General features: G+C 60.3%; 66 protein-coding genes, 1 tRNA gene and 1 pseudogene (2 of these 68 cut by a window edge). 37 read left to right on the top strand and 31 right to left on the bottom strand.

Translation table 11 applies throughout. The features are described from left to right. Window positions 1-47: pseudogene (gene trmA / locus HYN24_RS08085) on the bottom strand (tRNA (uridine(54)-C5)-methyltransferase TrmA); it reaches 1041 nt to the left of the window's first position. Between the two features lie 222 nt (window positions 48-269). Here trmA and fliL point away from each other — a divergent pair. The 3 genes from fliL to HYN24_RS08070 all read left to right on the top strand — a co-directional run bounded on the left by fliL (window position 270) and on the right by HYN24_RS08070 (window position 2189). Continuing rightward, window positions 270-671 (top strand): flagellar basal body-associated protein FliL, encoded by a 402-nt coding sequence (gene fliL / locus HYN24_RS08080; RefSeq protein ID WP_117608775.1) that lies wholly within the window; start codon window positions 270-272, stop codon window positions 669-671. Between the two features lie 18 nt (window positions 672-689). Continuing rightward, on the top strand, window positions 690-1484 hold the full coding sequence (locus HYN24_RS08075; protein ID WP_117608774.1) for an NAD-dependent deacylase: 795 nt from the start codon (window positions 690-692) through the stop codon (window positions 1482-1484). Window positions 1485-1637: 153 nt separating this feature from the next. Then, window positions 1638-2189: a phasin family protein gene (locus HYN24_RS08070; RefSeq protein ID WP_117608773.1), complete on the top strand. Its 552-nt coding sequence runs from the start codon at window positions 1638-1640 to the stop codon at window positions 2187-2189. Window positions 2190-2274: 85 nt separating this feature from the next. Here HYN24_RS08070 and HYN24_RS08065 read toward each other — a convergent pair whose 3' ends face one another. The 3 genes from HYN24_RS08065 to HYN24_RS08055 all read right to left on the bottom strand — a co-directional run bounded on the left by HYN24_RS08065 (window position 2275) and on the right by HYN24_RS08055 (window position 6089). Next, window positions 2275-2607 carry a hypothetical protein gene (locus HYN24_RS08065; RefSeq protein WP_117608772.1) on the bottom strand — a complete coding sequence of 111 codons (333 nt, stop codon included), beginning with the start codon at window positions 2605-2607 and terminating at the stop codon, window positions 2275-2277. Between the two features lie 119 nt (window positions 2608-2726). Further along, window positions 2727-5126 (bottom strand): DNA topoisomerase IV subunit A, encoded by a 2400-nt coding sequence (gene parC, locus HYN24_RS08060; RefSeq protein ID WP_117608771.1) that lies wholly within the window; start codon window positions 5124-5126, stop codon window positions 2727-2729. Between the two features lie 33 nt (window positions 5127-5159). Further along, window positions 5160-6089, bottom strand: a complete 930-nt coding sequence (locus HYN24_RS08055) for a LysR family transcriptional regulator (RefSeq protein WP_117608770.1) — start codon at window positions 6087-6089, stop codon at window positions 5160-5162. An 87-nt stretch (window positions 6090-6176) separates the two neighbouring features. Here HYN24_RS08055 and HYN24_RS08050 point away from each other — a divergent pair, with 87 nt between their 5' ends. The 3 genes from HYN24_RS08050 to HYN24_RS08040 all read left to right on the top strand — a co-directional run bounded on the left by HYN24_RS08050 (window position 6177) and on the right by HYN24_RS08040 (window position 7704). Further along, window positions 6177-6578, top strand: a complete 402-nt coding sequence (locus HYN24_RS08050) for a 4-oxalocrotonate tautomerase (protein ID WP_117608769.1) — start codon at window positions 6177-6179, stop codon at window positions 6576-6578. Then, window positions 6575-7198 (top strand): cysteine hydrolase family protein, encoded by a 624-nt coding sequence (locus HYN24_RS08045; RefSeq protein ID WP_117608768.1) that lies wholly within the window; start codon window positions 6575-6577, stop codon window positions 7196-7198. The genes HYN24_RS08050 and HYN24_RS08045 overlap by 4 nt, the downstream gene beginning before the upstream one ends. 125 nt (window positions 7199-7323) lie before the next feature. Next, on the top strand, window positions 7324-7704 hold the full coding sequence (locus HYN24_RS08040) for a DUF3597 domain-containing protein (protein ID WP_117608767.1): 381 nt from the start codon (window positions 7324-7326) through the stop codon (window positions 7702-7704). 58 nt (window positions 7705-7762) lie between these two features. On the opposite strand, the gene HYN24_RS08035 is transcribed toward HYN24_RS08040, so the two are convergent. After that, a complete protein-coding gene (locus tag HYN24_RS08035; protein WP_117608766.1) occupies window positions 7763-8137 on the bottom strand; it encodes a hypothetical protein in 375 nt (124 codons plus the stop codon). A gap of 1 nt (window position 8138) precedes the next feature. After that, complete coding sequence (locus tag HYN24_RS08030; protein ID WP_117608765.1) at window positions 8139-10052, bottom strand: radical SAM protein; 1914 nt, start codon at window positions 10050-10052, stop codon at window positions 8139-8141. A 97-nt stretch (window positions 10053-10149) separates the two neighbouring features. On the opposite strand from HYN24_RS08030, the gene HYN24_RS08025 reads away from it, so the two are divergent. Further along, complete coding sequence (locus HYN24_RS08025) at window positions 10150-11001, top strand: type IV pili methyl-accepting chemotaxis transducer N-terminal domain-containing protein (RefSeq protein ID WP_117608764.1); 852 nt, start codon at window positions 10150-10152, stop codon at window positions 10999-11001. Here HYN24_RS08025 and HYN24_RS08020 read toward each other — a convergent pair. From HYN24_RS08020 to parE, 5 genes are all read right to left on the bottom strand, one after another. Next, a complete protein-coding gene (locus HYN24_RS08020; protein WP_117608763.1) occupies window positions 10982-11287 on the bottom strand; it encodes a DUF1330 domain-containing protein in 306 nt (101 codons plus the stop codon). The two genes, HYN24_RS08025 and HYN24_RS08020, sit on opposite strands and share 20 nt — an antisense overlap. An 84-nt stretch (window positions 11288-11371) precedes the next feature. Further along, window positions 11372-12310, bottom strand: coding sequence for an N-acetyl-gamma-glutamyl-phosphate reductase (argC, locus tag HYN24_RS08015; protein WP_117608762.1), 939 nt, complete (start codon window positions 12308-12310; stop codon window positions 11372-11374). Window positions 12311-12382: 72 nt separating this feature from the next. Beyond that, window positions 12383-13294: a patatin-like phospholipase family protein gene (locus HYN24_RS08010; RefSeq protein WP_240327638.1), complete on the bottom strand. Its 912-nt coding sequence runs from the start codon at window positions 13292-13294 to the stop codon at window positions 12383-12385. Then, on the bottom strand, window positions 13287-13550 hold the full coding sequence (locus tag HYN24_RS08005; protein WP_117608761.1) for a hypothetical protein: 264 nt from the start codon (window positions 13548-13550) through the stop codon (window positions 13287-13289). The genes HYN24_RS08010 and HYN24_RS08005 overlap by 8 nt, the downstream gene beginning before the upstream one ends. 119 nt (window positions 13551-13669) lie before the next feature. Continuing rightward, the gene (gene parE / locus HYN24_RS08000; protein ID WP_117608760.1) at window positions 13670-15619 is read right to left on the bottom strand and encodes a DNA topoisomerase IV subunit B; all 1950 of its coding nucleotides are present in this window, start codon (window positions 15617-15619) and stop codon (window positions 13670-13672) included. A 160-nt stretch (window positions 15620-15779) separates the two neighbouring features. Here parE and HYN24_RS16295 point away from each other — a divergent pair, with 160 nt between their 5' ends. The 3 genes from HYN24_RS16295 to HYN24_RS07985 all read left to right on the top strand — a co-directional run bounded on the left by HYN24_RS16295 (window position 15780) and on the right by HYN24_RS07985 (window position 17558). Then, a complete protein-coding gene (locus HYN24_RS16295) occupies window positions 15780-16295 on the top strand; it encodes a prepilin-type N-terminal cleavage/methylation domain-containing protein (RefSeq protein ID WP_117608759.1) in 516 nt (171 codons plus the stop codon). A 158-nt stretch (window positions 16296-16453) separates the two neighbouring features. Next, a complete protein-coding gene (locus HYN24_RS07990; protein WP_162888661.1) occupies window positions 16454-16633 on the top strand; it encodes a hypothetical protein in 180 nt (59 codons plus the stop codon). Window position 16634: 1 nt separating this feature from the next. Beyond that, the gene (locus HYN24_RS07985; protein ID WP_117608757.1) at window positions 16635-17558 is read left to right on the top strand and encodes a DUF808 domain-containing protein; all 924 of its coding nucleotides are present in this window, start codon (window positions 16635-16637) and stop codon (window positions 17556-17558) included. 20 nt (window positions 17559-17578) lie between these two features. Here the strand turns inward: HYN24_RS07985 and HYN24_RS07980 are convergent, their stop codons facing one another. The 3 genes from HYN24_RS07980 to HYN24_RS07970 all read right to left on the bottom strand — a co-directional run bounded on the left by HYN24_RS07980 (window position 17579) and on the right by HYN24_RS07970 (window position 19076). Further along, window positions 17579-17905: a hypothetical protein gene (locus HYN24_RS07980; protein ID WP_117608756.1), complete on the bottom strand. Its 327-nt coding sequence runs from the start codon at window positions 17903-17905 to the stop codon at window positions 17579-17581. Between the two features lie 386 nt (window positions 17906-18291). Then, the gene (locus HYN24_RS07975) at window positions 18292-18705 is read right to left on the bottom strand and encodes a secondary thiamine-phosphate synthase enzyme YjbQ (RefSeq protein WP_117608755.1); all 414 of its coding nucleotides are present in this window, start codon (window positions 18703-18705) and stop codon (window positions 18292-18294) included. Window positions 18706-18713: 8 nt separating this feature from the next. Further along, a complete protein-coding gene (locus HYN24_RS07970) occupies window positions 18714-19076 on the bottom strand; it encodes a YajD family HNH nuclease (RefSeq protein ID WP_117608754.1) in 363 nt (120 codons plus the stop codon). 75 nt (window positions 19077-19151) lie between these two features. Here HYN24_RS07970 and HYN24_RS07965 point away from each other — a divergent pair, with 75 nt between their 5' ends. Continuing rightward, the gene (locus HYN24_RS07965) at window positions 19152-19577 is read left to right on the top strand and encodes a thioesterase family protein (RefSeq protein WP_117608753.1); all 426 of its coding nucleotides are present in this window, start codon (window positions 19152-19154) and stop codon (window positions 19575-19577) included. After that, window positions 19577-20467: a radical SAM protein gene (locus HYN24_RS07960; RefSeq protein WP_117608752.1), complete on the top strand. Its 891-nt coding sequence runs from the start codon at window positions 19577-19579 to the stop codon at window positions 20465-20467. The genes HYN24_RS07965 and HYN24_RS07960 overlap by 1 nt, the downstream gene beginning before the upstream one ends. Window positions 20468-20761: 294 nt before the next feature. On the opposite strand, the gene HYN24_RS07955 is transcribed toward HYN24_RS07960, so the two are convergent. The 11 genes from HYN24_RS07955 to nifL form a co-directional block, all read right to left on the bottom strand. Beyond that, window positions 20762-22054 (bottom strand): hemolysin family protein, encoded by a 1293-nt coding sequence (locus HYN24_RS07955; protein ID WP_240327637.1) that lies wholly within the window; start codon window positions 22052-22054, stop codon window positions 20762-20764. Window positions 22055-22241: 187 nt separating this feature from the next. Then, window positions 22242-22634: a hypothetical protein gene (locus HYN24_RS07950; protein WP_117608750.1), complete on the bottom strand. Its 393-nt coding sequence runs from the start codon at window positions 22632-22634 to the stop codon at window positions 22242-22244. Then, window positions 22631-23377: a molybdate ABC transporter substrate-binding protein gene (modA, locus tag HYN24_RS07945; protein WP_117608749.1), complete on the bottom strand. Its 747-nt coding sequence runs from the start codon at window positions 23375-23377 to the stop codon at window positions 22631-22633. The genes HYN24_RS07950 and modA overlap by 4 nt, the downstream gene beginning before the upstream one ends. Before the next feature lie 17 nt (window positions 23378-23394). Then, on the bottom strand, window positions 23395-23700 hold the full coding sequence (locus HYN24_RS07940; protein WP_117608748.1) for a hypothetical protein: 306 nt from the start codon (window positions 23698-23700) through the stop codon (window positions 23395-23397). Then, window positions 23697-24230: a flavodoxin gene (locus tag HYN24_RS07935; RefSeq protein WP_117608747.1), complete on the bottom strand. Its 534-nt coding sequence runs from the start codon at window positions 24228-24230 to the stop codon at window positions 23697-23699. The genes HYN24_RS07940 and HYN24_RS07935 overlap by 4 nt, the downstream gene beginning before the upstream one ends. Before the next feature lie 9 nt (window positions 24231-24239). Further along, window positions 24240-24509 (bottom strand): nitrogen fixation protein NifZ, encoded by a 270-nt coding sequence (locus HYN24_RS07930; protein WP_117608746.1) that lies wholly within the window; start codon window positions 24507-24509, stop codon window positions 24240-24242. Between the two features lie 4 nt (window positions 24510-24513). Beyond that, window positions 24514-24843: a ferredoxin gene (locus HYN24_RS07925; protein WP_117608745.1), complete on the bottom strand. Its 330-nt coding sequence runs from the start codon at window positions 24841-24843 to the stop codon at window positions 24514-24516. A gap of 123 nt (window positions 24844-24966) precedes the next feature. Continuing rightward, window positions 24967-25143 carry a hypothetical protein gene (locus tag HYN24_RS15870; protein WP_162888660.1) on the bottom strand — a complete coding sequence of 59 codons (177 nt, stop codon included), beginning with the start codon at window positions 25141-25143 and terminating at the stop codon, window positions 24967-24969. 68 nt (window positions 25144-25211) lie between these two features. Then, window positions 25212-25949: a rhodoquinone biosynthesis methyltransferase RquA gene (gene rquA / locus HYN24_RS07920; protein WP_117608744.1), complete on the bottom strand. Its 738-nt coding sequence runs from the start codon at window positions 25947-25949 to the stop codon at window positions 25212-25214. A gap of 154 nt (window positions 25950-26103) precedes the next feature. Then, entirely contained in the window at window positions 26104-27720 is a 1617-nt protein-coding gene (gene nifA / locus HYN24_RS07915) for a nif-specific transcriptional activator NifA (protein ID WP_117608743.1), read from the bottom strand. Between the two features lie 14 nt (window positions 27721-27734). Then, window positions 27735-29267, bottom strand: a complete 1533-nt coding sequence (gene nifL, locus HYN24_RS07910; protein ID WP_117608742.1) for a nitrogen fixation negative regulator NifL — start codon at window positions 29265-29267, stop codon at window positions 27735-27737. Window positions 29268-29582: 315 nt separating this feature from the next. Between nifL and rsxG the strand changes: the two genes are divergently transcribed. The 21 genes from rsxG to HYN24_RS07805 all read left to right on the top strand — a co-directional run bounded on the left by rsxG (window position 29583) and on the right by HYN24_RS07805 (window position 44144). Beyond that, the gene (rsxG, locus tag HYN24_RS07905) at window positions 29583-30227 is read left to right on the top strand and encodes an electron transport complex subunit RsxG (protein WP_117608741.1); all 645 of its coding nucleotides are present in this window, start codon (window positions 29583-29585) and stop codon (window positions 30225-30227) included. 1 nt (window position 30228) lies between these two features. Next, entirely contained in the window at window positions 30229-30903 is a 675-nt protein-coding gene (locus HYN24_RS07900; RefSeq protein ID WP_117608740.1) for an electron transport complex subunit E, read from the top strand. Between the two features lie 2 nt (window positions 30904-30905). Then, complete coding sequence (locus tag HYN24_RS07895) at window positions 30906-31442, top strand: SoxR reducing system RseC family protein (RefSeq protein ID WP_117608739.1); 537 nt, start codon at window positions 30906-30908, stop codon at window positions 31440-31442. Window positions 31443-31451: 9 nt separating this feature from the next. Beyond that, the gene (rsxA, locus tag HYN24_RS07890) at window positions 31452-32033 is read left to right on the top strand and encodes an electron transport complex subunit RsxA (protein ID WP_117608738.1); all 582 of its coding nucleotides are present in this window, start codon (window positions 31452-31454) and stop codon (window positions 32031-32033) included. A 34-nt stretch (window positions 32034-32067) separates the two neighbouring features. Continuing rightward, window positions 32068-32601: an RnfABCDGE type electron transport complex subunit B gene (locus tag HYN24_RS07885; protein ID WP_117608737.1), complete on the top strand. Its 534-nt coding sequence runs from the start codon at window positions 32068-32070 to the stop codon at window positions 32599-32601. Between the two features lie 10 nt (window positions 32602-32611). Beyond that, window positions 32612-34120: an electron transport complex subunit RsxC gene (rsxC, locus tag HYN24_RS07880; RefSeq protein WP_117608736.1), complete on the top strand. Its 1509-nt coding sequence runs from the start codon at window positions 32612-32614 to the stop codon at window positions 34118-34120. Then, window positions 34117-35190: an RnfABCDGE type electron transport complex subunit D gene (locus tag HYN24_RS07875; protein ID WP_117608735.1), complete on the top strand. Its 1074-nt coding sequence runs from the start codon at window positions 34117-34119 to the stop codon at window positions 35188-35190. Before rsxC ends, HYN24_RS07875 begins: the two co-directional genes overlap by 4 nt. Window positions 35191-35205: 15 nt before the next feature. Then, complete coding sequence (locus HYN24_RS07870) at window positions 35206-35478, top strand: RnfH family protein (protein WP_117608734.1); 273 nt, start codon at window positions 35206-35208, stop codon at window positions 35476-35478. 125 nt (window positions 35479-35603) lie between these two features. Then, window positions 35604-37004: a nitrogenase iron-molybdenum cofactor biosynthesis protein NifE gene (gene nifE, locus HYN24_RS07865; RefSeq protein WP_117608733.1), complete on the top strand. Its 1401-nt coding sequence runs from the start codon at window positions 35604-35606 to the stop codon at window positions 37002-37004. Window positions 37005-37013: 9 nt separating this feature from the next. Then, window positions 37014-38417, top strand: a complete 1404-nt coding sequence (nifN, locus tag HYN24_RS07860) for a nitrogenase iron-molybdenum cofactor biosynthesis protein NifN (protein ID WP_117608732.1) — start codon at window positions 37014-37016, stop codon at window positions 38415-38417. Next, entirely contained in the window at window positions 38380-38859 is a 480-nt protein-coding gene (locus HYN24_RS07855) for a NifB/NifX family molybdenum-iron cluster-binding protein (RefSeq protein ID WP_117608731.1), read from the top strand. The genes nifN and HYN24_RS07855 overlap by 38 nt, the downstream gene beginning before the upstream one ends. Then, the gene (locus HYN24_RS07850) at window positions 38856-39071 is read left to right on the top strand and encodes a SoxR reducing system RseC family protein (protein WP_117608730.1); all 216 of its coding nucleotides are present in this window, start codon (window positions 38856-38858) and stop codon (window positions 39069-39071) included. Before HYN24_RS07855 ends, HYN24_RS07850 begins: the two co-directional genes overlap by 4 nt. Beyond that, complete coding sequence (locus tag HYN24_RS07845; protein ID WP_205421466.1) at window positions 39061-39510, top strand: NifX-associated nitrogen fixation protein; 450 nt, start codon at window positions 39061-39063, stop codon at window positions 39508-39510. The genes HYN24_RS07850 and HYN24_RS07845 overlap by 11 nt, the downstream gene beginning before the upstream one ends. 12 nt (window positions 39511-39522) lie before the next feature. Further along, window positions 39523-39741, top strand: coding sequence for a CCE_0567 family metalloprotein (locus tag HYN24_RS07840; protein ID WP_117608728.1), 219 nt, complete (start codon window positions 39523-39525; stop codon window positions 39739-39741). Further along, a complete protein-coding gene (fdxB, locus tag HYN24_RS07835) occupies window positions 39738-40007 on the top strand; it encodes a ferredoxin III, nif-specific (protein WP_117608727.1) in 270 nt (89 codons plus the stop codon). The genes HYN24_RS07840 and fdxB overlap by 4 nt, the downstream gene beginning before the upstream one ends. 2 nt (window positions 40008-40009) lie before the next feature. Then, window positions 40010-40354, top strand: a complete 345-nt coding sequence (locus HYN24_RS07830) for a hypothetical protein (protein ID WP_117608726.1) — start codon at window positions 40010-40012, stop codon at window positions 40352-40354. A 3-nt stretch (window positions 40355-40357) separates the two neighbouring features. Next, a complete protein-coding gene (locus HYN24_RS07825; RefSeq protein WP_117608725.1) occupies window positions 40358-40774 on the top strand; it encodes a hypothetical protein in 417 nt (138 codons plus the stop codon). Window positions 40775-40896: 122 nt separating this feature from the next. Then, window positions 40897-41220 (top strand): iron-sulfur cluster assembly accessory protein, encoded by a 324-nt coding sequence (locus HYN24_RS07820; RefSeq protein ID WP_117608724.1) that lies wholly within the window; start codon window positions 40897-40899, stop codon window positions 41218-41220. Window positions 41221-41232: 12 nt separating this feature from the next. Further along, window positions 41233-42129, top strand: coding sequence for a Fe-S cluster assembly protein NifU (gene nifU / locus HYN24_RS07815; protein WP_117608723.1), 897 nt, complete (start codon window positions 41233-41235; stop codon window positions 42127-42129). Window positions 42130-42173: 44 nt separating this feature from the next. Next, window positions 42174-43382: a cysteine desulfurase NifS gene (nifS, locus tag HYN24_RS07810; protein ID WP_117608722.1), complete on the top strand. Its 1209-nt coding sequence runs from the start codon at window positions 42174-42176 to the stop codon at window positions 43380-43382. Window positions 43383-43643: 261 nt separating this feature from the next. Continuing rightward, on the top strand, window positions 43644-44144 hold the full coding sequence (locus HYN24_RS07805) for a peptidylprolyl isomerase (protein ID WP_117608721.1): 501 nt from the start codon (window positions 43644-43646) through the stop codon (window positions 44142-44144). Window positions 44145-44191: 47 nt separating this feature from the next. On the opposite strand, the gene HYN24_RS07800 is transcribed toward HYN24_RS07805, so the two are convergent. The 4 genes from HYN24_RS07800 to menD are packed head-to-tail and all read right to left on the bottom strand — an operon-like array spanning window position 44192 to window position 50242. Continuing rightward, on the bottom strand, window positions 44192-45157 hold the full coding sequence (locus HYN24_RS07800; protein ID WP_117608720.1) for a hypothetical protein: 966 nt from the start codon (window positions 45155-45157) through the stop codon (window positions 44192-44194). Beyond that, window positions 45154-47736: a DNA mismatch repair protein MutS gene (mutS, locus tag HYN24_RS07795; RefSeq protein WP_117608719.1), complete on the bottom strand. Its 2583-nt coding sequence runs from the start codon at window positions 47734-47736 to the stop codon at window positions 45154-45156. The genes HYN24_RS07800 and mutS overlap by 4 nt, the downstream gene beginning before the upstream one ends. Before the next feature lie 19 nt (window positions 47737-47755). Further along, complete coding sequence (queF, locus tag HYN24_RS07790; protein WP_117608718.1) at window positions 47756-48604, bottom strand: NADPH-dependent 7-cyano-7-deazaguanine reductase QueF; 849 nt, start codon at window positions 48602-48604, stop codon at window positions 47756-47758. A gap of 24 nt (window positions 48605-48628) precedes the next feature. Continuing rightward, window positions 48629-50242 carry a 2-succinyl-5-enolpyruvyl-6-hydroxy-3-cyclohexene-1-carboxylic-acid synthase gene (menD, locus tag HYN24_RS07785; protein ID WP_162888659.1) on the bottom strand — a complete coding sequence of 538 codons (1614 nt, stop codon included), beginning with the start codon at window positions 50240-50242 and terminating at the stop codon, window positions 48629-48631. A 118-nt stretch (window positions 50243-50360) separates the two neighbouring features. On the opposite strand from menD, the gene HYN24_RS07780 reads away from it, so the two are divergent. After that, window positions 50361-50437, top strand: a tRNA-Asp gene (locus HYN24_RS07780). A gap of 65 nt (window positions 50438-50502) precedes the next feature. Here the strand turns inward: HYN24_RS07780 and smpB are convergent. Further along, window positions 50503-50952 (bottom strand): SsrA-binding protein SmpB, encoded by a 450-nt coding sequence (gene smpB, locus HYN24_RS07775; protein ID WP_117608716.1) that lies wholly within the window; start codon window positions 50950-50952, stop codon window positions 50503-50505. 58 nt (window positions 50953-51010) lie between these two features. Here smpB and HYN24_RS07770 point away from each other — a divergent pair, with 58 nt between their 5' ends. After that, a complete protein-coding gene (locus tag HYN24_RS07770; RefSeq protein WP_117608715.1) occupies window positions 51011-51454 on the top strand; it encodes a type II toxin-antitoxin system RatA family toxin in 444 nt (147 codons plus the stop codon). Further along, a complete protein-coding gene (locus HYN24_RS07765; RefSeq protein WP_117610252.1) occupies window positions 51447-51770 on the top strand; it encodes an RnfH family protein in 324 nt (107 codons plus the stop codon). Before HYN24_RS07770 ends, HYN24_RS07765 begins: the two co-directional genes overlap by 8 nt. A gap of 13 nt (window positions 51771-51783) precedes the next feature. Here HYN24_RS07765 and HYN24_RS07760 read toward each other — a convergent pair whose 3' ends face one another. Continuing rightward, window positions 51784-52284: a DUF4124 domain-containing protein gene (locus HYN24_RS07760; RefSeq protein ID WP_117608714.1), complete on the bottom strand. Its 501-nt coding sequence runs from the start codon at window positions 52282-52284 to the stop codon at window positions 51784-51786. 63 nt (window positions 52285-52347) lie between these two features. On the opposite strand from HYN24_RS07760, the gene guaB reads away from it, so the two are divergent. Continuing rightward, on the top strand, window positions 52348-53304 hold the 5' portion of the coding sequence (gene guaB / locus HYN24_RS07755; protein ID WP_117608713.1) for an IMP dehydrogenase. It continues 507 nt past the right edge of the window; 957 of the gene's 1464 nt are visible here — the first part of the coding sequence; the start codon lies at window positions 52348-52350; its stop codon lies beyond the right edge, outside the window.

The raw sequence follows: 53304 nt of genomic DNA, 5'->3' as shown, positions 1-53304 counted from the left end.
GCGAGCTGGGTTGGATAGAGGGCTGGGTCGAAGCTGGGAAGGGGCATGATTTTGCGGGAGTTTTGGCGGTACAAGGCCGAATTTCGAGGGGCGGCCGAAGACGAAGGGCGAAATATACGCCGGTATGCCGGGGAGGGGGAATTTTGCGGTTTTTATACGTCGAAATGGCTTTCAGCCGTTAGGCGTCGCAGTCAGGGTGGCTTTTTTAATGTCGTGGCGGTATAAAGTCCGGGTCTGCTGATGAGATAACTATCATTTTTAGGATTGTCATGAACGTCGCTCCCCGGTTTGCCAGATTTTGCTTAGCGCCCATCCTGCTCGTCCTGGCGCTGTTCCTGCCCTTACCGGCAATGGCTAGCGATCACGGCGGTGGTGGCGCGCCCGAGCCTCTGGTATTCACGGTCAATCTCGGGAAAGAAAACTTTTTGCAGTTCGGGTTGATTCTTGAGCCGGCTACACCGGAAGCTGCCGGTTTGATCGCTGCCCACAAGCCGCAGATCCAGCACGAGATCATCCTTTTGCTGTCAGGCAAGGATGCCACCAAGCTGCGCACCCTGGCTGGCAAGAAGGAACTGATCGAGGAATTGGTCGAACTGGCCAACCATGCCATTCACGAAGACGAAAAGACCGGGGTCAAGGAAGCCTTGTTTACCCGTTTCCTGATCCAGTAAGCGGCTTCGGCCTTATCGATGCAGTCGTATTCGCCGGCCATTGAGGCAGCGCTTGATGGCGTGGCCGAGCATCTTCGTCATGCGCGCAGAGTCCTTTTCATCACTGGGGCCGGCATCTCTGCCGATTCCGGATTGCCAACCTATCGTGGCGTCGGTGGTCTCTATGACAGCGAAACCACGGAAGAGGGCTTGCGCATCGAGGATGCATTGTCCGGCGATGTCTTTGCTGTACGGCCTGACATTACGTGGAAGTACCTGATCCAGATCGAGGAGAACTGTCGCGGTGCGAGGCCGAATGCGGCCCACCTGGCCATTGCTCTGCTCGATCAATACCTTGATCGGGTCATGGTGTTTACCCAGAACGTCGATGGTTTGCACCGTCAGGCGGGAAGCCTGGAAATCATTGAAATTCACGGCAATCTGCAGGAACTCGAATGTACCGAATGCAGCCATGAGGAGGCTGCCGCCGACCTCAGTGGCCGCGAGGTGCCGCCGCTGTGTCCCCAATGCGGCGCAGTTCTGCGGCCGAAAGTGGTGCTTTTTGGCGAAGCGTTGCCGGAGGAGCCGCTGGATCGCTTTATCGATGCCTTTCAGGATGGTTTCGACATGGTTTTTACCATTGGGACATCCAGCATCTTTCCCTATATCACGCAGCCGGTCGTTCTGGCTGCCGACAGTGGCATACCGACGGTGGAAATCAATCCGGCCCGTACCATGCTGTCCGATATTGTCGATTACAACCTGCCTCTCGGTGCCGCCGAAGCGATGACGGCAATACTCCACAGACTGGGCCTGGGGCCGCGCCCCGACTGAAATGTCGGGAATATCCAACACTTGTTTTCGTGAATTGGTGCGGTGCACAAAAAGCTGTTGACAAGCGGTTTCGGTTGGCTAGAATGGAGTCATGCTGCAGTGCAACATAAAAGGCTGCGGTAAAAAATTACCCCAACTCCAGGAGAATCAACCATGTTTACCAAGCCCGAAGATTTCGCCAAGTCCGGTATCAATTCCGCCCTGTTCTTCGCCAACACCACCTTTGATGGTATCGAGCGTCTGGCCCTGTTGAACCTGGCCGCTGCCCGTTCCGTTTTCGAAGGCGCCATGGCTAACATCAACGCCCTTCTGGGTGCCAAGGATGTTCAGTCGCTGGTCAGCCTGCAAAAGGGTATGGCTTCCCCGTCCATCGAAAAGGGCATGGAATATTCGCGCAACGTGATCGCCATCGCTGCCGAAACCAAGGACAAGCTGGCCAAGGAAGTCGAAACCAAGGTTGCTGAAAACACCGCCAAGGTTTCCGGTCTGGTTGAAAAGGCCCTCGAATCCGCTCCGGCTGGTTCCGAAGTTGCCGTTGCTGCTGTCAAGACTGCAATCAAGACCGCCAACGAAGCCTACGAAGGCCTCAACAAGGCTGCCAAGCAGGCTGCTGAAGTTGCTGAAGCCAGCGTTGCTGCCGCCACCACCGCCACGATGAAGGCTGCCAACGTCGTCGCCGCACCGAAGGCCAAGAAGGCTGCCTAAGTTAAGCGCCAATCTCCTGGGTTAATCTCCGGTTGAATAAAAAAGCCCCTGAATTCAGGGGCTTTTTGTTTTTTGTTAAAGTAGTTTAATCGATTCCGTGATTGGCTTTGAAGGCTTCGTATTGGGCCCGGGTGACCCGCTTTTTGAGCATCGCATCCCTCAGTACTTCCAGCGCTTTTACCTTCTTGCCGTAGATCATGAACAATTCGGCTTCTTCCAGCGGGTCGTCGTTGGCTGTTTTGCGGGCAGCCGGATGATCGAACACCGAAAAGGCGGACATCGGTAGCGAGTGCGGATTCAGGTTACGACGCCTGGTTTTCTTTTTCTGCTCAAAGCGGGTCGCAAGATACATCCCGATGCTGAAGCATAAGCCCGTGACGACTAAAAATTCGATGACCAGGATCAGGGTACGAGACATCTAAACTCCATGTGTAAAGGCGTCGGGCTGCTGAGTGCACCCGTCGGGCGAGGCAGGCAGCTTCCGGCGCATATTATCCGTCATTTTAGAGTTGCTGCCAGCCCGGAGGTTCGGTCGAATTATTTTCGCGGTGCCTTGAGCGGCTTGCCCTTGCCACCGCGATTGCCGCGACACAGCACCAGCCGTTCGCCCTTGAGCTTGCCGGCGATACCATCAACGACCGGAATGATTTCTTCTAGGGCCGTCTTGCCCGGGTCTGCATCGATCAGCTTGAGGCCACGGCCTTTCGGCAGCAGGCGGATTTCATCGACATTGAAGACCAGCCCTCGGCCGTCTTTGGTCAGGCAGGCAATTTCACCTTCCGGCGCCGGTGCGAAGACGACTGGCAATTCACCTTCCGCCAGGGTCATGAAGGCCTTGCCCGCCTTGCCCCGCGAGAGCATGTCTTCGCCCTTGCAACGGAAGCCGTAACCACCGCTGGCAGCCACCAGATAAAGCGCCTCGTTCTTGATGGCGACAGCCAGGCAGGGCTTGCCGCCATCCTGGAAGTCAGCCAGCGAGGTGGCCGGAATACCGTCGCCCTTGCCGCCGGGGATGTCTGAGGCGGGGATCGAATAGGCACGACCATTGGTATCGAGCAGGATCAGGTTGTCGACTGTCCGGCAGGGCAGGCAGGCGAGCAGGCTGTCACCGGAGCGGAAGCTCAGCTGCGTCGGGTCGATATTGTGGCCCTGACGCGAGCGCAGCCAGCCGTGTTTGGAGACGATCAGGGTGGTCGGCTCGTCAACGATGGAGACGGTCTTGGCATCCGACATGGTGACCTTGGCATCGGCTTCAATGAAGGTGCGGCGGTCGTCGCCGTATTTCTTTGCATCGGCTTCGATTTCAGCCGCCACGCAGCCGCGCAAGGCCTCCTCGGAGTCGAGAAGCTTGTTGAGACCGGCTGCTTCTTCACGCAGCTTGGCCAGTTCTTCGCCAATCTTGATGCCTTCCAGCCTGGCCAGTTGGCGCAGGCGGATTTCGAGAATGTCTTCGGCCTGAATCTCGGATAGCTTGAAATGACTGATCAGGTCGGCCTTGGGGTCATCCGACTCGCGGATGACCTTGATCACCTTGTCGATATCAAGCAGTACCGCCAGCCGGCCTTCGAGGATATGGATGCGTTTTTCAGCGGCGGTCAGGCGATGGCGGGTGCGCCGCTCGACCGTGGCAAGGCGGAAGCGGCACCATTCGGCGATCATGCTGTAGAGCGAGGCCTGGCGCGGCGTGCCATTGACGCCGAGAACGGTCAGGTTGATCGAGGCGTTGGTTTCGAGGCTGGTGTGGGCGAGCAGCATGCGCACCAGATCGTCCTGACCCTGACGCGATGAGGCTGGCTCAATGACGAGGCGAACGGCATGTTCCTTGCCCGATTCGTCGCGCACGCCGCTTTCAGAAATCGATGACAGAAAAGCCGCTTTCAGATTGAGCTGTTCCGGTGTGAACACCTTCTTGCCGGCTTTTTCCTTGGCCACCGGGTTGGAACAGGCCTCGATTTCAGCGAGTACCGTGGCGGTGGAGACGCCCGGTGGCAGTTCGGTGATGACCAGCTTCCACTGCCCACGGGCCAGGTTTTCAATTTTCCACTTGGCGCGCACACGCAGGCTGCCGCGACCGCTGCGGTAAGTCGCGGCAATTTCTTCCGGGGTCGAGATGATCTGTGCGCCGCCCGGGTAATCGGGGCCGGGAATCATGGCCAGTACCTGGTCTTCGCTAAAAGCGGGGTCGCGGATCAGATTGACCGCGGCATTGGCCACTTCGCGCAGGTTGTGGGCGGGAATCTCGGTCGCCATGCCGACGGCGATGCCCGATGCCCCGTTGAGCAGGCAGAAGGGCAGGCGGGCCGGGAGCAGGGCCGGTTCATCGTTGGCCCCGTCGTAGTTGGGCTTCCAGTCCACCGTGCCTTCGTCGAGTTCAGCCAGTAACAGTTCGGCGATGGGGGTGAGGCGGGCTTCGGTATAGCGCATGGCGGCGGCGTTGTCGCCGTCGCGTGAGCCGAAATTCCCTTGGCCGTCGACAATCGGGTAACGCAGGCTCCAGTCCTGAGCCATGCGTACCATCGCGTCATAGACCGAGGAATCACCGTGCGGGTGGTATTTACCGATCACGTCACCGACGACGCGGGCCGATTTGACATGGCGCGGGCTCTTGTACAGCCCCATCCGGTGCATGGCGTAGAGAATCCGGCGCTGCACCGGCTTCTGGCCGTCGGCGGCCGAGGGCAGGGCGCGGCCGGTGACAACACTCATTGCGTATTCGAGATAGCGGCGGGCCGCGTAATCGGCCGGCGACGGGATGTCCGAGGCTGGGCCGCTGGCTGCTGGCGGCAACTCGGGGGGCTCGGCAGCAGACGCCTCGGCAGGCATATCCATCAGAGCGAAAGGCAGTTCCGTAGCGGCTTCGTTGGGCAAGGGGGGCGTGGGTTCGCTGCTCTCGGCTTGCGGAGCGTTCGGGTCGAAAAGATTCAATTGGTCACTCATGGTGGGGCGCTAAAATGACGGGCAGGCGCGATGTTACTTCAAGTCGGTGGTCGGCGTGTCGTGCAGGTGTTCCGCGAGGAAGTCCACGAAGACCCGGATCTTTGGTGGCAAGTGCGTCTGCGGTAGCCACAGGGCGTAGGCGATCTGGCCGAAGGGGCCGACCGGCGTCCATTCCGGGAGGAGCGGTAGGAGTCGGCCATCGGCGATTTCCCGGTCGACGGCGTAGTTCCAGACCAGGCCGATACCCAGGCCAGCGAGCAGCAGGTCGCGCACGACTTCGCTGTTGTTGACCACGACGTTACTCGTCACGCTCACCCGCGCTTCTTCGTCGCCCCGCTGAAATCGCCATTCGTTGCCGAATTCCCGCAGGCCGTAATGCAGGCAGTTGTGGCCGGCCAGGTCGGTGGGGTGTTCGATTTTTCGGCCATTGAGCGCCTCGGCTGTTGAACACAGGCGGTAGCGAACCGGCATCAGGGCCTTGGCGACGACCTGCTCGGGTGGCGTGCGGGTCAGGCGCAAGGCGACGTCGTAGCCTTCATCGACCAGATCGACAAAGCGGTCGAGCAGGGTCAGTTGCAGTTCGATCTCCGGGTAGCGGGCAAGGAATTCCGGGATCAGCGACGCCAGACAGAGCTTGCCGAAGGTGACTGAGGCGGTTACCCGCAAGGTGCCGCGTGGCGCATCGATCAGGCCGGCGGCCAGACGGGCGCTTTGGTCGAGTAGGGCGACGCCCTGCGCCGCCCGTTCGTAAAGCACGCGGCCGGCTTCAGTCAGCGACATGGCGCGTGTCGTGCGCTGCAACAGACGCAGCCCAAGCTGTTGCTCAAGGCGGTTGATGCGCTTGCTGATGGCGGACTTGCTCAGTCCCATGGCCCGCGCCGCTGATGAAAAGCCTTGGCTATCGACGACCTGGACAAATACGGCAAGGTCGGAGAGGTGGTCGAGCGGATTTATTGTTTCCATAGGGCAACAAACTGTTATCGGTAAGACGGATTGTATCGAATAGTCTCCGGTGAAATGATGCAGCCACCACTTCAAACGGAGAAAATCATGCCCCTGATCCACATTATGCTGGCCGGCCCCAGTGTGCCGCCAGTGACGATTGAACGCTTGCAGCAGGAAACAACGCGGCTGATGCAGACCATTCTGCGCAAGGAAGCTGCATTGACGGTGGTCTGCATCAGCCAGTTGCCGGCGGGGGCCTGTGCGGCCAACGGGCTATCGGTCAGTGCCGCCGCCAGTCTGCAGGCGATGATCACTGCCGGCACCAACAGCACGGTGGAGAAGGCTGCATTCGTTGCGGCCGCCAAAGCCATGCTGACCGGTGCCATCGGGCCGAGTGATGCGCCAATGTACGTCATGCTGCACGAGCTACCTGCCGACAGCTGGGGGTACGATGGCGAAACGCAAGCCGCCCGTAAAGCCAATATCCTGATTGGAGATGTCCTATGAATTCCCGCACCCTGCGCCAGATTGTCGGCGCGCCACTCAGCCTGCACAGCGGGGCCACCCTGATCGCCGCCAAAACTGCCGTGGTGCTGATCGATTATCAGAACGAATATCGCCAGGGCCCGCTGGCCTTGCCTGATGAGGCCGCAGCCAGTGCCACAGCCCGCCAGTTGCGTGCCTGGGCCGATCAAGCCGGCGTTGCCGTCATCCACGTGTTGCACCGCGCCCCGGCCGGTGCGCCGATCTTCGCCCCGGATTCAGTCGGCGCCGCCCCCATCGATGGGCTGGTCCCGGCCGCTGGTGAACTTGTCATCCACAAACATTTGCCGTCGGCCTTCTCGGGCACCGGCCTGGCCGACGAACTGCAGGCGCGGGGTATTGAAACCCTCCTGATTGCCGGCTACATGACCCATAACTGTGTCGACTCGACGACCCGTGACGCCTTTCATCGTGGCAGTCGGGTTGCCGTCGTGGCCGATGCCAGCGCCACCCGAGATCTGCCGGGGCCGGATGGCAAAGCGATACCGGCGGCGCAGGTGAACGCGGCCGTACTGGCGGGTCTTGGTGACCGCATTGCTGAAATTGTCGATACCACCTTGCTGGCAACGCTGAATGTCGCCTGACGGCAGCTTGGCAGGTGTGGCGAGTCAAGCTTTAATAATTCTTTACCAAGCCGGTCATTGATTCTCCTTAGTATCGCCTGGTGCTCCGGATTGGCCGGAGCACCAGGCGACAACAAGGAGTTGATATGGGAATTTTCAGCAATATTCTGTCCAAACTCGGTTTTGGCGATGCGCCGCAGGCCGTAATGGCTGAGTCGGCTCCGGTCAGCGCCGCTGCCGCTACCGTGGTCGCCCCGATGGCTATGGGTGTGGTCGATGTCGTGGCGAAACTTGAAGGAATGGCCGCGCAGCATGCCGAAAAGCTCAACTGGAAGACATCGATCGTCGATCTGATGAAGCTGCTCGGGCTGGACAGTAGTCTGGCCGCCCGCAAGGAACTGGCGACTGAACTGGCTTGCCCGGCCGACAGGATGGCCGATTCGGCGCAGATGAACATGTGGCTGCACAAGACCGTGTTACAGAAGCTGGCTGACAACGAGGGCAACATCCCGAAGGAACTGCTCTGAACGTCGGTTGAAATCGTCGCCAAGGCCTTTCTCGCACGGGCCTTTTTGTTTTTGCCGCCTAGTCGGCCTGCTCTTCGTCAAGCAGGCGTTCGCATTCGACCATCAGCGATTCGGCGATTTCCGAGTGGTGGTTGGGGTCGAGCGACTCCATCATTTCGTGGGCGGTGTACATCCCGGCCTCGCGTGACAGGCTGCTTTCGATGTGGCGGGCCAAGTGGTCGCTGAGGGCAGAAAGTTGCCGGCGTTCGTTGAGCGGCAGCTTGTTTTTCGAGCGACTGAGCCAGTCGGCTGCCAGGCTGGCGCCCTGGGCTTCGGTCAGCCATTGGCCATATTCATAAAAAGCGGTCAGTCGCTCGGCGGCGAGGGCAAAGATCAGGGCGACGCGCATGCCGCGCTCGGAGATCGCCGCCGGGGTTGGCTTTTCCCAGTTCATCTCAGACCGTATGCGGCGCCGACAGCGCCCGCGAAATCTTGTGGCGGGCCACCGTCGGGCGCGGCACTTTTTCGCTGAACCAGCTGCGCACGTCGCTATCCAGGCCGATGCCGTGCATGTAGTTGTAGAGCGCCTTGTTCAGCCCCTTGCCGAGGCTGTGGTGGTCGACCCCGGTAGGGTCGATGAACTGGACATCGTTTCTGGCGAACTTGCCGGGGGGCAGCGGCTGCAGCTTGATGCCATATTCCGCCGGATTGATGCCGACCGGCGAATGCACCGTGCACGCGAAGCGGTGGAAGTAACCGGACTGGATGCAGCCTTCGGCAAACAACTGGCGGACATATTCGAGGGCATCGACGGTGTCCTGCACGGTCTGCGTCGGGAATCCATACATCAGGTAGGCGTGAACGAGCACGCCGGCGTCGGTGAAGGCGCGGGTGACACGCGCCACCTGATCGACCGAGACGCCCTTCTTCATCAGTTGCAGCAGGCGGTCGGAGGCGACTTCCAGACCACCGGAAATGGCGATGCAGCCGCTGTCAGCGAGTTGCAGGCAGAGTTCCGGGGTGAAGGATTTTTCGAAACGGATATTGCCCCACCACGAAATGGCCAGATTGCGTCGTTGCAATTCTTCGGCCAGCGCGCGCAATGCTTTGGGCGGGGCGGCTTCGTCCACGAGGTGAAAGCCGGTATGGCCGGTTTCGGCGATGATTTGCTCGATGCGGTCGACCAAAACCTTGGCGCTGGCGGCATCGTAGCGGCCAATGTAGTCGAGGCTGACATCGCAGAAACTGCATTTCTTCCAGTAACAGCCGTGGGCGACGGTGAGTTTGTTCCAGTGCCCATCCGACCACAACCGGTGCATCGGGTTGAGCATGTCGAGCAGGGACAGATAGCGGTCGAGCGGCAGACCATCCCAGGTTGGCGTGCCGACTTCCTCGAAAGGAATATCCGGCTCGCTGGCATTGAAATAACGCACGTTGCCGTCGACGCGGGTGAAGGTGCGAACCAGATTGAGGCGCGGCCGCTCGCCGGCAAGGTGCTCGAACAATGCGAGAAGCGGCTTTTCGCCATCGTCGAGCATGACGTAATCGAAATAGTCGAAAACGCGTGGCTCGGCGAGTTCACGCAACTCGGTATTGACGTAGCCACCGCCGAGGACGGTAATGATCTTCGGATTTGCCGCCTTGATGGTCTGGGCGATGCGGAAAGCGGCATAGACCGAGCCAGGGAAGGGCACGGAAATCAGCACGATGCTCGGGTGGCTCTGGTCAATGGCGGTTCGGGTCAACTGCTGCAGGGTGGTATCGACCAATGTTGGCGGCGCGGCCAGTGCTGTGGCCAGTGGGTTGAAACTGGCCTGGCTCTGGGCCAGCGATTCGGCGTAACGGACGAATTCGAAACGGGTATCGACGGCTTCCCGCAGAACATCGGCGAGATCGTTGAGGTAGAGCGTCGCCAGATGTCGCGCCCGGTCCTGTACGCCGAGCGAACCGAAGGCCCAGGCCAGCGGGTCGCCGCCGTCGTCGTCGAGATAGTTGTCGAGCGAGGCAAAGCGCGGTCCTTCGGGGAGAAAGGCGCGGCTGCAGATGCGGTGGGCAATCGAGCCATCGCGGCCCTGCAGCAAGGCAACTGCCGGGCCGATGCTGGCCTGGTAACGGTCGAATTCGTTGAGAAAAATTTTCAGCGTATTCGAACGCTTCTTGCCAGGAATGGCTTCGGCAGCAGCCTTGATCTTGGGCAGGCCCTCTGGCGAAAGCAATTCGAGCACCAGCGCCAGCGCCAGATCGGTCTGCTCGGCGTGAAAGCCGCGCGAGCGCAGAAAGCCGGTTAGGTAGGCGGTCGCCGGGTAGGGGGTGTTGAGCTGCGTCATCGGCGGGATGACGGCGAGGATGCGGGGGCAGGCGTCGGACATGGTGGGGCGAATGATAGGTCAAGCGGCGCGCTTGTAAAGGGACTGCAATGTTGGCGTGGTCCAATGCACGCCCTTTTATCACCCATACCGCTCCCCGATGCTGCAATTTCACCTTGTTCGCCAGACCATTTCTGTTCTCTTCCTGATGGTCGCCAGTTTGGCCACATTCCTGCCACAAGGCGCATGGGCGGCGGGAAAAGATGGCGGGGCCGGGCAGGTTGCCAGCGATATCGTCAGTGCCGGGCGTCTGCGCATGCAGGCTCAGCGCCTGTCGAAACTCTACCAGCAGGCCGGCATGGGATTGAACGCAGCGGTGGCCCAACAGCAGATTGACGTATCAGTGGCTGACATCAATGCCGAATTGAGCCGTCTCGGCAGCTTCGCCAGAAAAGCCAGCGTTCAGCGCGAACTGGCCCGATGCGACGAGCTTTGGCAGGAAATTCGCACCGCCCTGAAACAGTCACCGGGGCCTGCCAGCAGCGAACGGGTCAACCAACTGGCTGATGAGTTGATGATTCATGCCGGCAAGCTGAGCCTCTTGATTGAAGCCGAGAGCGAAACCTCGGTGGGCCGCCTGATCGATCTTTCGTCGCGCCTGAACATGCTTTCCCAGCGCCTGGCCCGACTCTATCTGGTGGCTCTGGATGGCAGTCGCGCCCAGGGCGTGCTGGTCGACATCGAGCAGGCTCGCAAGGAGTTTTCGACGGGTCTGAATGAACTCGACAGTGCCCGCGAAAATTCCTCAGCCAGTCGCGATGCGGTCGGCCTGGCCAAAAATCAGTGGATATTCTTCGATAGTGCCATTGGCCGGCTGGCGGCCGATGGAAAAGGCAATGGCAAGGCCGTGCAGAATGTCGTGACGAGCAGCGAGCGGATTGCCCAGGTACTCGACCTGGCCAGTGCGCAATACGCGCGCGACTACCTCGAAACTATGCGTCAGGCGCGCTGAAACTGATCAGGTCAACCTCGGCTGCCGCCATGCGAAGCGGGATCAGGGCCTGATAGGCCGCCGAGTTGAACCAGCCATTGGCTGACGCGGCATTGGGAAAACGGATGACGACGGTGTCGCTGTGGCGATGTTCGCCGCCCAGCACCGCCAGCTTTTCACCGCGAAAGACCAGTTCGGCCTGCCACGGGGCCAGCGTTGCCGGCACCTGGCTGCGGTAGCTGGCCCATTGGTCGGCATCCTTGATGGTGATGTGACCGATGACATAGGTGGTGATGCTATCGCTCATCGAATGGGCTTTCTGTGCGATGGATAAAGAAAAACCTGCCGAGGCGGTAGCGCCGTTGGCAGGTTGATGGGGGTAGGTCTTGGATCAGACCAGACCGAGGCTTTCTTCTACGCCCAGATGGACGTTCATGGCCTGAACAGCAGCGCCCGAGGCGCCCTTGCCGAGATTGTCGAGGCGGGCCACCACCAGCATGCGCTCGACATTGCCGAAGACGGCGATATCAACGCGGTTGGTGTCGTTGTTGGCCTCGACATCATAAAAACCGCCAGCCGTGGTGGCGTCGAGATCGACCGGCAGGACGCGGATGAAGGCTTCCTTGGCGTAGTAGTCGGCAATGATCTTCTGGACGTCGACCGGGGTCACGGCACGGGTGAACTGCTGCGGATGCAGATAGGCGGTAACGGCCAGACCCTTGTAGAACGGCCCGACGATGGGCTGGAAGATGGGTGCGACAGTGAGGCCGGTATAAGCCTGCATTTCCGGCAGGTGCTTGTGGGCCAGGCTGAGGGCGTACGGACGCGGCGCATTGATGCGTTCCGGGCTTTCGTAGTGGGCGATCATCGACTTGCCGCCGCCCGAGTAGCCCGTGATCGAATTGGCAGCGATCTGCGTGGCCGACGGCAGCAGGCCGGCGACGACGAGGGGGCGCAAGGCCAGGATGAAGGCGCTGGCATGGCATCCGGGGTTGGCGATGCGCTTGCTGGCGCGGATCCGGGCACGCTGGCCGGGGGCCAGTTCGGGCAGGCCGAAGGTCCAGTCTGGATTGACGCGATGTGCCGTCGAGGCATCGATGATGCAGGTGTTCGGGTTGTCGACGAGGGTTACCGACTCCTTGGCAGCCTCGTCCGGCAGGCACAGGAAGGTGACGTCGGATTCGTTGATCAGCCGTTTGCGTTCGCCCAGATCCTTGCGCTTGTCGGCGTCGATCTTGAGCAGCCTGACATCGCTGCGTTTGGCGAGATATTCGTTGATCTGCAGGCCGGTGGTGCCTTCCTGGCCGTCGACAAAGACTTTGTAGGTCATGGTGAATCCGCTGGAGTGTTTCAAAAATTGAATTTTGGCAGAAATTTGTGATGCTTTGGCGATACCGTCGACTCAACGCCCGAGTTTCTGTTTGATCGCAGGCAGGGCGGCCTGGGCGGCGCGCTCGCCTTCGAGCATGGCGTCGTTGCGGGCGGCGAAATCCCAGGATTTGACGTAGGGCAGCGTCGGCCGGATCACGATGTCGGCGCTGCGCAGTTCGCTGGCTCCGATCACGCTGCCCATGATCGTTGTCGTTTGCCAGATGATGGCTGTCAGGCTGTCCACCGGCTGGCCTTCGGCCCGGGCCGAGATGTCCACGGCGATAACCATGTCGGCGCCCATTTCACGCGCAGCCTGAACCGGGATCGGGCTGGTCAGCCCGCCATCGACATAGCTCTTGCCGCGAAACTGGGTGGGCTGAAATACGCCCGGCACGGCGGCTGAGGCACGGACAGCCATGCCCGAGTCGCCGGTCCGGAAGACGACGCGTTCCCCCGTATTGAGATCGGTGGCAACAGTGGCAAACGGTTTGTTGAGCTTTTCCAGCGGGCGGTTTTTCAGATGCTGATTGATGAATTCCTGCAGGGCCTCACCCTTGAGCAGGCCACGCCCGCCGAGCGTCCAGTCGGCAAATATTTTCTCGTCAAGCTGCTGGGCAATTTTCTGCATGACGAAGGCGTCGTAGCCGGCGGCGTAAAGCGAACCGACGACTGCGCCGGCGCTGGTGCCAACCACGTAGTCGGGGACAATGCCGTGTGACTCGAGCATCTTGATCACGCCAATATGGGCGAAGCCGCGTGCTGCGCCGCCGCCGAGCGCCAGGCCGATCTTGGGCCGGGCCGGTACGGTCGGCTTGCCAGGCATCAGGCTGGCACAGCCACCCAGTAGCAGCAGGCTGGCCCCGAGCAGGCGGCGCCGGCTGACCATGTGGAGAGGTGGCATCTGATCGGGCATGTTGGTGGCGGGGCGGCTTGAATCAATCATGTACGAAGACCAGGCCAAAGAGGCCGGTTGACGTGATTTTGTCGTCGACGGTGGTGTAAGAGGCGACACCCAGAGAGTGGTATTTCGATACAAATGAGGTCAGGTGGCCAATGCCGAGTACGCGCTCGATCTGGCTGCGTTCGCCAATCACCTGTTTGATTTTTTCCCGGTGCTTTTCGGGCGATGGGTTGAGCGTGAAGGCCAGAGCTAGCAAGGCGGCGGTGACGATGACGGGTAAGGCGATTGATTTGCTCATGTCGTGATCCTGCTGAAATTTTGATTCCGGCGTGACGGGAAATCCTCCGACAGGATTTTCCCGGGTTTACGGCTACCCGGGAGTGATCTTTTGTAACAGATTGGCCTGTGGTTTTGTCGTCAGACGTCGGCCTCGACCAGGCCGCCATCCTTTTCCATCCACGCCCGGCGACCGGCAGCTTCGCCCTTGCCCATGAGCAGGGTGAAGGTGGTGGTCATTTCCTTGATTGTTTCGCGGCTGGCCTGGAACGGCACGAGGCGACGAGTATCGGGGCAAAGCGTGGTTTCCCAGAGCTGGTCGGGGTTCATTTCGCCGAGGCCCTTGAAGCGGGAGACGGTGATCTTGTTTTCCGAAACGCCTTCGTCGCGCAGCTTGGTGAGGGTTTGTTCCTTCTCGGCTTCATCAAGGCAATACACCTTGCGCGTATGGCCGCGCGCCTCGACATCGACGCGAAAGAGCGGCGGCTGGGCGACGTGGATGTGGCCGCGCTCGACCAGTGCCGGGAAGTGCTTGAGGAAGAGCGTGAACAGCAACACCTGGATATGGCTGCCGTCGACGTCGGCATCGGACATGACGATGATGCGGCCATAGCGCAGTCCGGAGACATCGACACTGTCAATCTGGTCGATGCCGTGCGGGTCCACGCCGATGGCGACGGAAATGTCATGGACTTCGTTATTTTTGAACAACTGGTCGCGGTCGACTTCCCAGGTGTTGAGCACCTTGCCCCGTAGAGGAAGCACGGCCTGGGTTTCCTTGTCACGGCCCTGCTTGGCCGAGCCGCCGGCCGAGTCGCCTTCGACCAGGAAGACCTCGTTGCGGGAAATATCGTCGGATTCGCAATCGGTCAGCTTGCCGGGCAGGGTGGCGATCCCCGAGGACTTCTTCTTCTCGACCTTCTGCGTCGATTTCATGCGGTTCTGCGCCGCCTTGACCGCCAGTTCGGCGATCTTCTTGCCGAAATCGGCATGGCTGTTGAGCCACAATTCGAAGGGGTCGCGCACCATCTGCGACACTAGCTTGTACGCGTCGCGGCTGGTCAGCTTTTCCTTGGTCTGGCCCTGGAACTGCGGGTCGAGCACCTTGGCCGAGAGCAGGTAGGTCATCCGGCCGCAGACGTCTTCCTGGGCCAGCTTGACCTTGGCCGGGAGAATGGCGTGATGCTCGGCGAAGGTCTTGATCGCCTCGAAGACACCGGCCTTGAGCCCGGCTTCGTGGGTGCCGCCGTCCAGCGTCGGGATCAGGTTGACGTAACTTTCCGGCTTGCCGCCGCCTTCCTCGAACCAGGCGAGGGCCCAGGTGGCACCTTCGCCGATGGAGAAGCCGTTGGCCGTGTCGACATACTTTTCGCCAACAAAAATCGGCGCGACCGGCGTACCGACCATCATTTCGTTGAGGTAATCGGCCATGCCGTTCTGGTAGCACCAGACCTTCTTGTCCTGGCCTTCGATGTCGAGTTCGACCGTGACATTGGGCATCAGCACGGCCTTCGAGCGCAGCAGGTGCTCGAGTTGCGGCAGATTGATCTTCGGAGAGTCGAAGTATTTGGGGTCGGGCTGGATGCGTACTGTCGTCCCGGTATTGCGCTGGCCGCAATCGCCAATGCGCGACAGCGGTTCGGTCACGAAGCCGGCGCCGAAGGCGATGTGATGCACGCCCCCGCCACGCTTGATCTCGACTTCAAGGCGGATCGACAGGGCATTGGTTACCGAGACGCCGACACCGTGCAGGCCGCCGGAGAAGCGATAAGCGTTGCCTGATTCGGTCTTGTTGAACTTGCCGCCGGCGTGCAGCTTGCAAAAAACCAGTTCGACCGCCGGCCGGCCTTCGTCCGGGTGGATTTCAACGGGGATGCCGCGCCCATTGTCGGACACCTCGATGATGCCGTCGGCCCGAACGCTAACGGCAATCTTTTTGGCGTAGCCGGCCAGCGCCTCGTCGGCCGCGTTGTCGATGACTTCCTGAATGATATGGGTCGGGCAGGTTGTCCGGGTGTACATGCCGGGACGTTCCTTGACGGGTTCGAGATCTTTCAGGACGCGGATGGATGAGGCGGAGTATTCAGACATGGCTTTTCAAAAACGGATGAGTTTCACAGGCTGTCACGACCGACAGTCAAAACCGGTGGATTCTACCTTGCCGCGACCGCTCCTTCATGATCGGTTCACAAGGTGTTTTTTTCGACGGTAGAATTACAATCCGACATTCAAATGTCATATCCTGAGAAGCATGCGCCGCAACCATGGCTTTACCCTCATCGAATTGGTCATCGTCATTGTCATTCTTGGCATACTGGCTGCGGTCGCCATTCCCCGATATGCGAATATTCACCGGGATGCCCGTATCGGATCGGTCAGGGCCCTGGAAGCCGCCGTTCGTTCGGCCGATGCGCTGATTGCTGCCGGTGTCGTCGTCAAAGGACTGAGTTCCCAATCTGGGACTGCTACCGTCTATCCCAATGGCACAGCGATTGCCGGTGACACGACAGCGATCCGCGTCTATGGTGGGCATCCCGATTCGCAGCTGGATGGCATCGGAAATGCCTTGAGCGGTGCCAATATCGGGTTTGGCTATGGTCGCAATAATGCAAGTGTGACAGTCAGATATGGAGATTTCACCGTGCGCTGGTCGGCCAACAATCTACGATGGGAATATACGGCAGCGCCAACACCCGCCACCTGCAGGGTCAACTATTTAAACGGCGGTGCCGGCGCAATCGTCAGCACGGATATCTCAGGTTGCTGAATGTAGGCTGCTTGCCTGCCTATTTGCTGATTTCCGGCAAGGGGTCTTGATGGTGTTGAATCGGCCCCGAAGTTTTTCCCGATTTCGCGCCATTGCGCTGGCGTGGCATAATGCAGCTACCCTCCAGGTTAGTCGAGGAGCAGTTTATGGATAACAAAATGTCAGACGGAAAAAAGCAGCAACGTCAGGCCGAGCGTCGGGTCAGGACCCATATCGAGCCGCCGCCCTACGAGACCTGCGACGGGGAAATGCAGACTGACCGCCGGTCAACGTTTGATCGCCGGGCGACATGGATACGCGAGTTCTCACTGGAGACTTCTTCCGGTCAGGAATCCTGAGGTGGCAGGCGCCAGCCTGCTCGTCCTGATCGACGATATTGCCGCGATCCTCGATGATGTCGCGGTATTGACCAAGGTTGCAGCCCAGAAGACGGCCGGGGTACTCGGCGACGACCTGGCGCTGAACGCACAGCAGGTGGCCGGCGTTGCCGCCGAACGCGAATTGCCCGTGGTCTGGGCGGTCTGTGTTGGTTCCCTGAAAAACAAGCTGATTCTGGTTCCCGCCGCCCTGGTGATCAGCGCGGTCATTCCCTGGGCGGTGACGCCCCTGTTGATGCTTGGTGGCATTTATCTGTGCCTCGAAGGCGTCGAGAAACTGGCCCATCCCTGGTTGCACAGCGCCAGCGAAGATACTGCCGAGCATGCCGTTGAACTGGCTGCGGTGGCCGATGAGGCGGTTGATCTGGAAGTATTCGAGGCAGAAAAGATCAAGGGCGCGATTCGCACTGATTTCGTCCTGTCGGCCGAAATCATTGTCATTGCCCTCGGCACTGTCGCCAGCCAGCCCTTTACCACGCAATTGACGGTTCTGGCCGGCATTGCGTTGCTCATGACTTTCGGCGTTTATGGGCTGGTCGGCGGCATCGTCAAGATGGATGACGTCGGGGCCTGGTTGCTGCTCAAGGGACGTGGCGTCATGAAAACTGTCGGCAAAGGGCTGCTGCTGGCCGCGCCGAAACTGATGAAGACTCTGACCATCGTCGGTACGGCGGCAATGTTCCTGGTCGGCGGGGGGATTTTGTCGCACGGCATGCCGCCCGTTCATCATGGTATCGAGCAGGTTGCCGGGATGGCTGGTGTGATGGGTGCGCCGATATCGCTGCTGCTTGACGCGGCAGTTGGTGTGCTGGCGGGCGTCCTGGCCTTGTGCGGCATGCTGGCGACGACCGCGGTACGCAAGCGGTTGGCGGGCAGGGCAGCGTAAGGGCATACCGATTGACATGCTTAGGCCCGCTTGGCGGCCTGTTCTGACCAGAAGCGCAAGTATGCCCTGGCGGTGATGCGACCTGATTTCAAACCAGAGGCCAGCGCTTTCTCAGCATCACTCTTCCGGCCAAAGAGCATGAAAACTTCCGCTTCGACCAGGGGGCAAATGTCGTCTTCAGCGACGAAGTGTGCTGAATAATCAGGCAGTGAAAACACTGACGAACCGAGTTGTGGCGACAGTGAATCCTGGATGTTTCCTTTTCTGAAAAATGGAAGCAACTTGGCCAGGCTGATATGGCGTATCAGACTGGTGGCCGGGAAGAGGCTTGCCGCTTTGTCTGTCATGTGTCTGTGCTCCGGTGTTTACTCGGGTTTTGCTGTCGTGATGGCGATCAAAGGCTGAAAATGTGCTCAGCCCGTACCGCCGAAGCCACCGGCTGACCGAAGCGGCGGTTTTACAGTTGTAAGGCTATTCGCTGCGGTGTCTGATTGGCTGGGCATGGGATCGGTCTCATCGACGATGTTGTCCCCATAGCTATTGCAAGTAGCGGGCCAGTTATTAAGTTATTGATATTTAACGGATTTATATTTTTACGCGGCTGATCGCTGTCGCTCTATAGCGACAAGCATTTGCCGCTATCCGGAAAATTCACGGTATTTCCGCTGTTTTACACTGTCACTAAATAGCGACAGAATTCGCCTGGGCAATTCCCTAGCGAAATTTTCTCTAATCAGGCCGTCAGGGTAACGATGATTTCGCGCTGATGTCCCTGCGCCCGATGTTCGAACAGATATATCCCTTGCCAGGTGCCGAGCAGCAGGCGGCCATTGGAAAACGGGATGGTCAGGCAGACCCCGGTGAGCAGGGCGCGAGCGTGGGCGGCCATGTCGTCGTCGCCTTCGAGGTCGTGGCGATAGGCCGGGTCACCATCAGGGGCCCAGCGTTGCATCAGTGTTTCGAGGTCGCGACGAACGGTGGTATCGGCATTTTCCGTGATGGCCAGGCCGCAACTGGTATGGCGCACGAAAACATGGGCGACACCGGTATTGGCCACCGCATGCCTGACCAATGCAGCAATGTCATCGGTGATGTCGACCGAGCCGCGGCCACGGGTGGTGACGACAAGATGGTGCTGTTCGGCCATGGGACAGCTCAATCCTTCTTGAGCAAGGATTGCAGCGCGGCAAAGGGATTGTGCGTGGCACTTCCGCCGCGCTTGCTGCTGTCGGTGTAGCCACGGTCGGCTTCGATCTGCTTCTGGTGCTCGTTGTCATGGCAATAGAGACAGAGCAATTCCCAGTTGCTGCCGTCGTTGGGGTTGTTGTCGTGATTATGGTCGCGGTGGTGCACGGTCAGTTCGCGCAGGTTGGCGGTGGTAAATTCGCGGGCGCAACGGCCGCAAATCCACGGATAAATCTTCAGGGCGCGTTCGCGGTAGCCTTCGGCGCGGGTGTCAGCGGCCTTGCGGGCATCGAGAACGACCTGGTCGAGGCGGTTGTGATTGATGGTTTTCATGAAAGACTCCCGTGTTTTCCCGATTTTACGTCGCAACCCCTAAAATGTGTCTTTGCCAACGAATCCATACGCACCATGCCGCGCATCAAAATCGACCTGCCCGAATCCTTTTCGTTTTCCACCGAAATTCCGATCTATATCGGCCATATCAACTACGGGAATCATCTCGATAATGCCCAACTGATCTCGCTGGTTTCCGAGGCGCGGGTTCGCTACTTCAAATCGCTCGGCTATACCGAACTCAATGTCGAAGGTGTGGGTATCGTGGTTGCCGATGTCGCGGCGCAGTATCGCTCCGAAGCTTTCCATGGTGAGACGCTGGTCATCGAAATGGCGGCCAATGATTTCAACAAATATGGCTGCGACCTCGTCTGGCGCCTCAGCGACAAGGCGAGTGGCCGTGAAGTGGCGCGCGGCAAGCACGGCATCATGTTCTTCGACTACAGCGTCCGCAAGGCGACCTCGGTGCCGGGAGCCTTTGTCGCCAGGGCGGCCGCCTGATGATTCCGATCCGCTACGTCGAGCCGGTTTTTCGCCCGCCGAGCGAAGCGGAGTCGCTTATATTGCCGGTTACCGACGGCTGTTCGTGGAACAAATGCACATTTTGTGAAATGTACACAGCGCCGCAGAAGAAATTTTTGGCGCGCGGCGAGGATGAGATTCTCGAAAGCATTCGCCTGACCGGTCAGCGATATGGCGGTGACATCCGCCGCGTCTTTCTGGCTGACGGTGACGCGCTGGTCCTGCCGACCCGTCGCCTGATCAGCATCCTTGAAGCCATCCACACCTACATGCCGGCTGTTCGGCGGATTTCGAGTTACTGCCTGCCGCGAAATTTGCGTAAAAAGTCACAAGCGGAAATCAATGAACTGGCTGCCGCCGGCCTGAAAATGGTCTATGTCGGTGCCGAGTCGGGGGACGATCAGGTGCTGACTTCCGTCGACAAGGGCGAAACATTTGACACCACCTGCGAGGCGCTGGGCAAACTCGGCGCGGCGGGTATAACCCGCTCGGTCATGATATTGAACGGTCTGGGCGGCAAGATTCTGTCGTCGCAGCATGCACAAAACTCCGCACGGCTGGCCAATGCAACGCAGCCTGAGTACCTGGCCACCCTGGTGGTCAGCTTTCCCCAGGGCGAAGCACGCTTTCGCGCCGGATTTCCTGGTTGGGAGCCGTTGAATCAGCATGAATTGTTCGTCGAGATGGAGCAATTTCTCTCGGCGCTGGAATTAAAACGGACGGTCTTTCGTAGTGATCACGCGTCGAACTGGCTGGTCCTCAAGGGCACGCTCGGGGCTGATAAGGCGCGACTGCTGCAGCAGGTTCGCTCGGCCATTGCATCGCCCGAGGCTGCACATTTACGTCCGGCATGGGCGAGGGGGCTTTAAGCCGGGCGACAGGGACTATTACGTTTGCCATATTTACAAAAAATGTGGCATTGGCATATGCTGATTACCTTGGAATCCCGACAAGGTATCCGTCTAATGCTGGAACTTCTTATTGCGTTCATACCTGCCGGATTGGCGATTTTCGCCGCATTCATCGTGCTGCTCAGGGATATTCTGGGTAAATAAATCGTCGCGGACCGTCAAGCAGACATCGGGCATCAACTGCCAGTCGTCTCATCCAAATCGCGACTTATATTGTGTCCGGACATGCTCAGGTTGCGGACATCCAGAGAGCTAAAGAGCCATCTCAGTCTTTGGAATAATTCGCACCAGTACAATCCGTGGGCCAGTCATTTTCTTTACCACTGCGTCGAACTGCGGAAACGATATGCGTTGCCCCTCTTCGGGTAGATCGCCTAGCTGCTGCAAGATCAGTCCTCCCACCGAGTCCACTCCGGCCTCATCAATATCAATGCCTAATGCACGTTCCAAAGTGAAGATAGGCAGACTACCCTTTCCAATTAGCGAGCCATCATCCAGCTTTGACCACTCATTATGTGACTGGCGAAACTCGTCACGAATCTCACCAACCAAAGCCCCAAGCAAGTTATCTAGCGTGATGAAGCCAATCGGCTGACCATCGTTGTACGCAACCACGGCGAAATGTGGTGCGCCCAGACGAAATCGGCGGAAAAGCTCTGTGGCAGAAAGACTCGGTGTGACAACGACAACCGGCCGAACCAAATTCTCAAGCGTATCGAGTTCAGGGTTCTTTCGCAGCGCGATGAAAATGTCTTTCAGATGGACAACACCTTTGGCGTGACCGTCTTCTGCCAGGTATGGATAGCGGCTGAAGCGATGCTGAACAATCCTCTCCAGACTTGTCTCAATGTCATCCATTTCCGATAGCGGAACGGCTTCATTGAATGGCCGCATTAAATCGGCTACCTCCAGGTCTCGGAAATCGAGCGCCTGTGCCAAGACTCTCCACTCATCCCCAGTGAAGTCAGCGTCTGCCCTTGATGAGCGGAGAATGACCTTTAACTCCTCGGCCGAGTAGTGGCTGTCGTGGCCGGTATGAACATCCAGATTGACCTTGCGCAGAACCCAGTTGGCGCTGTGGTTCAGCACCCAGATTGCTGGATACATAGCCCAGTAAAAGGCATAGAGTCCGGGCGCCGTCCAAAGTCCAACTTTCTCGGTAATGCGGATGGCCATGGATTTCGGTGCAAGTTCACCGACGACGATGTGCAGGTAGGAAATAATGAAGAAGGCAATGGCAAAGGCAATGCCGTGAACCAATTCCTCTCCTGCGACACCTATCGCAGTGAGGAAGGGGCGCAGCAAATCTGCGAACGCCGGTTCGCCTACCCAGCCCAAACCAAGTGATGCAAGCGTAATTCCAAGCTGACAGGCAGAGAGGTAGGCTTCAAGGTCCTGATGAACCTTGGCCAGAATGCGGCCGCGCCAGCCGTATGTCTTTGCAATGGCCTTCACTCGACTTTGTCGGAGTTTTACAAGACCGAATTCTGCGGCAACAAAAAAGCCGTTCAGGACAACTAGTACAAGAGCGACTATGACCAACATTAAACTACTGCCCATATAGCGGACACACGGTGCCCTGCACCTTTCTTTAAACTTGATGGGGGTATGGTAAACCGAAAGGCCGCTTTGGCTTGGATTAGCGCCATGGCGTTGGCTTTGTCACTGCTGACTGTGAATGGCACCCAGCCGCCATTCAACCCTTGTTGCTCAAGCTGTCATGGTTCCCGGCCTAGTGTCGCGATAACAGGTCGCGCACTTTGCATAGCGCCAGGGTGATGTCGAAGTGGGGGGCGGGCAGGGCTTCGCCGGCCAGGATTTTGGTGATGGCGAGGATGGGGTCGCTTTCGCCGGTGAGCAGAACCTCGGTGCCGCGCTTTTTCATGTGCCGGATGAAGCCGTCGCCGGCGCTGGCAGCGACGACGAGGTCGACGCCATCGAGCGGGTGCGGGGCATCGTCCGCGAAAACGTGCAGTACCTGGTTATTGTCGAGGTCAATCCGTGTCGGCGCTGGCAGTAATTGGTTGGCACGGTGCTCGGACAGATTGTAGAGGAGCCACTGGCGCGTCTGTCCGGCGTGGCTGCTGACGGTAGTGAACCCTTGGGTGGCGATGGCGATCTTCACAGGTCGTAACCGTATGATCTGATAATCACCCTGGCTTTTTCGCTCTTCAGATAGGTGAGCAGGGCACTAGCTGCTGGCTTGTCACGGCCTTGATTGAGCCGGATGGCGTCCTGCCGGATCGGTTCATGCAGGCTGGCCGGTACGATCCAGGCCGAGCCGCCGGTCAGTTTGCCATCTTTCCAGATTTGCGAGAGTGCGACGAAGCCGATTTCAGCATTGCCGCTGGCGACAAACTGGTACGCCTGGGAGATATTTTCACCCAGGACGAATTTTGGCTGGAGTGCCAACAGCAGGCCTTTTTTCTGCATGACTTCGATGGCAGCGGCGCCGTAGGGGGCTGTTTTCGGATTGGCCAGCGCGAGGTGGGCAATATCCGCCCTCTTGAGCACTTCGCCCTTGTCATCAACCTTATCCGTTTGTGCCGACCACAGCGCGAGGCGACCGATGGCGTAAGTGAAGCGGCTGCCAGCCACGGCCTGTCCTTCTTTTTCCAGTCTGGCCGGGGTTTCGTCGTCAGCTGACAGAAAAATGTCGAAGGGTGCGCCGTTGGCAATCTGGGCGTAGAACTTTCCGGTGGCACCGAAGGCCAGCGTTGCCTTGTGACCAGTGTCTTTTTCAAACTGGGCGGCGATCTGCTGCATCGGGGCCGTGAAATTGGCCGCAACGGCGACCTGAACTTCGTCAGCCCAGGCCGGCAGGGCGAGGAGCGAGAGCAGTAGGGGGAAGAGTCGGGGCTGGCGCATGGGCTGAGGTATACCATTCAGGCATCAAAGTGCAAAGCCAGGCTGGCCAGCACCTGCGGTAGGGGGAGGTTTTCTTCGCTTTCCAGGATACCTGGCACCGGGTGAGGGAATTCGTAAAAGATGCCGTAGGTGCCGGTGCGCTGACCATGGAGGTATACATGAGCGCGCAGGGTGGCGATTTCGGCGTGGCGCAGGGTGACGATGTGCGGGTCCTGGCCGGCATCGGGCTCGATATCGCAGGCCTTGGCGATACGTTCGTCGAGCGACACGAGGACGCGGCGGATTTCGCGGGATTTAGGGGCTGCCCAGGGGTTGGCGTTCATGGCATTAGCTCCGCTTCGATTTGTGCCAGCCAGCCGTCGATGCGCGCTTCGGTGAGGACCGGCTGGTTGATCTGGTCGATGGGCAGGCCGAGAAATTCGTCGCCATCGACCGCCTGCGAGCCGGCGAATTCATAACCGGCTATTGGCCAGCGGCCGACCACACGGGCGCCGCGACTGACCAGCGCATCGTGGATGAGGCCGATGGCATCGACGAATTCATCCGGATATTTCTTCTGGTCGCCAAGACCAAAAATGGCGATGACCTTGCCGGACAGATCGGACTCTGCCAATTGCGGCAGGAACTCCTCCCAGCTGGGCTGACTGAGGCCGACCGACTGTCCGGGCAATTCGCCATCACCGAGCGTCGGGCTGCCGAGGATCAGCGCATCGTAGGCAAGAAAGCCGGAGAGCGTCGTCCGCCCGATATTGACCGGTGGATCGGCAGCGTCGCCGAGTTTTTTGGCGATCTGCTTGGCGATCAGCCGGGTGCGTCCGGTATCTGTGCCGAAGAAGATTCCGATTTTAGCCATGACTGTTCCTCAGGCGATGACGGATTCTTCCTGCGTCAGCTCTTCCGGCAGGCAGCCAACCGGGGCTCCCAGGCTGCCGTCCGGACCGTTTTCGAACTGAACCAGGTAAATTTCCCGTGTTTCGTCGAGCTCAGCCACACCAAAATGGATCACCACGCCGCGCATGCCGGTTGGGACGATCAGGCCGTCCTCGTCGTCGATGCCGGGCATGCCGCCATCGTTGAAGATATCTTCGGTGGCGAAGACCATGTCGCCGATCTGGTATTGAATTTTTTCCATGATGTCAGGCCCAGACATCGGCAGGTGCCAGCAGGCGGGCCACCGGTTGATCGAACAGCAGGTGCTCATCGATGATGGCGCCGACGTCTTCCGGCTTGACGCCGGTGTACATGATGCCTTCCGGGTACACCAGCACACTCGGGCCAAGGTGGCAGGGGCCGAGGCAGCCGGTATTGGTCAGCTGGAAGCCCGAGGCCCACAGGTTGCGGGCGGTGAACTCATCCGAAAAGGCCTGCCAGGTCTGGCCGCAGGCTTTTTCCTGGCAGGAGCCGCGGGGGTGTCCGGCGGGGCGGCCCTGTACACAGACGAGGACGTGTTTTTTCGGTTTAGGCATCGGGCTCTCCTTGTAGATAGCTTTGCTATTGCAAGGGGAGTGCCAGCGTTCAAGCCAGTTAAATCAATGACTTGGGATGTCTTGTATTGTCGTGTTTGCGACAAGTTCGGGGGTGCGGAGGGTTCAACCACCGAGCCGCCAGCTGCCTTCGGCCTGAGACCCCGGCTCGTCGCGAAGCGCCAGATGCGTTAGACGGCTCACCCCGACAGCCATTCTAGCGATGGCGCGTGTCCCGCAACCGATGGTCAATACCACCTGAGTCCACATTTCCAGGCGTGTTTCCCAGTCAATCCGATCCATCCAGCCATCTGTTGCCCGGTGCCCAAGGTAAGGCCGTCAACTCGCTCCGGGGCGGCCAATATCCCGGCCTAGCGGCTTATCACGACCTTTTGATAGAGACTGCCAAAGCAGGTTTCCTTGGTCAAGGATGAAAGGGGTCGGCTGGCTGGCAGGTAGCTGCCGATCTCGTTGTGCCAGAGATCCATGGCGAATGGCTCCAGATGTTTGAGAATCGGCGCCATCACGTAGCGCAGCGGGTTGCGGCGGCGAGGTTGGTGATAGTCGACAATGATCACGCGACCGCCCGGTCTGGTGACCCGCAGGGCTTCCGCCAGTGTGGCGCGGCGCACCGCCTCGGGCTGCTCGTGGAGAAGGAAAAAGAGCACCACGGCCTCGAACGATTCATCGGGAAAATGCAGGCAACTGGCATCCTGGCGGTGCAGGCGAACCGGCGCGTCGGGCTGCAACTTGGCGCGCAGGTTGTCGATCTGGATGGGGGCCACGTCGACGACATCAAGTGTGCCGCCGGGAGCGAGGGCGGTGAGCAGGCGCGGCGTGAAATCGCCGTAGACGCAGGCAATCTGGAGAACATTCTGGTCAATCGGGGTGTCCAGTTCAGCCAGGGCGAGGTCGCGCAGCCGCTTGAAGTTGCCCCAGAGAATCAGATTAACCATCCACGGGCGATCAAAGAAGCGCACGGCGGCCGGATGCAGGTAGGCCCACCAGTAGTTCTTTTCGAGGTAGTCGGGTAGTTCCGGATGGCCGGCAAAGTGCGCCGAGCTGCCAAGAGGAAAGGGCGGCGCGATACGTTCAGCGGATTGTTTCATGGATCATCTTTCGCACGCCATGGGGCCTGTGGTCGAGGTTGCCGTTCAGCGTACTGCGGTCGGGTCGGTTCAATCCATCAAACTTACACCTCTGCGACAAGGAATGCGACCCTGAAGCGCATTTTGGTAGCGGATGCCAGTGTGCCGCACCACACTAGAATTGCTTGACCTCGATATTCAGTGTCTGGATACGGTAGGCAATCTGGCGAGGTGTCATGCCGAGAATGCGGGCAGCCTTGGCCTGCACCCAGCCGGCATGCTCCAGGGCGGCAATGACGCGCTCCTTTTCCGACAGGTTGGGATCGTCGATATCGATCTCGGATCCCCCGCCGGCGCTTGGGCTGGCCATCGGTGACACGGTGCGCAAGGGGCGCGGGCTGCTGCGTTCGCGGGCACTCGGGAAGCGGATCAGATCGACGTCGATATTGCCGTCTTCGGAAAGTACCGCCGCACGTTCCAGGCAGTTTTCCAGTTCGCGTACATTGCCCGGCCATTCGTGGCTGGCCAGCCGGCGATTGGCCATGTCGGTCAGCTTGAGCCGGCGCTTCTGATCGTTGCCAATCTTGGTCAGCAGGTGGCGGGCTATTTCCGGGATGTCCTCGATACGTTCGCGCAGCGGCGGCAGGAAGAGCGGCATGACGTTGAGCCGGTAGAAAAGGTCTTCGCGGAAATCGCCCATTTCGACAGCGGTTTCGAGGTCGCGATGGGTCGCTGCGATGATGCGGACATCGACCTTGATGGTCTTGCTGCCGCCGACCCGCTCGAATTCCCCTTCCTGCAGGATGCGCAGCATCTTGGCCTGGAAGGCGGGCGACACTTCGCCGATTTCATCGAGGAAGAGCGTGCCCCCGTGCGCCTGCTCGAAGCGGCCCTTGCGCGATTCGACAGCGCCGGTGAAGGCGCCGCGCTCATGGCCGAATAGTTCGGATTCGAGGAGGTTTTCCGGCAACGCGGCGCAATTGAGTTTGACCAGCGCGTTGCGGGCGCGTGGCGAGTTGTAATGGATGGCATTGGCGATCAGTTCCTTGCCGGTCCCGGTTTCGCCGCGGATCAGCACGGTGGTGTTCCATTTGGCGACCATGCGTGCCTGATCGAAAACCCGACGCATCACCGCCGAACGGCCGACCATGCTGTCAAAGCCGAACTGGTGGCGGACGGTGCGGCGCAAGAGGTCGCGCTCTTCGAGCAGGGATGATTTTTCCTGAGCGATTGACATGGCCAGGTTGAGGCTCTGGCCGATCAGGTTGGCGACCATTTCGACAAACTGGGCACGCTCATCGAGCAGGCCATCCTCAGGGGCTTCCGGCTGGACGGCGAGAACGCCCTTGAGGTCGCCGCCGACCTTGATCGGCACGGCAATGAAGGGCAGGTCAGCCTGATAGACCCCGTTGCGGTTGAGGAAATGAGGTTCGTCGCTGCCATGTGCCAGCTTGATGGTGCGTGGTCTTTCCAGCACCAGCCCGATGATGCCTTCGCCCGGACCGTACTGGTTGTCGTCGAGAATCGGGCCTTCCGGGGTGTAGATGGTGTGGATGTTGAGTTTGCCGCTGTCCGGGTCGAGCACACTGATCAGGCCACGGGACAGACCAGCCTCGTCGTGCAGGACGCGCAGGACATCGCGCAGGGTTTCATTGAAGTCGAGCGAACGGCTGAGCACCCGGCTGACGGCATAGAGTGCCGCCAGTAGCTGGATGTTCAACTCGTGCGTTCGGCAGAATCCGCCTGCCGGCAGGCACTCGTCGTTAAGGGGGTGAATGGTGTGTTCGTGCATGCTGTTCGTTATTCTCAGATCGGGTCGCCGTCGACGCGGAATTCGACAATGGCGGCACAACCACCGCCCGGGCTTTCGTCGAGATCGATGATGCCGCCATGGTCGGCCACCACCTGCTGGACGCGCGAGAGGCCGGTACCAATATGTTTGCCACAGCCGCCCTTGACCGTGAAGAACGGCTCGAAGGCCTTGTGTCGCCATTCGTGCGGGATGCCGGGGCCACTATCGAGTACGGCGATGACGATGCAGTCGTCTTTCAGGGCACTGGTCAGCGACAGTTCGCGGCGCTTCCAGCCCTTGATGTTCATCGCCTCGATAGCGTTGTCCACCAGGGCCTTGAACAGCATGCGCAGTTGCAGCGGACGGCCGAGCAGGGGCGGCAGGGTCGATGCCGGTTGCCAGTCGACGACGATGCCGGCGGAGAGCAGGCGAGGAGTGCTGACTTCGAGCACATCGCGCAGGATTTCATTGATGTTGACGCTGACGATGATCTCCTGCGGACTTTGCGGGATCACCTGGCGCAATGTTTCGAGATGCTCGCGGCTGCCGCTCAGTGCTTCCTGGAGCATCGCCGCACTGGCCGGGTCGCGGCGCTGGAGGACGGAAATGGCTGACAGCATGACGTTCATCGGCTCTTCGAGGCGGAAGATCGCCGCCGACAGACCTTCGCGAATCGCTGCCGTACGCTCCTCCTCGGCCAGCACCGCCTGTAATGCCGAGGCGCGGGCCCGTTCCTGCTCGTCGCGCAGATTGGTGATGTCGGTCATGACGACGAGCAGGCCGGGCTGTCCGGCGGCGCAGAAATAGCTGTCGGCGCAATCGCTGTGCATGTCGATGATCGAGGAAGTGACCGACAGCCAGCGCGGCCGGCCAGCCGCCCGGTCAATACGGGCCTCGCGCTGGTTGAGCAGGCAATCCTGAGGGTGCTCGGCGAGGATTTCACGCCAGGTCGGCAACAGGTTGTCGAGGACGGTGTGGGCAGGCTCCTTGAGCCGCAGGTCGGTGACCAGTTTCTTGTATTCCTGGTTGTCGAGAACCACCCGGCCGGTCGGATCGAGCAGGGCGAACGCCATCGGCGCGGCATCGACCACCGATTCGATCAGATGTTTCTGGTTGCGGACCAGGCGTTCGAGGCGATGCATCTCGGTAATGTCACGATGCATGCCGACAAAATGGGTGGTCTTGCCGCTGCGGTCGATGACCGGTGAAATATCCAGTTCGGCCAGATAAAGACTGCCATCCTTGCGCTTGTTGAGCAGTTTCCCGGTCCATGGTTTCTGGGCTGAAAGTTCAGTCCACATGGTCTTGTATAGCTCGGGTGGTGTGGTGTGATTGGACAGTTCGGCCTCGTTCTTGCCGACAATCTCGTCCTTGCCATAGCCGGTAACTCGGGTAAAAGCCTCGTTGGCAAACAGGATGTTGGCCTTGGTGTCGGTGATCGAAATCGCCAGGTCGGCCTGGTCGACTGCCTGTCGATAAGCCTCCGGGGGCAGTGCGGTCTCCTGCGCTTTCTTGGCGCGTGCTTTGGCAAGCGGTGTAGCCGACATGAACGAGCTCCTCTGACAATCGTTTTAGTGGTGATAGCACGATTCATGCCGCGGTGCAGCAATTGGCCTGCGCGTCGCTTGTAGCAAGGATTCGGAGCAAATGCGACGAATTTAATGTTGCGTTTGCGACATTCGGCGGGGTGAAAAAGGCACCGGATTTGTGCGCCAGGGGTCTGTCGCGAGGAACGCGGGCTATTTTTCGAGGCATAAGGGCAAAAGGGCCGGGAATATCGGTCTTTTATGGTGCATCAGGGTGCTGGCTGCGATTGGCATGGAAGCTGCTAAACCGGTATCAAACCAATCCGCCAGCAGACCATGACCACTTCTCAAACCGCGCCCGATTCAACTGTTGCTGCTGCCAGCCAAGCCAGAATGTTCAGGCACGGCCTGATCCTCGGCCTGTTCTGTCTGGGTTTCGGCTTGTTGCTGGCGGTCACTGATGCGATCACCTTTGACGACATCGGGGCGCGGGCCATCGAGGACAAACAGAACTCGCTGAGCCAGGTGCTGCCGGATGAGTTGCACGACAACAACCCGGTGACCGATACCTTGAACATGGTCAATGCCGAAGGCAAGGAGCTGATTGTCTTTCGCGCCCGCAAGAACGGGCAGGTGACCGGGGTGGCCTACGAAATTTTTGGCAGCGGCTATGCCGGTGAAATGAAATTGATGATGGGCATCGCTGCTGACGGCAAATTGCTCGGCGTGCGCGTCCTGGCCCACAAGGAAACACCGGGTCTGGGCGACAAGATCGAAGCCAAGAAAGGGCCGTGGATCGAGCGCTTCACCGGCCTGTCGCTGGGCAACCCGCCGCTGGAGCGCTGGAAGGTGAAGAAGGATGGCGGTGATTTCGATCAGTTCGCGGGTGCCACCATCACGCCCCGTGCCGTGCTCAAGGCAATTCGCAGCGGGCTGGAATTTTTCGCAGAGAACCAGGCAGTTTTGACGAAGGGCGACTGACATGGCAAACGGCAACTACAAGACAATCATGAAGGATGGCCTGTGGGACAACAATGGCGTCTTCAGCATGCTCCTCGGCATGTGTCCGTCGATGGCGATGACGACCAGCGCCACCAACGGCTTCGGCATGGGACTCGCCACCGCCGTGGTGATGGCGGCCTCGAGTTATCTGGTTGCCGTCTTCCGCAACCGGATCACGACGGAGGTGCGGATTCCCGTCTATATCCTCATCGTGGCGGCGATGGTAACGGTGGTCGACCTCGGCATGAATGCCTGGATGCACGAGTTGTACAAGGTGCTCGGCCTGTTCATTCCGCTGATTGTGTCGAACTGCCTGCCGCTTGCCCGGCTTGAAGCCTTTGCCGCCAAGCAGCCGCCGTTCCCGGCGTTTCTCGATGGCCTGTTCATGGGCCTCGGCTTCACCATCGCCTTGACGGTGATTGGCGCGGTGCGCGAAATCATTGGCTCCGGCACTCTGTTTGCCGATGCCTCACTGCTCCTCGGGCCGAGCTTCAAGGCGATTGAATTGCGCCTGCTGCCGGCTGACATGGGCGTCCTGATGATGATTCTGCCCCCCGGTGGTTTCATCGTCACCGGCCTTCTCGTCGTCGGCAAGCGCCTGCTCGACCTGCGCGCCGGCAAGGAAATCCAGATGGCCGGCGCCCACGCCGTTTGATCATGCCCACCATTCACCTGAAACCCTCGCCAACTGATTCAACCGCCGCCGTGCGCTCGGTTGAAGGGATCGCCCGCGTCGTCCGCGTCGATGGCGATCTGGCCTGGCTGGAACCGGAGCAGACGACCAGTTGCGGCCACTGTGCGTCAAGTGCCAGTTGCGGCGTCAGTTCGCGCGAGGAGGTGGGTATCGGCACGGTGACCAGTCGCCTGCAGGCACGCCGCTTCTATCTTGATAACCCGGATGGGGCGTTGGGCTTTCGTGAGGGTGACAGGCTTGTCGTCGGTATCAGCGAAAGCGCCTTGCTCAACGCCGCCATGACCGCCTACGGCGTTCCCTTGCTCTTTGCCCTGACTGCCGCCTCGGTCGCCCAGTCACTGCTTGGTGATGATCTGACCACCCTGTTCAGCATGGCTGGCGGCCTGGCGCTCGGCCTGCTCGTGGGGCGCTTCAAGGCGCGTCGTCTGGCGGCGAAAGGCGATCTGGCCCCGCATTTCCTGCGGCGGGCGCGACCTGACGAAACCTGCGGCACTGTTTAGGAAAAAGCGATGAAAGAATTTGCCCTGATGATGATTGGCGCGGCTCTGGTGAACAACGTGATCCTCGCCCGCTTCCTTGGTCTGTGCTCCTTCATGGGGGTGACGACGAGGGTCGATACGGCGGCCGGCATGGGGTTGGCCACCACCTTCGTGATTACCGTCTCGTCAATGGCTGACTGGGCCGTCCAGACCTATCTGCTCGATGCCTACGGGCTTGGCTTCCTGCGTACCGTGACCTTCATTCTGGTCATCGCCAGCGCCGTCCAATTTACCGAAATGACCATCAAGAAGGTGTCGCCCAGCCTGTTCCAGATGCTCGGCATTTACCTGCCCCTGATCACCACCAACTGTGCCGTACTGGGTGTGGCGCTACTGCTGGTCGAAGGCAAGATGGGCTTTCTGAGTTCGACCATGTTCGCCTTTGCCTCGTCGGTTGGTTACAGCCTGGTCATGATCATTTTCGCCGGCCTGCGTGAGCGTCTCGTGCTGGCCCACGTGCCCCGACTGTTCGCCGGGCCCCCGATTGCCTTCATCGTGGCCGGCATGCTGGCCATGGCATTCATGGGTTTTTCGGGGATAGCGACGGGCTAATCATGCAAAAAAACACGCCGGAAGGAGAGTCAGCATGTTGATGTCAGTAGGAAGTCTTGCCGCGATGGGCCTGACCCTCGGCAGCGTGCTCGGGGTTGCATCACGCTATCTGGCCGTCGAGGAGAACCCGATCGAGGCCGAACTGCAGGCCATGCTGCCCGGTTCTCAGTGCGGGCAGTGCGGCTACGTCGGTTGCGCCCAGGCGGCGGTGGCGCTGGCCAAGGGGGAAGCCCCGGTGACCCTGTGTCCGCCGGGGGGCAAAGCGACGGCCGAAGCGCTCGCCGCCAAGCTGGGGATCAAGGTCGATCTGTCTCAAGTCTCCGACAGCGGCCCGCAGATCGCCGAGGTCACCGAGGAAATCTGCATCGGCTGCTGCCGCTGCATGAAGGTCTGCCCGACTGATGCCATCATCGGTGCTGCCAAGCAGATCCATAACGTCATCCGCGAAGCCTGCACCGGCTGCTCATCCTGCGTTGATGTCTGCCCGACCGAAGCGCTCGGCATGATGCCGATTCCCGTCACGCTGCAACACTGGACCTGGCCGAAGCCGGCGTCCGCCCATAGCTGAGGATACAACGATGGGATTTCTTGACCGCTTTCTGAAGTCGCCCAGTTGGGGCGTCCATCCGGAGGATCACAAGCGTCCGGCGGCGGATGTGCCGCTGCGCCTGTTTCCTTCGCCTGAACGGGTCTTCATGCCATTGCATCAGCACGTTGGCGGGGCTGCCCGGCCGGTCGTCCTGGTCGGCCAGAAAGTGCGCAAGGGTGAGCTGATCGCCGAGGCGCAGGGCAATATCTCGGCGCCCATCCACGCCCCGGTTTCCGGGACGATCAGCGCCGTCGGCGAAGTCACCGCGCCGCATCCGTCGGGCCTGCCGTTCAAGGCAATCACCATCGATTCGGACGGTCAGAATCGCTGGCTTGAGGCTGAGCCGCTGGCTGATCCGTTTGCTGCCGCGCCCGAGGAAATCGCCCGGCGCGCTGCTCTGGCCGGGGTGGTCGGCCTGGGTGGGGCGACCTTCCCGTCGGCCGTCAAATTCGCCCTGGGCAAGCGCCTGAAAGTGTCGACCTTGATCGTCAATGGCGGCGAGTGCGAGCCTTATCTGTCGAGTGACGACCGCATCATGCGCGACTTCCCCGAGATGGTGGTCGATGGGGCGCGCCTGATCATGCATTCGATTGGTGCCAGCGAGGCGCTGGTCGGAATTGAGGACAACAAGCCGGAAGCCATTGCCGCCATGCGTGTCGCGGCGGCTGCCTATCCGGAAGTGAAAATCCGCCCGGTTCCGGCTCGCTACCCGATGGGGTCAGACAAGCAGTTGATCCAGACACTGACCGGCAAGGAGGTTCCTTCCGATGCCCGTGCCGCCGAAGTCGGGGTGCTGGTCCATAACGTGTCGACCTGCGCCGCGGTGCACAAGGCCATTCGTCTGGCCCAGCCACTGGTCGAGCGCATCGTCACGCTCAATGGTGGGGCCATCGTCACGCCGGGTAATGTTTATGCGCCGCTCGGTACGATGATCGGCGAACTGCTGGCCTTTGTCGGCCTCAAGGAAGCGCCGTCGCGCCTGATTCTCGGCGGGCCGATGATGGGCACGCCGCTTCTCCATGACCGCATTCCCATCGTCAAGGGGGCTTCCGGCATCCTCGCCTTCGACGCCGCCGAAGCCTTCGTCCCGGATGCCGGACCGTGCATTCGCTGCGGCAATTGCACCAAGGCCTGTCCGATGGGCCTGCTGCCGCTCGAAATGGCCGCCCGTATCAAGGTCGGTGATCTTGAGGGGGCTGAAGCCTACGCGCTGGGTGACTGCATTTCCTGCGGCTGCTGCGCCTATGTCTGTCCGTCGCACATTCCGCTCGTTCAGTACTTTAGCCACGCCAAGGGTGAACTGACGGCGGCCGAACGGACCAAATTGCGTACCGATGCGACGAAGCGCCTAGCTGAAGCCAAGACGGCGCGGGTCGAACGCGAGAACCGTGAAAAGGCGGAAGCCGCAGCCAAACGCAAGGCCGAGCGCGAGGCGGCCAAGCTGGCGGCTGCCTCAGCCAGTCCAGTCGCTGAAAAAACCGAGGGAGCTTCCGCATGAGCCAAACGTTCGTTACTCCCGTTGCCGCACCGCACACGACGACGACCAACAGTCCGGCCCGCATCATGGAGCTGGTCATGCTGGCGCTGGCCCCAGCCACACTTTACGGTTTCTGGCTATATGGCTGGCCGTCGGTCTATGTGTGGCTATTTACCGTCGGTGCCGCCATGCTCGGCGAGGCATTTTCCCTGCGCCTGCAAAATCGCCCGGCCAGGCCTGTGCTGATGGACGGCTCTGCCGTGCTGACCGGCTGGCTACTGGCTGTTTCCCTGCCGCCCTGGGCACCCTGGTGGATCGCCGTGTTTGCCGGTCTGTTCGCCACCATGCTGGGCAAGCAGGCATTCGGTGGGTTGGGGCAGAACCTGTTCAATCCGGCCATGGTCGCCCGGGTGGCCGTGCTGATTTCCTTCCCGGTCCAGATGACGGCCTGGGTGACGCCGCTGCCGATGTTCACCCTGGGCGCGCCAGGGCCACTGGAAGGCCTGCTTATCGTGCTGCGCGGCGTGCCGCCGGCCTTCGACGCGGTGACCAGTGCGACCATGCTCGGTTATGCCAAGACCGAACTGTCGCGGGGCATCGACCTGCTCGAGTCTGGCCTGCATGCGCCCGCCGTCTCGGCGCTCGGCTACCGCCCCGGCAGCCTTGGTGAAACCGCAGCCTGGCTGATCGCTGCCGGTGGTGTGGCGATGATTGGCCTGCGCCTGATCACCTGGCATATCCCGCTCGCCATGCTGGCCGGCATCGCCATTCCGGCCGCCATCCTGCACGCCGTCGATCCGGCGCGTTATCTCGATATGGGCACGCATCTGCTATCTGGCGGTGCGTTGCTCGGTTCCTTCTTCATCGCCACCGACTATGTGACTTCGCCCAATGCGCCGCGCGGCCAGTTGATCTTCGGCTTCGGCTGCGGCGTCTTCACCTACATCATCCGGACCTGGGCCGGCTATCCCGAAGGCGTGGCCTTCGCGGTGCTGCTCATGAACTCGATGACGCCGATCATCGACACCTATTTCAAACCGCGTATTTATGGCCGTGACCGCAAGGGTAAACCTTTGCCGACGAGCAACTGAAGGAGATAAGACGCCATGCAGATCGGTGTTGCCTATTCCGAGCCGGGTCAGCAGATCTGGCTCAATATCGAAGTGCCCGACGAGTCATCGGTCCACCAGGCCATTGAGCGCTCCGGCATCCTCAAGCAGTTCCCGCACATCGACCTGAGCGCCCAGAAGGTCGGCGTTTACGGCCGCCTGGTCAAGCTCGATGCCGGTCTCAAGCCGGGCGACCGCATCGAGATTTATCGCGGCATCATCGCCGACCCGGAAACCGTGCCGCGTCGGGACATGAATGAAGACGATTGAAAGCGATGCGGGTGTCGGGATTGTCGCCTTTGTGACAAAGTAAAAAATAAAATAATGGCGTTAAAACAGTTGGTTAGGGGTGGCATCCATCTTGCTGGTTAGGGTTAAGACCTGTGGAGAACAGCATGAAAGCCAGCGAAATCCAGGCCCTGCTCGATGAGCCCGCCTGTAGCCATAATACGAAGGAAAAGTCCGGTTGCGCCAAACCCAAACCGGGGGCGACGGCTGGTGGATGTTCCTTTGACGGCGCGCAGATTGCCTTGCTGCCGATAGCCGATGTTGCCCACATTGTGCACGGGCCGATTGCCTGTGCCGGGTCGTCCTGGGACAACCGGGGGACGCGTTCTTCCGGCGTGACGCTGTACAAGATCGGCATGACGACCGACCTGTCGGAAACCGATGTGGTTATGGGGCGGGGCGAGAAGCGGCTGTTTCATGCCATCAAGCAGGCCATCGACAGCTATGCGCCCAAAGCCGTCTTTATCTACAACACCTGCGTCACCGCGCTGATTGGCGATGATGTTGGGGCCGTCTGCAAGGCGGCGACCGAACGCTGGGGCGTACCGACGGTGCCGGTCGATGCGGCCGGTTTTTACGGGACCAAGAATCTCGGTAACCGGCTGGCCGGCGAGGCGATGTTCAAATACGTCATCGGCACGGCCGAGCCGGAACCGGCCAAACAGCGCGCCGATGGACTGCCGACTTACGATGTGAACCTGATCGGCGAATACAACATCGCCGGTGAGTTCTGGCATGTCGCACCGCTCTTCGACGAGCTTGGTCTGCGCATACTCTGCACCCTGTCCGGCGACTCACGCTTCCATGAGGTGCAGACCATGCACCGGGCCAGGGTGAATATGGTGGTGTGTGCCAAGGCCTTGCTCAACGTGGCGCGCAAGATGCAGGATACCTACGGCCAGCCCTTCTTCGAGGGGAGTTTCTACGGTGTCCAGGATGTCTCCAACGCCCTGCGCGATTTCGCCCGGCTGATCGGCGACCCCGACCTGACGGCGCGGACCGAGGCAGTCATCGCCCGTGAAGAAGCCAAGGCCCATGCCGCGCTTGAACCCTGGCGTGCCCGCCTCAAGGACAAGCGTGTCCTGCTCTATACCGGCGGCGTCAAATCGTGGTCGATTGTTTCAGCCTTGCAGGATCTGGGCATGAAGGTGGTGGCCACCGGCACCAAAAAATCAACCGAGGAAGACAAGGCGCGCATCCGCGAACTGATGGGCGAGGACACCAAGATGATCGACGATGGCAGCCCGAAAGCGCTGCTGTCGACGTATCACGAGTACCGGGCCGATATCCTGATCGCCGGCGGCCGAAATCTCTACACGGCGCTCAAGGCGCGGATTCCCTTCCTCGATATCAATCAGGAGCGTGAATTCGGCTATGCCGGCTATGACGGCATGGTCGAACTGGCCCGCCAGTTGGCCCTCTCCATGGAAAGTCCGGTGTGGGCTGCTGTCCGCAAACCTGCGCCGTGGGCGAAGCAGAGCGGGCCGGGCACCGTGCTGGCGGCGTAAGGAAAAATCATGGCTGAAATATTCCTCTCCAAAAAAGCGCTGGCCGTCAATCCGCTCAAGGTCAGCCAGACCATTGGCGCCTCGCTGGCCTTTCTCGGGCTCAACCGCAGCTTGCCGCTGATGCATGGCTCGCAGGGCTGCACCGCCTTCGGCAAGGTTTTCTTTGTCCGTCACTTCCGCGAGCCGATTCCCCTACAAACGACGGCGATGGATCAGGTGTCGAGCATCATGGGGGCCGATGACAATGTGATCGAGGCACTGCGTACCCTCTCGGACAAAAGCAAGCCGGACATCATCGGGCTGGTGACCACCGGCCTCTCGGAAACGCAGGGTTGCGATATTCGCCGTTCGGTCCGCGATTTTCGCGCGGCCCATCCGGAATTCGCCCATGTCGCAGTCGTCCCGGTCAACACGCCGGATTACGTCGGTTGCCTGGAAAGCGGTTACGCGATGGCCATCGAAGCCCTGATCGAGACCCTCGTGCCGGAAGGGCAGAACGCCGGCAAGCGGCCGAAGCAGGTCAATGTGCTGGCCTCGGCCATGCTGACGCCGGGTGATATCGAGGCCATCAAGGAGTGGATCGAAGCCTTTGGCCTGCGCCCGGTGGTTGTGCCGGATATCGGTGATTCACTGGATGGTCATCTGGTCGAGGCGGAAACCTCATCCCTGACCATCGGTGGTACGCCGCGCTCGGAAATCGAGATCATGGGCGAGTCGGCCGCCACCTTGGTGGTGGGCCCGTCGCTGCACAAGGCAGCGATACTTCTGAAAGCGCGTACGGGCGTACCCGATCATCACTTTGCCGGGCTCATGGGCCTCGATGATTGCGATGCCTTTACGCAAGCGCTGGCTGACATTTCCGGCAAGCCAGTGCCGGAGAAGATCGAGCGTCATCGTGCCCAGTTGCAGGATGCGATGGTCGATAGCCACTTCATGATCGGCTTCGCCCGCGTCGCCCTGGCCGGCGATCCCGATCTGGTCGGCATGCAGGTGCGCTTCCTGACCAGCATGGGGGCCGACATTGTCAGCGCCGTGTGCACGCACAAGCATGAAAGCCTCGCCGCATTGCCCATCGCCAAGGTCATCGTCGGTGATCTGGAAGATATGGAGAAAGAAGCGAAAGTAGGTGAAGCCCAACTCGTCATCGCAAATTCGCATGCCGCCGAAACGGCTGCCCGTCTGGGCTTGCCGTTGCTGCGCGCCGGTTTTCCGCAATACGACCATGTGGGCGGCTACGCCCGCACCTGGGTGGGCTACCGCGGTACGCGGCAGGCCCTGTTTGATCTCGCCAACCTGATGCTGGGACAACACCATGAACTCGCACCCTATCGATCAATCTACTGGGCCGACGACCGCGATGGCGCCGGTAAACAACATGTCCTCTCGTCGGCTGCAGCTGGTCTGGTCCATTAGGCAGGAGCCCGAAGCCGTGATCAAGGTGGCCTTCGCTTCGACCGACCGGTCTCGCGTCAATCAGCACTTCGGGGCGGCCGAAGGTTTCGTGATCTATGAAGTCACTCCGGACAGGGCGACGCTGGTTGGCGTCGGCGAATTTGCCGAAGAGGCGATGGATGGCAACGAGGACAAGCTGACAGCGAAAGTCGATTTCCTTGAAGGCTGCGCCGCGGTGTACGTGATGGCGATTGGCGCGTCGGCGATCAAGAAGCTGATGGCGAAGGGAATTCAGCCGATCCGGGTGGACGAGATTGATGCGGTCGACGAGCTGTTGGGCCAGATTTCGAAGGCGATGAACGACGGTGGCGTCGTCTGGATTGACCGGGCCATCTCGGCTCAGGCCAAGGCCAGGGAAGAGGATCGCTTTGCCTCGATGGAGGAAGAGGGGTGGGAAGGATGAACACCGCCCTGCTGGTTTACCTCTCGCCGGCCATCGCCATGGTGCTTGGTGCCGCCCTCGGTTCGTTCGTTGCCGGGAGCGATGCCGCGGCGGCCCAGGGGGCCATCGCCGGCTTCATGAGCGCACTGGTCATCGCCCGTTTTGTCATTTCGATTGTTCCCCTTTCACATCAAATCAATGTTTCCCAACAGGAGTTTCACCATGAGCGCTGATCCCATCTTCGAAACCGACTTCGTCAAGGAAATGGCCCGCCAGATGCGCGCCCTCGACACCTATGGCACCTATACCGGGTGGACGGTCGAAAAGATTCTCGACCCGTATGTCCTGACCAAGGAACGCAAGGCGGACATCCCGCTGATCGGTGATCCGGACGATGAGACCATTTCGCGCGTCAAGGCTTTCTACAATGCCATCGCCGTGCTCATCGAGAAGGAGTGCAAGCTGCTCGCCGTGCCGCTGGTCCATCTGACCCATGAAGGCTTCGGCCGGGCGCTGATTACCGTCGGCAAGCTGGTTGCGGTGGATCGCACCCTGCGTGACGTGCATCGTTTCGGCTTTGCCAGCCTGTCCAAAATGAAGGATGAAGCGGACAAGATTCTCGGCGTCGCTATCGAGCGTATCGGCCAGAACTCGGCTGTTGCCGGTCTGTAAGGGGAGGGCGGCATGACTGACGAAGAACTCGCCGCCCTCGACAAGGAAGTGAAGAAGCTCAAACGCATCGCTTCCGAGTGGGCCTCGCAGATGCACGATCTTGTCGAAGACCGCCTGCCAGCGGCCTACCACGAGATCCCCTCCCTTTCCCAATCCACTTTCGAGGCCTGTCAGGCATGGGCGGCGGCCAGCGCCCGCCTGGCGGCCGCGCAGAAAGGACAACCCGCATGATTACCGGACTTACCAAGGGCGGCGCCGAATGGACGCCGCAATTCGCCACCCATCTTGACCAGTCCAAGTGCATCGGCTGTGGCCGCTGCTACAAGGTCTGTCCGCGCAATGTGCTCGATCTGGTCGAACGCGAACTGGACGACGACAACGATGACGAAGACGACAACATGATGGTCATGTCGCTGGCAAATCCGGCCGACTGTATCGGTTGCGGCTCCTGCGGACGTGTCTGTCCCAAGGACTGCTACACCTACGCGCCGGCCTGATCATGGTGGCCCATCCCGATGCCGCAGAGGGCGAGGCTGTCTGCGCCGCCCTGCGTGCTCAGGTGGAAAAGCTCGGCCTGTCGATTGGCAAGGAGCCAGTCTGGGCCGATGCCGTCTTTGAGGAAACAACCGATCCGTTTTCGCACGAGGTCAGTGTGCTGGCCTATTGGCGGGGGATGGAGCGGTTTGGCAAAGTCACGTTCTTTCCTGACGGGCGCATCTTCGCCGAATATCAGGTACTGTTGCCGCATCCGGACATTGACGACAGCTACGTCGATTCGGTTCAGGTATGGGGCCGTCCGGACAAACTTCGCGGCGAAGCAGTCATCGCCGAATACATGAAATAGACGATGACTGTCCTGCCCCGGTTGATTCTCCTCCACAAACAGGCGACCAGCGGCCGTGTCCGCTTTCTCTGTCCGGGGTCCGGTGTCGTCGCCTTCAAGCCGCTGCCGGCGCTGTCGGCATTGCGTGACGAAGACTATTCGCCAACCATTCAGTTTCACCCGACAGCGGTCGTCCGCGAGGCGGAAATCCAGCTCGGGCTGGCCGAGGGGGCCATCGAGCCGGTGGCCGATTTTCAGGCCTGGGTCGATACGCCGGAGGGTGATTTGCCGGTTCTTCTCGCCGCCTTTGTCGGCATCGATCCGCCTTTTGCCGCGGCTGAGCGCATCCATGCCCGCTTTATCGCCATCACCGAGTCGCGCCAGCTCAGCGAACTTGAGCGCAATCTGCTGCGCCGGGCCTACGAACACGTTCTTGGCTGATTTGTCGCAAAGGCGACAATGCGCTGCGCTGCAACAATTCAATGATTTCATTAGCTTAGCAAAGGGTTCTGGCATGGCACAGGGCTTGCAATGACTAGCCCATCTACTCTGGGAGAATCGCCATGATCAATTTGACCCCCGCTGCCGTTAAGGCTGTTCAACGCTTCATTCGCGGTTCCGAAACCCCCGTTATCGGGCTGCGTCTGACCATTTCCGGCGGTGGTTGCTCCGGCCTGCAATACGGCATGAAGCTGGAATCCGACAAGGCCGAGGATGACTGGGAAATGGAAGTCGATGGCGTCAAGCTGCTGGTCGATGCCATGACCTTCCCGATGATCGACAACGTCACCGTCGATTTCGTCGATACGCTGACCCACACCGGTTTCAAGTTCGACAACCCCAACGCTAGCGCCCAGTGTTCCTGCGGCTCTTCTTTCTCGGTTTAAGGAGCATTTGCCATGTGGGAATATTCAGACAAGGTTCGCGAACACTTCTTCAACCCGCGCAATTCAGGTCCGCTGGAAGAGGCGAATGGTATCGGCGACGTCGGTTCGATCCAGTGCGGCGATGCGCTGCGCCTGATGCTCAAGGTCGAGCCGGAAACCGAGATCATCCTCGACGCCCATTTTCAGACCTTCGGCTGCGGCTCGGCCATCGCCTCGTCGTCGGCACTGACCGAAATGGTCAAGGGCATGACGCTCGACCAGGCGCTCGAAGTCTCCAACCAGAACATTGCCGACTATCTCGACGGCCTGCCGCCGGAAAAGATGCACTGCTCAGTCATGGGGCGCGAAGCCCTGCAGGCTGCCATCGCCAACTACCGGGGCGAGGAATGGTCGGATGATCATGAAGAGGGCGCGCTGATCTGCAAGTGCTTCGCCATCGATGCCGTGATGATCGAGGATGTGGTCAAGGCCAACGATCTGCATACCGTCGAGGAAGTCACTTTCTACACCAAGGCTGGTGGCGGCTGCGCTGCCTGCCACGAAGGCATCGAGGAAATTCTCGCCAAGGTCAAGGCTGACCGTGCCGGTCCCGGCGAAGTCTCGCCGCCGCCGGCTTGCCCGGCGACACCGGAAGCACCGAAGCCGCCGTCGACCAAGCTGACCCTGGTGCAGAAGATCAAGAAGATCGAGGAGGTTCTCGAATCCGTTCGCCCGATGCTCCAGCGCGACCACGGTGATGTCGAACTGGCCGATGTGCAGGGCAAGAAAATCTATGTGCACCTCAAGGGCGCCTGTTCCGGTTGCATGATGGAAGCAGCGACTCTGGGCGGCATTCAGCAGAAGATGATCGAAACGCTGGGCGAACTGGTGCAGGTGCTGCCGTCGTCCCACATGCCGGTCGAAGCATAAATACCAAGTCCCCAATCCCAACAGAGAACCCAAAGGACTGTGCCATGGAACCGATCTATCTGGACAACAATGCCACCACGCGCTGCGATCCCGCCGTGGTCCAGGCCATGCTCCCGTTCTTCACTGAGCATTTCGGCAATGCCTCGTCGATCCACGCCTTCGGCAGTGAAGTCGGCAAGGCGCTGAAGAAGGCGCGCAGCCAGGTTCAGGCGCTGCTCGGGGCCGAGCATGACTCGGAAATCATCTTTACCTCCTGCGGCACCGAGTCCGACTCGACGGCCATACTCTCGGCGCTCAAGGCGCAGCCCGACCGCAATACGGTAATCACCACCAATGTCGAGCATCCGGCCATCCTGACGCTCTGCGAGTGGTTGGAGAAAGAGGGCTATGTCGTCCACAAGCTCAAGGTGGACAAGAAAGGCCGCATTGACATGGACGAATACAAGTCCCTGTTGAATGACCGTGTCGCCGTCGTTTCGGTGATGTGGGCGAATAATGAAACAGGCACCATCTTCCCGGTGGTCGACATGGCCGAACTGGCTGCCGCCAAGGGCATCATGTTCCACACCGATGCAGTGCAGGCAGTGGGCAAGATTCCCATCGACCTCAAGAACAGCAAGATCGACATGCTGTCGTTGTCCGGTCACAAGCTGCATGCACCCAAAGGCATCGGTGTCCTTTACCTGCGCCGGGGCTGCCGCTTCCGTCCGCTGCTGCGTGGCGGTCACCAGGAGCGCGGGCGCCGCGCCGGGACCGAGAATTCGGCCTCCATCGTTGGCCTCGGCATGGCGTGCGAGTTGGCCATGCAGAAAATGGAGGTGGAAAACACAGAGGTCCGCCGCCTACGCGACAAGTTGGAAAAAGGCATCCTCAGTCAGGTGACGCACTGCTTCCCGACCGGTGATGTGACGAACCGCCTGCCCAACACCAGCAATATTGCTTTCGAGTACATCGAAGGCGAAGCCATTCTCTTGCTGCTCAACAAGATGGGTATTGCCGGCAGTTCGGGTTCGGCCTGCACATCCGGTTCGCTTGAGCCCTCGCACGTTATGCGGGCGATGGGCATTCCCTACACCGCTGCACACGGGACGATCCGTTTCTCGCTGTCGGTCTATAACACCGAAGCGGAAATCGACCGCGTCATCGAAGCCGTGCCACCTATCGTCGCCCAGTTGCGCAAGCTTTCACCGTACTGGACCGACAAGGGGCCGGCGACCAATCCCGAAGCGGCATTCGCCCCGACCTACGCCTGACGGCCAAGCTTTCTCTCTGCAGTAACCTCGGTTAGCCCCGGAAGCGATTCCGGGGCTTTTTTTCGCCTTCGTGCCGTACCAGGTTGCCGGCCAGCATGGCGAATCCTTCGCTTTCATTTGTTCCGCAAGCTCCGGGGCAGGCTACCTGCGGGCTGAAATGGTAGAATTGGCTGTCACACCGGTCAGTGAATTTTTCACCAAGGCACGCAATCGTGCACCCGAAACGCCGGAAACACCCACCGACACTAGGACCCATACAAAATGAACGAGCAGGTTTCCAAGAATTCCGTCATCACCCTCGATTACCACGTCACCGATCCCGATGGCGAAGTGGTCGATGAAGGCCGTGAGCCGCTGGTATACCTGCATGGTGGTTACGACGACATTTTCCCGCTGATCGAGGAAGCCCTGCAGGGCAAGAAGGTCGGCGAATCGGTCAAGGTCAAGCTGCAGCCGGATGAGGCTTTCGGTGACTACGATGCCGAGATGGTACAGATCGAGCCACGCAAGGATTTCCCCAAGGAGCTCGAGGTCGGCATGCAGTTCGAAGGCGGCCCGGAAGAAGGCGATGACGACGATTTCGTGATTTATCGCGTCACCGACATCGCCGATGACAAGGTCGTTCTCGACGGCAATCACCCCCTGGCCGGCATGGCCCTGGTGTTTACCTGCACGGTGACGGCCATTCGTCCGGCCAGCGCCGAAGAAATCGAACACGGCCACGTCCATGGCGGTGATGATGACGAGGAAGGCTGCCACTAAGCGGTCGCCAGTATCTCATCGGGAATGCCCGCTTCGGCGGGCATTTTTTATGGTTGTCTCGGTGGCCAGGGGTGGTTTTCGAATCGGAACAGGGTTGGCAAGTCGCTATCGATCACGCCGTGCGTCCAGCCCATGAAGGGGTAGCCGAAGGTTTCGACGCGGACAAAGTTGCGCATCGTTCTACCGTGGGCATCGCGCATGGGCTGGTCAATGCGGTTGATGTGCGAATCACCGTGTACCGCGACGACCTGGCCGGAAAAGCTGGCCGTTTCATCGCGCAGGGTGGTGAGGAAGTCACGAAAGCCATCGTGGACCAAACCCTGATTGAAGTGGGGAAAGGCCGGATTGGCCTGGAAAAGCAGGACGACCCCGGCCAGTTTTTCCTGTCGGGCCAGTTTGAAACTGTCGCGCAGCCATTCGACGACGACCGGGTTTCTGGCCAGAAACTCCGGCCGAGGGTCGCGGCTTTTGCTCCGGTGATTGTCGTCGCCAGGCAGATTAAGGGTGACAAAAAGGACGGGGCCGAGCCGGAAGCGGCTGTGTTCGGCATATTCGCCAGGCTGCCGCTCAAGGGCAATTTTCTTGCGGCCGAGGGAGAGGCCATCAGCCCAGAAAAGGCTGCGCAGTTTTTGCAGGCGCTCAACGGGATCGTAGCCACCGCAGGATTGTCGGGCGCAATCGGTCCATTCGTTGTCGCCGGGCACATAGACGAAGGGAGCGCGGGAGGCATTGAAGAGCTGTTGCCGATCGGCGAAACGCTGATCATCACAGGGTGTCTGGCCATTCTTGAAGTCGCCGACATGGGCGACGAATTCGACATGATGGTCGGCGATGGCCTCGAGCATTTTCGGCAGCTCGGCCCGCTCGTAAGCGGTATAGGGCGTGTCGCCGATCAGTGCAAAGCGCCAGGTTTCGGCTGTGGCCGGGCTTAGGCTGCTAAACAGGGCGGCGGCGATAGCCAGTGTGAGCGCAGGGCGGCGGCAGCCCCTGCGTATCGCCCAGCCTGAATTCACCGCAGCAGCCCTTTCAGGGCGTACAGGGCATCGAGCGCTTCACGGGGCGTCAGGGCATCCGGGTCGATGCTGGCCAGTTGATCGAGGGCCGGGTGCGGCTCAGGTTCGGCCGGCTCGGGGCCGCCCTGAGCGAAAAGGTCGGGTTGCAGCGGGTCGACCGTGGCGCGTTGTTCGAATTCTCGCAACTGCTTGCGGGCAGCACGAACAACAGCGGTCGGAATGCCGGCGAGGGCGGCAACCTGAATACCGTAGCTCTGGTTGGCCGGGCCTTCTTCGACGGCGTGCATGAAGACGATGCGGTCATTGTGTTCGACGGCACCCAGATGGACGTTGGCCAGTTCGCCGTATTCGTGCGACAGCCGGGTCATTTCGAAGTAGTGCGTGGCGAATAGCGTCAGGCAGCGGTTCTTGTCGATGAGGTGACGGAGGATGGCGAAGGCCAGGGCCATGCCGTCGAAGGTCGAGGTGCCGCGCCCGATTTCGTCCATCAGGACGAGGCTGTTGGCGGTGGCATGGTGGAGGATGGCGGCGGCTTCGGTCATTTCGACCATGAAGGTCGAACGCCCCGAGGCGAGGTCGTCGGAAGCGCCGATGCGGGTGAAGATGCGGTCGAGCGGGCCGAGGACGCAACGGTCGGCCGGCACATAGCAGCCGATGTGGGCGAGCAGGGCGATCAGCGCGACCTGGCGCATGTAGGTCGATTTGCCACCCATATTGGGGCCGGTTATCAGCAGCAGGCGGCGGCTTTCGGCCAGTTGGCAGTCGTTGGCGATGAAGGTTTCGGCCTGGTTCGCCAGTTCGCCTTCAACCACCGGATGGCGGCCACCTTCGACGGCCAGACCAATCTCGGCAGAAAATTCCGGCTGGCACCAGTTGCGTTTCAAGGCTGTTTCGGCGAAACCGGCCAGCAGGTCGAGGTGGGCAACCGCTCGGGCGATGCTTTGCAGGGTCGGGACCACCGGCTGAAGTTCGTTGAGGATCGCCTCGTAGAGCATTTTCTCGCGGGCCAGGGCACGTTCCTGCGCCGACAGTGCCTTGTCCTCGAAGGCCTTCAGTTCAGGCGTGATGTAGCGCTCGGCATTTTTCAACGTTTGCCGACGGCGGTAGTCCTCGGGGATCTTGTCGGTGTTGGCATGGGTGACTTCAATGTAGAAGCCATGCACCTTGTTGTATTCGACCTTGAGGCTGGCAATGCCGCTGCGTTCACGTTCGCGGGCTTCCATGTCGACCAGGTAGGCGCCGCAGTTGTCGTTGAGCGAGCGGTATTCGTCCAGATCAGCGTCGTAACCCGGCGCAATGACCCCTCCGTCGCGGATCTGGGCGGCGGGCTCGGCAGCGATCGAACGCACGAGCAGATCGAGGGCCGCTAGCGGCGTCTCGAGATCGGCAAACAACTGGCCGACCAAGGGCGACACGGCACTGGCCAGTGGACCGCGCAGGGTGTCGAGGCGAGCCAGTGATTCGCGCAAGCTGGCCAGATCGCGCGGGCGGGCATTGCGCAAGGCGATGCGGCCGGCAATGCGCTCGATGTCGGCAATGCCGCGCAGGTTTTTGCGCGACTCGCCAGCCAGTCGTCCGTAGTCATCCAGCAGGTATTCGACGGCACCGTGGCGCGCTGCCGGGAGGTCGCGTTCACGCAGGGGGTGGTGCAGACTGTGGCGGAGTAGGCGTGAGCCCATGCTGGTGACGCAGTTGTCGAGCAGCGAAAAGAGGGTCGGCGACGCTTGTCCGCGCAGGGTTTCGGTCAGTTCCAGATTGCGCCGCGTGGCGAGGTCGAGGCCGAGATAGGCAGCTTCGATCTCGACAGTCAGACCACGTAAATGGCTCAGCTTGCCGGCTTGCGTCGCCTGCGCGTATTGCAAAAGGGCGCCAGCCGCGGCGATGGACGGCTTGAGGCCTTCTGCTCCGAAACCGGCGAGCGAGGCGACTTCGAATTGTTCGCAGAGCAGGCGGCGTGCCGAGTCGAATTCGAAATACCAGTCCGGTTGCCGGGTGCGGGCGACATCCATGCCGAAATTCGGCGTCCAGCTCTCCGGGTAAAGGATTTCGGCCGGGCGAATGCGCTCCAGCGTCGCTGGAATCTGGTCGGCCGCGACTTCGAGCAGGACGAACTCGCCACTCGCCAGATTGAGGCGGGCCAGGCCGGCAGTGTTGCGCAGGGTGGTGACGGCGAGCAGCCAGATGTCCTGCTTGTCGTCGATCAGTGCCGCATCAGTCAATGTGCCGGGCGTCACGATACGCGCCACAGCCCGTTCGACCGGCCCCTTGCTGGTGGCCGGATCGCCGATTTGCTCACAGATCACCGCCGATTCGCCGAGCTTGACCAGGCGGGCCAGGTAGGGTTCCAGCGAATGGAAAGGTATGCCGCACATCTTGATCGGCACCCCGGCCGACTGCCCGCGTGTGGTCAGCGTGATATCGAGCAGGCGTGCTGCCTTTTCCGCATCCTCATGAAAAAGCTCGTAGAAGTCGCCCATCCGGTAGAACAGCAGGGTGTTCGGATGATTCGCCTTGAGTGCCAGATACTGGCGCATCATCGGGGTGTGTTTGGACAGGTCGGGCGCGGTGTCTTTAACCATGTTGTTTTCTTATTCGTGCTTACTGGCGGATTTCGCGCGTGTTGTCGGGCGCGGCGTAGTCGCCGGTGCTGCGGAAGGGGTTGATGTCGAGGCCACCGCGGCGGGTGTAGCGGGCGTGGACCGCCAGTTTTTCCGGGGCACAGTGTTTTTGAATGTCGGTGAAAATGCGCTCGACGCACTGTTCGTGGAATTCATTGTGATCGCGGAAGGACACGATGTAGCGCAGGAGCCCGGCGCGGTCGATGGGTTGGCCACGATAGCGGATGACGACCATCGCCCAGTCTGGCTGGCCGGTGACCAGGCAATTGGATTTGAGCAGATGGGAATACAGCGTTTCATCAACGATATCACCGGCTTGCGTGGTCAGAAGGTCGGGGGCCGGCTGGTAGCGGTCGCACACGATATCGAGATCGTCGAGGCAAACTCCCTGGGGAATGCCGATTACCGCCCGGGGGGTTTGGCTAAGGGGCTCGAGCTGAACATCAACTGGCTTTCCGGCGGCTGCCGACAGGTCACGGGCCAGGGTGGCGGTCACTGTATCGGCATCGGCAAAGCACGTCTGGTTGAGGGAGTTCAAGTAGAGCTTGAAGGACTTCGATTCGATCAGGTTCGGGCTGTCGGCAGGAACGCGAAAAGTGCCGACGGCAACGACGGGTTTGCCTCTGGGATTGAGCCAGGATAATTCGTAGGCGTTCCACAGATCCTCGCCGACGAAAGGCAGGGCGTTGTCGGCAATGCCGAGTTCACTGCGCTTGAGCTGGCGTGGGATGGGGTAGAGCAACGTCGGGGCGTAGTGGCTCTGGTATTCCGTGGTCTTGCCCAAAGGCGAAGCGTGGCTCGGGTCGGTCGTATCGTTCGGCGAATTCATGGGGGCTGATTTTACCGCATGGCCTCAGGGCAGCCTCAGTTCGATCAGATGCGGACCGCCTGCGGTAAATGCTGCAGTTAATTGGTTGCAGAATGCATCAAGGGATTTGGCGCGGGCAAAGGCGAGGCCGAAAGTCAGCGCCGCATGTTCGAAACTGATCGCCTGCGGGGTGCGCCAGCCTTGCTCGAATTCCGGTAAATCACGCTGGGGCAGGTGTTCGAAGATGCCGCCGCCCCCATTATTGACGACGACGATCACGGCATTTTGGCCCTGGGCAAGGGCCAGTCCCCCAAGATCATGCTGGCAGGTGAGGTCACCGATAAGGGCGACCACGCTACCGTGGTCGGCTGCAATGCCCATCGCTGTCGAGACGTTGCCATCGATGCCACTGGCGCCCCGGTTGCCGTAAAAGCATATGGGCTGGGGGCCACTGCCGGAACAGGTATCGAGCTGACGAATCGCCATTGAGTTACCGATGAAGAGCGGCGTGCCGTCCGGGATTGCATTGATCAGTGCCTCGATGTGTCCGGCCTCGGCGCGTCCGGCGGCAAGCCGTTCCTGCCCGGCAAAGGCCGCCTGCCAGTCATCCGGTGCAGGTCTGAGGGCCTCGCTCAGCAGGGCGAAGCAGACATCGGCAGGCTCGGCGCGCAGCAGATGCGTCAGGCGATGCACAGGATCGGTCCAGCGTGGCAATGGGTCTATGAGGGCGTGCGTTTCTGCTATTGCCCCAACCAGGTTTTGCAGGTGGCGGGTGACCGGGAAAGCGCCGAAACGTAAAACCCATTCTGGCCTGTGCCCGTCGATGAAGGCGTGGTTGACCAGCCAGTCGTTGTAGCGGACGCAAAGTCGGGAGCGGTCATGCGGGCCATAGCGCAGGCCGGACAGCGGCTCGGCGAGGATCGGGCAAGCCAGGCGCTCGGCCAGGGCGGCAATGGCTTCTGCGTTGTGCCGTCGGGACGGTATTTCGCCGCAGACGATGATGCCCGGCCGGCCGCTGATGCGGCTGGCCAGGTCGCGAATATCGTCGGGGGAGGGCTGCCCGGCAGCGTGGGAGGCGCGAAGGGTGTCGGGAATGACGATATCGGTTGTCCCGGCCATGGGCACCAAAGGTTCGCGGAAGGGCTGGTTGATATGGACCGGGCCGGGGTGCGGCCAACAGGCCTGCTCGCAGGCACGGGCGGCGAGTTGGTAGAGGTAAGCCGGATCGAATTCGGCATGTGGGGCGCCAAGGGCGTGGCTGGCCCGAACATGGCTGCCGAATAGCCCGATTTGGTCGATCGTTTGATTGGCGCCGCAACCCTGGTGTTCGGGCGGGCGGTCGGCAGAAACAAAAAGCAGCGGAACGTCCGACTGGCTGGCCTCGACGACGGCCGGTAACCAGTTGGCCGGGGCCGTTCCCGAGGTGGCGAGTACGAGCACTGGTCGCTGGCTGGATTTGGCGATACCGAGCGCGAAAAAGGCTGCGCTGCGCTCATCCACAACAATATGGCAACGCAGCCGGGGTTGGCGCAACATGGCCAGCGCCAGGGGAGTTGAGCGCGAGCCGGGTGAAATCACGGCTTGCGAGACCCTAGCAGCGACAAAGCCGGCAATCATCGCCTGCGACCAGCTGAAGTTGAGCGATCCGGTATCGGTCATCGTTTCCATTGCCCGGCTGAAAACGTCAAATTGTAGTCGCAGCGGGCGACCGGGAACCATTGGCCTATGCTATTATTCGCCGCTCGTTGCAGCCGGACCTGGTCAGGCGTCACGATGCGGAGTGGTAGTTCAGTTGGTTAGAATACCGGCCTGTCACGCCGGGGGTCGCGGGTTCGAGTCCCGTCCACTCCGCCAGCATTAAAAAATCCTCATGAGCCGTTGGCTGATGAGGATTTTTTTTGCCTGCGATGTTGCCGGTGTTAGTGCAGCCGTTCCTTCATGGCGCGCTGGGCTTCGCGTTTGGAGTCCTTGTCCAGGGCATCGGCGCGCTTGTCGTGCTGTTTTTTGCCCTTGGCCAGGCCGATTTCGAGTTTGATACGACCGCGCACGAAGTGCAGGTCGATGGGTACCAGGGTATAGCCGGCGCGTTCGACCTTGCCGATCAGCTTGCTGATTTCGGTGGCATGCAGGAGCAGCTTGCGGGTGCGGATCGGGTCGTGGTGATTGTGGGTGGAGGCGCTGGGCAGCGGACTGATGTGCATCCCGATGATGTAGATCTCGCCGCTCTTGATGATGACGTAGGATTCCTTGATGTTCATCCGGCCGGCGCGGATAGCCTTGACCTCCCAACCTTCGAGGGCGATGCCAGCCTCGTACTTGTCTTCGACAAAGTACTCGTGAAAGGCTTTTTTATTGACCGTAATGCTCATGCTGCCGGGCGTTCCATTAAAATCGCGATTCTACAGGAAACCGGAATACTGCCGCTGCATGGCTCAAGTTGAAAAGACCGTCTTGATCGAGCAATCGGCCGAACGCATGTTCGAGCTGGTGGATCGCTGCGAGGATTACCCAGCCTTCTTGCCCTGGTGCAGTCATACCGAGGTGAAATTTCGCGATGCGGTGAAGACTGCCGCGACGCTGCATATCAACTACCACTCGGTGAAGTCATCATTCACGACGGAAAACGACAAGGAATTCCCGCGCCTGATGAAAATCCGTCTGGTTGACGGGCCATTTCGCCGGCTGGAAGGTTCATGGGGCTTCAAGCCGCTGGCCGAGAATGCCTGCAAGATCGAATTCCAGTTGCACTATGAGTTTTCCAGCAAATTGTTCGAAAAGGTGATTGGCCCGGTGTTCAGTCATATTGCCAACACCTTTGTCGATGCTTTCGTGCGCCGTGCTGCGCAGGTTTATGGAGTCAGCCATGGCTGAAATGTTGAATGTCGAGGTTTTCTACGCGCTGTCGGGCAAGCAGGAAGTGGTTCGCGTCAAGCTGCCGACCGGGGCGACGCTGCAACAGGCGCTGGATGCATCGGGCCTGCTCGTAAAGCACCCGGAAATTGATGTGAAGAAGAACAAGTTCGGCATCTGGAACAAGCTGTCCAAGCCGGAGGCCGCCTTGCGCGATCAGGACCGCGTCGAAATCTACCGGCCCCTGATTGCCGACCCGAAGGAAGTGCGCAAGCAACGGGCGGCTGAAGGCAAGGTCATGAAAAAAGGCGCCGGAGAATCCGACGCCGAGGGCTGATCCGGCCTGCTGCCTACTTGCAGGCGTCGGCCACAACCCGGCGGGCGCGCTCCATTTCCTGTTCGCGCTGGGCGCTATCCATTAGTTTGCGTTCGCCGTTATCGTCCAGGGTGCTGAGCGGGTGATTTGATTCCAGTGCCGCCACGCTGCGTCGGGCCCGTTCGCAGTTGTCCCGCTTGTCGGCTTCGGCGGCTTGCTTGTCGGCCTTTTCCTTGGCTTCCTGCTGACGTTTCTTGAAGTCGAAATCCTTTTCCGCCGTGGTTTTCGGTCCTTCGGCAGCCTTCGGGGCCGGGGTCTCGCCGGCTTTGTCTTTGTCCGGGAGTGCCTCGGAGACGACGGCGGGCTTCATCCCGCCGATGGAGCGTCGGCCCTTGGCGGTGGAGGGAGGCGGCACGTCGGAAACGACCGTCTGGCCGCTGCCGTCCTTCCACTGGTAGGTTTCCGCCTGGATGGACAGGCTGGCGGTGGACGACATCAATACAAGAGCAAAAACGAGTGGGGATTTCGAGGTCATCTGGGTTTCCTTGGCTTTTCTGTATAATACGATTTTGTGACCTTGGATTAAAGGCTAAAGGCCATGCGACTGCTGCAAAAAGCCCTGACTTTCGACGACGTACTGCTCGTTCCCGCTCATTCCCAGATTCTGCCCCGCGATGTTAGCCTGGCTACCCGGCTGACCCGCAATATTTCCCTGAACCTGCCGTTGCTGTCCGCCGCCATGGATACCGTGACGGAAGGACGCCTCGCCATCGCGATGGCGCAGGAAGGCGGGATCGGTATCATTCACAAGAACCTGTCTCCCAAGGCCCAGGCGGCCGAGGTGGCCAAGGTCAAGCGTTTTGAATCGGGCATCCTGAAAGACCCGATCACCGTGCCGCCCACCATGACGGTGCGCGATGTGCTTGAAATTACCCGCCAGTACAAGATTTCCGGCCTGCCGGTGATTGATCGTTCGGGCAAGGTTGTTGGTATTGTCACCAATCGCGACCTGCGCTTCGAGACCAATCTCGATCAGCCGGTCAAGGCCATCATGACCCCGCGCAAGCGCCTGGTCACGGTCCGCGAAGGGGCCAGCGTCGAGGACGCCAAGGAATTGATCCGCAAGCATCGCCTGGAGCGTGTGCTGGTCATTGACGATGATTGGCACATGCGCGGCCTGATCACCGTCAAGGACATTCTCAAGTCTACGGAACATCCGCTGGCCAACAAGGATTCCCTCGGTCGCCTGCGTGCCGGTGCGGCGGTTGGCGTTGGTGCCGGTACCGAAGAGCGCGTTGAACTGCTGGCCGAAGCCGGCATTGATGTGATCGTCGTCGATACGGCGCACGGCCATTCGCAGGGTGTGCTCGACCGCGTTCAGTGGGTCAAGAAGAATTTCCCGCAGATCGAAGTTATCGGCGGCAACATCGCCACGGCCGACGCAGCTCGGGCGCTGGTCGATATGGGCGCTGACGGCGTCAAGGTTGGTATCGGCCCCGGCTCCATCTGCACCACGCGTATCGTTGCCGGTGTCGGTGTGCCGCAGATCACCGCC

The sequence above is a fragment of the Dechloromonas sp. HYN0024 genome (genome assembly GCF_003441615.1).
In the GTDB taxonomy this organism is placed as follows: domain Bacteria; phylum Pseudomonadota; class Gammaproteobacteria; order Burkholderiales; family Rhodocyclaceae; genus Azonexus.
This window is presented reverse-complemented; position numbering and strand designations above follow the sequence as displayed.

Bases quoted from the DNA above. Each gene is read 5' to 3' on its own strand.
- fliL (WP_117608775.1), top strand. From the start codon at position 270: ATGAACGTCGCTCCCCGGTTTGCCAGATTTTGCTTAGCGCCCATCCTG.
- HYN24_RS08075 (WP_117608774.1), top strand. From the start codon at position 690: ATGCAGTCGTATTCGCCGGCCATTGAGGCAGCGCTTGATGGCGTGGCC.
- HYN24_RS08070 (WP_117608773.1), top strand. From the start codon at position 1,638: ATGTTTACCAAGCCCGAAGATTTCGCCAAGTCCGGTATCAATTCCGCC.
- HYN24_RS08065 (WP_117608772.1), bottom strand. From the start codon at position 2,607: ATGTCTCGTACCCTGATCCTGGTCATCGAATTTTTAGTCGTCACGGGC.
- parC (WP_117608771.1), bottom strand. From the start codon at position 5,126: ATGAGTGACCAATTGAATCTTTTCGACCCGAACGCTCCGCAAGCCGAG.
- HYN24_RS08055 (WP_117608770.1), bottom strand. From the start codon at position 6,089: ATGGAAACAATAAATCCGCTCGACCACCTCTCCGACCTTGCCGTATTT.
- HYN24_RS08050 (WP_117608769.1), top strand. From the start codon at position 6,177: ATGCCCCTGATCCACATTATGCTGGCCGGCCCCAGTGTGCCGCCAGTG.
- HYN24_RS08045 (WP_117608768.1), top strand. From the start codon at position 6,575: ATGAATTCCCGCACCCTGCGCCAGATTGTCGGCGCGCCACTCAGCCTG.
- HYN24_RS08040 (WP_117608767.1), top strand. From the start codon at position 7,324: ATGGGAATTTTCAGCAATATTCTGTCCAAACTCGGTTTTGGCGATGCG.
- HYN24_RS08035 (WP_117608766.1), bottom strand. From the start codon at position 8,137: ATGAACTGGGAAAAGCCAACCCCGGCGGCGATCTCCGAGCGCGGCATG.
- HYN24_RS08030 (WP_117608765.1), bottom strand. From the start codon at position 10,052: ATGTCCGACGCCTGCCCCCGCATCCTCGCCGTCATCCCGCCGATGACG.
- HYN24_RS08025 (WP_117608764.1), top strand. From the start codon at position 10,150: ATGCTGCAATTTCACCTTGTTCGCCAGACCATTTCTGTTCTCTTCCTG.
- HYN24_RS08020 (WP_117608763.1), bottom strand. From the start codon at position 11,287: ATGAGCGATAGCATCACCACCTATGTCATCGGTCACATCACCATCAAG.
- argC (WP_117608762.1), bottom strand. From the start codon at position 12,310: ATGACCTACAAAGTCTTTGTCGACGGCCAGGAAGGCACCACCGGCCTG.
- HYN24_RS08010 (WP_240327638.1), bottom strand. From the start codon at position 13,294: ATGATTGATTCAAGCCGCCCCGCCACCAACATGCCCGATCAGATGCCA.
- HYN24_RS08005 (WP_117608761.1), bottom strand. From the start codon at position 13,550: ATGAGCAAATCAATCGCCTTACCCGTCATCGTCACCGCCGCCTTGCTA.
- parE (WP_117608760.1), bottom strand. From the start codon at position 15,619: ATGTCTGAATACTCCGCCTCATCCATCCGCGTCCTGAAAGATCTCGAA.
- HYN24_RS16295 (WP_117608759.1), top strand. From the start codon at position 15,780: ATGCGCCGCAACCATGGCTTTACCCTCATCGAATTGGTCATCGTCATT.
- HYN24_RS07990 (WP_162888661.1), top strand. From the start codon at position 16,454: ATGTCAGACGGAAAAAAGCAGCAACGTCAGGCCGAGCGTCGGGTCAGG.
- HYN24_RS07980 (WP_117608756.1), bottom strand. From the start codon at position 17,905: ATGACAGACAAAGCGGCAAGCCTCTTCCCGGCCACCAGTCTGATACGC.
- HYN24_RS07975 (WP_117608755.1), bottom strand. From the start codon at position 18,705: ATGGCCGAACAGCACCATCTTGTCGTCACCACCCGTGGCCGCGGCTCG.
- HYN24_RS07970 (WP_117608754.1), bottom strand. From the start codon at position 19,076: ATGAAAACCATCAATCACAACCGCCTCGACCAGGTCGTTCTCGATGCC.
- HYN24_RS07965 (WP_117608753.1), top strand. From the start codon at position 19,152: ATGCCGCGCATCAAAATCGACCTGCCCGAATCCTTTTCGTTTTCCACC.
- HYN24_RS07960 (WP_117608752.1), top strand. From the start codon at position 19,577: ATGATTCCGATCCGCTACGTCGAGCCGGTTTTTCGCCCGCCGAGCGAA.
- HYN24_RS07955 (WP_240327637.1), bottom strand. From the start codon at position 22,054: ATGTTGGTCATAGTCGCTCTTGTACTAGTTGTCCTGAACGGCTTTTTT.
- modA (WP_117608749.1), bottom strand. From the start codon at position 23,377: ATGCGCCAGCCCCGACTCTTCCCCCTACTGCTCTCGCTCCTCGCCCTG.
- HYN24_RS07940 (WP_117608748.1), bottom strand. From the start codon at position 23,700: ATGAACGCCAACCCCTGGGCAGCCCCTAAATCCCGCGAAATCCGCCGC.
- HYN24_RS07935 (WP_117608747.1), bottom strand. From the start codon at position 24,230: ATGGCTAAAATCGGAATCTTCTTCGGCACAGATACCGGACGCACCCGG.
- HYN24_RS07930 (WP_117608746.1), bottom strand. From the start codon at position 24,509: ATGGAAAAAATTCAATACCAGATCGGCGACATGGTCTTCGCCACCGAA.
- HYN24_RS07925 (WP_117608745.1), bottom strand. From the start codon at position 24,843: ATGCCTAAACCGAAAAAACACGTCCTCGTCTGTGTACAGGGCCGCCCC.
- HYN24_RS15870 (WP_162888660.1), bottom strand. From the start codon at position 25,143: ATGGATCGGATTGACTGGGAAACACGCCTGGAAATGTGGACTCAGGTG.
- rquA (WP_117608744.1), bottom strand. From the start codon at position 25,949: ATGAAACAATCCGCTGAACGTATCGCGCCGCCCTTTCCTCTTGGCAGC.
- nifA (WP_117608743.1), bottom strand. From the start codon at position 27,720: ATGCACGAACACACCATTCACCCCCTTAACGACGAGTGCCTGCCGGCA.
- nifL (WP_117608742.1), bottom strand. From the start codon at position 29,267: ATGTCGGCTACACCGCTTGCCAAAGCACGCGCCAAGAAAGCGCAGGAG.
- rsxG (WP_117608741.1), top strand. From the start codon at position 29,583: ATGACCACTTCTCAAACCGCGCCCGATTCAACTGTTGCTGCTGCCAGC.
- HYN24_RS07900 (WP_117608740.1), top strand. From the start codon at position 30,229: ATGGCAAACGGCAACTACAAGACAATCATGAAGGATGGCCTGTGGGAC.
- HYN24_RS07895 (WP_117608739.1), top strand. From the start codon at position 30,906: ATGCCCACCATTCACCTGAAACCCTCGCCAACTGATTCAACCGCCGCC.
- rsxA (WP_117608738.1), top strand. From the start codon at position 31,452: ATGAAAGAATTTGCCCTGATGATGATTGGCGCGGCTCTGGTGAACAAC.
- HYN24_RS07885 (WP_117608737.1), top strand. From the start codon at position 32,068: ATGTTGATGTCAGTAGGAAGTCTTGCCGCGATGGGCCTGACCCTCGGC.
- rsxC (WP_117608736.1), top strand. From the start codon at position 32,612: ATGGGATTTCTTGACCGCTTTCTGAAGTCGCCCAGTTGGGGCGTCCAT.
- HYN24_RS07875 (WP_117608735.1), top strand. From the start codon at position 34,117: ATGAGCCAAACGTTCGTTACTCCCGTTGCCGCACCGCACACGACGACG.
- HYN24_RS07870 (WP_117608734.1), top strand. From the start codon at position 35,206: ATGCAGATCGGTGTTGCCTATTCCGAGCCGGGTCAGCAGATCTGGCTC.
- nifE (WP_117608733.1), top strand. From the start codon at position 35,604: ATGAAAGCCAGCGAAATCCAGGCCCTGCTCGATGAGCCCGCCTGTAGC.
- nifN (WP_117608732.1), top strand. From the start codon at position 37,014: ATGGCTGAAATATTCCTCTCCAAAAAAGCGCTGGCCGTCAATCCGCTC.
- HYN24_RS07855 (WP_117608731.1), top strand. From the start codon at position 38,380: ATGTCCTCTCGTCGGCTGCAGCTGGTCTGGTCCATTAGGCAGGAGCCC.
- HYN24_RS07850 (WP_117608730.1), top strand. From the start codon at position 38,856: ATGAACACCGCCCTGCTGGTTTACCTCTCGCCGGCCATCGCCATGGTG.
- HYN24_RS07845 (WP_205421466.1), top strand. From the start codon at position 39,061: ATGAGCGCTGATCCCATCTTCGAAACCGACTTCGTCAAGGAAATGGCC.
- HYN24_RS07840 (WP_117608728.1), top strand. From the start codon at position 39,523: ATGACTGACGAAGAACTCGCCGCCCTCGACAAGGAAGTGAAGAAGCTC.
- fdxB (WP_117608727.1), top strand. From the start codon at position 39,738: ATGATTACCGGACTTACCAAGGGCGGCGCCGAATGGACGCCGCAATTC.
- HYN24_RS07830 (WP_117608726.1), top strand. From the start codon at position 40,010: ATGGTGGCCCATCCCGATGCCGCAGAGGGCGAGGCTGTCTGCGCCGCC.
- HYN24_RS07825 (WP_117608725.1), top strand. From the start codon at position 40,358: ATGACTGTCCTGCCCCGGTTGATTCTCCTCCACAAACAGGCGACCAGC.
- HYN24_RS07820 (WP_117608724.1), top strand. From the start codon at position 40,897: ATGATCAATTTGACCCCCGCTGCCGTTAAGGCTGTTCAACGCTTCATT.
- nifU (WP_117608723.1), top strand. From the start codon at position 41,233: ATGTGGGAATATTCAGACAAGGTTCGCGAACACTTCTTCAACCCGCGC.
- nifS (WP_117608722.1), top strand. From the start codon at position 42,174: ATGGAACCGATCTATCTGGACAACAATGCCACCACGCGCTGCGATCCC.
- HYN24_RS07805 (WP_117608721.1), top strand. From the start codon at position 43,644: ATGAACGAGCAGGTTTCCAAGAATTCCGTCATCACCCTCGATTACCAC.
- mutS (WP_117608719.1), bottom strand. From the start codon at position 47,736: ATGGTTAAAGACACCGCGCCCGACCTGTCCAAACACACCCCGATGATG.
- queF (WP_117608718.1), bottom strand. From the start codon at position 48,604: ATGAATTCGCCGAACGATACGACCGACCCGAGCCACGCTTCGCCTTTG.
- menD (WP_162888659.1), bottom strand. From the start codon at position 50,242: ATGACCGATACCGGATCGCTCAACTTCAGCTGGTCGCAGGCGATGATT.
- smpB (WP_117608716.1), bottom strand. From the start codon at position 50,952: ATGAGCATTACGGTCAATAAAAAAGCCTTTCACGAGTACTTTGTCGAA.
- HYN24_RS07770 (WP_117608715.1), top strand. From the start codon at position 51,011: ATGGCTCAAGTTGAAAAGACCGTCTTGATCGAGCAATCGGCCGAACGC.
- HYN24_RS07765 (WP_117610252.1), top strand. From the start codon at position 51,447: ATGGCTGAAATGTTGAATGTCGAGGTTTTCTACGCGCTGTCGGGCAAG.
- HYN24_RS07760 (WP_117608714.1), bottom strand. From the start codon at position 52,284: ATGACCTCGAAATCCCCACTCGTTTTTGCTCTTGTATTGATGTCGTCC.